This window comes from Mucilaginibacter sp. 22184 (assembly GCF_052045695.1).
Taxonomy (GTDB): domain Bacteria; phylum Bacteroidota; class Bacteroidia; order Sphingobacteriales; family Sphingobacteriaceae; genus Mucilaginibacter.
On sequence record NZ_JBQEPI010000001.1, the window covers coordinates 922,397 to 980,067 of the forward strand.

Sequence of the window (57,671 nt, forward strand, 5' to 3'; positions counted from 1 at the left end):
CCAACGCCATCTTCTATGGCATCGGTATGTTCAGTATGATTTTCAACGGTGCCTATCAATATAGCTGTAGTTTGATTGGGCGAATGCTCGTTTTTATGATCGTAAGCGGCAAAATGAATTCTTACTCCCGTAGCCTGCTCGGGTAGGTTGTTGATAAAGGATTTTAATTTATCAAGCGGTATCCAGACAGACTGCGTATCGTTGATATTGTGTTCTTTGTCAATCAGTTTTTTTCGGGTGGCAGCGTAGTGGTCCACCATTTTTTGGGCGATAGATAAATCGATAGGTTCCATTATTTGTGGTTTTTATTCAATTAAGCTGTCTCTTCCTTAATAAAATACAGCCGAATTTGATAGGGGGTATAATATACGAGGAAAACGCCAGCTTAGGTTGGTTGGTGAAAAACGTAAATAAGATCAGTACAAAATCCATAAATAATACGGATTACTCAAAAATAGGTTTTTTTTAGAAATTATCCTTATACGGATATAAATCAAAATAAGGCGAAAAATAATGTATATCAGGATAGTTTTTTGACTTTTGTAAAGCATAAAAACGCAAGGCCTAAAAATACATATATAAATAAACAAGCCATTTCGCAGATTAAATGAGCGATCGAATAAAAATGATAATTGTTTTTAACCAATAGGTTGTCAAATGATGCGAAATAAAAATAATTGGCCAATGAGTACAACAATAATCCCACGGCAGCTAAAAATGGCGGGAAAAGGAGCAAATAGGGATATTCGTCCGAATGTTTAAATAAGTTATATATATATACAAATGCCATGGTAGCCAATATAATGCTTTGTGATGCACTGGCTACGGTAGCGACAGTCCAGAAACTATGAATAAAAAAGATGTCAATCAAAGTTATAAACAGGCCAATGGCAACGGCCATATACACCCTCTTTTTGTACTTTTTTCGCTCATCTAAGGATGCCATGAATTGCCCATATACCAATAGTTCGATAACACCCTCCAGATTATTGCACCAGGCATTTGAATGATGTAATAAAATTAGCTTCATAAAGAAGATATTTATAAACTCATAAACAACAACAAATGCGAGAAACGGGAGAAAAATTTTAAAGTTTCTATCTAGGTTTTTATAAGCGTACAGGCAACTTATAAATGCAAATAATTCAAAAAAGAAATATAAATAAAACATAGATATTACTGATGGCAGTAAAGATAAACGCTATTATCGATATTATTATATTTATGTGTTTGGTGGTAGAACGACAGAGGAAAAGTAAATTAAAGCATTGTTTATGTACTATCCCTTACGAAAGTTAAATTTAAAGCAAGTAGTTGATCTTATCAATAAAATTTATAATCGCAAAATAATACTTTAGGGGCAAAATATTATTTTAAGATAAGTTGCTGTCATCCAGCAAAAAAACGAAAAGTTCTTTGGGGCCGTGGGCGCCCAATACGAGAGTTTTTTCGATATCGGCGGTGCGGCTTGGGCCGGTCACATTACTGATCATCGATGGCAGCTGGTTATCATACTTCTTTTTGATCAGCTTAAAGCCATCTTTAAGATCGAGCACCATTTGGGAGGTATAGGCCAACACAATGTGTACTGGGGGATAAATGCTCAAGCGACGGCCTGCCATGTTGCCGTTTGACAGGAGTATGCTTCCATTACGGGCTATCAGGGCTTCGCAAAAGGTAAAACCAACGTCGGCCTGTTCAAAGTCTTTGTCGGTTTCATAAAATGGGTATTCAAAACGGGTAAGGATTTCCTGCAAGCCGGGTTCCCAGCAATATATTTTGCGCCAGTTTCGCTCTTCGGCCAGGGTAAGCAAGGTTTCAATAAACTGCACTTCATCCTCGCAAAAAACAAACTGCCCGTTAACGGTAGTGAACTGTTGGGCAAACATTACCTCCGGGATCTCCTCAGCGGCTGCATAAAGCGGCAGGTCCTCCAATTGAGGGTAGGGGTTGTCCCTTTTCTCCAGAAGAGCCTTGCGGATCTTTTTAAGCAGTTTTTCTTTTGATGTGGTAATATCCCTCATGGTAAAAACAGCAAAGCCATCAGCTTAGCTGATGGCTTTATACGATTAATGTATATTAAAACTTTGGATCTTCTCCGTCAATTCTGGAAAGCTCCGGATTTGTTAAGTTATCCGGAATGGCATTGTTATCCACATCGGGGTTTAGCGCAGCCTCGCCGTTCACAAACTTATCGTAAGTGGTACGTTCGTCAAATGGCCGCTTACCCAATATCTCTTCCAGATCTGATTGAAACAGTACTTCTTTCTCTAACAATTTCTGAGCTATTTTTTCAAGTCCATCGCGTTTGTTATTCAACAAATCTTTGGTTTTCTGATAAACCTCGTCAACCAGTTTACGCACTTCGTTGTCGATCATCTCGGCAGTAGTATCAGAATAAGGCTTGTTAAACTGATATTCGCCTTGCGGGTCGTAGAAGGATACATTACCTACACTACCGTTCATACCGTAGATTTTGGTCATGGCATAAGCCAGTTTGGTAATACGTTCCAGATCGCTTAGGGCGCCGGTTGATATCCTGCCAAAAACAATGTCCTCGGCAACACGACCACCCATCGAAACGCTCATCTCATCAAGCAATTGTTCGGTAGTGTATAAAAACTGCTCTTTTGGCAGATATTGAGCATAACCCAATGCTGCCACACCACGCGGAACGATAGATACTTTAACCAATGGGTCGGCATGTTCCAAGAACCAGCCAGCAATAGCGTGACCAGCTTCGTGGTAAGCAACAATGCGTTTTTCTTCGGGCGATATGATCTTGTTTTTCTTTTCCAAACCACCGATAACACGATCAATAGCATCCTGGAAATCGGCCATATCAACCGATTCTTTATTTTTACGGGCGGCTATCAAAGCGGCTTCGTTACAAACGTTAGCTATTTCTGCACCGGCAAAGCCTGGGGTTTGTGCCGATAATTTTTTCGCGTCAACGCCATCAGATAATTTGATAGGTTTCAGGTGAACTTTGAAGATCTGCTCTCGACCGATCAAATCAGGCTTATCAATAGATACCTGCCTGTCGAAACGGCCCGGGCGTAACAGCGCCGAATCCAATACATCAGGGCGGTTGGTTGCAGCAAGGATAATAATGCCCGAATCGGTACCGAAACCATCCATCTCTACCAATAACTGGTTCAGCGTGTTTTCGCGTTCATCATTACCACCAACAATATTGTTTTTACCGCGGGCGCGGCCAATAGCATCAATCTCGTCAATAAATATGATACATGGAGCTTTATCTTTTGCCTGGCGGAATAAATCACGTACACGTGAAGCACCCACACCTACAAACATCTCCACAAAATCAGACCCTGAAAGCGAGAAGAACGGAACCTGTGCTTCGCCGGCAACGGCCTTGGCCAATAATGTTTTACCTGTACCTGGTGAACCTACCAACAGGGCTCCTTTGGGTATTTTACCACCCAGGTTAGTGTATTTTTTGGGGTTTTTAAGGAAATCTACAATTTCCATTACCTCTTGCTTTGCTTCTTCGAGGCCGGCTACATCATTAAATGTTACCGATACCTGTGCTTCTTTATCAAAAAGAGTAGCTTTTGATTTGCCGATATTAAATATTTGACCACCCGGGCCGCCTCCTGAACCACCTGACATGCGGCGCATAATAAATATCCATACACCAGCAAACAGGATAACCATGATAACACCTTGTACCAACCAGTTTGATAAAAAGCTCTCATGCCCTTGCTCGTATTGAATATTTATTTTTTGATCCTCCGGCATGTCTTTCTGTGCATTCGCTACAGATTGCTTTAGGCTTTCGTATGATGCATCGGTAAAAGTGTATTGAGGGCCATTATTTGTGGTGTTAAACAAACGCTGGTCTTTGCCGGCTTTGGCATATTGTGGTTTGTTTAAACTTTCTTTTTTGATGTAAACTTCGGCTGTTACCAGGTCGCCGCTTTTATAAGCTATCAGTTTTTCAACATCATTTTGCTTAAGCATGCCTTCCACATCTTTAAAGGTAGTAGGGGTACCCGAACCGCCGCTCAAAAGGGTAGGCACCAATAAAAACGCTAAAATAACAATGCCATAAAGCCACATAATATTAAACTTGGGTGGTTTAGGCGGTGTTTTTTTATTAAGTATTTTCCTGATAGGTTTCGGACTTTCTGATTTATTATCTTTAATATCTTTCATTTCTTTATTACGAGCTCAAACTTACAATCTATAATTTAAAATTTACAAAGGTTTAGTACCATGACTCAAACCGGAGGGTAATTGTGACGAAAGTTTAAGCACTTTTGTAATATTTAATCTCGGCATCACCCCACAGATCTTCCACGCCGTAAAACTCACGTTTGTCGGTTCTGAAAACATGAACTACAACGTCCACATAATCAAGTAGTATCCATTCTGCATATTCAAGTCCCTCCTTGCGCCAGGGTTCCTGTTGCGTAGCTTTAAAAATTTCTTCTTCAATACTATTGGCAATAGCTTTTACCTGTGTTGATGAATCGGCATGGCAGATCACAAAATAATCCGATACCGAGCCCAATATATTCCGGAGGTCTAACCTTATAATATCATTCCCCTTTTTTTCCTGTATGCCATGTATGGCCAGCTCAGAAATATAGGCCGATTGATTTAACACTTTGTTTTTTACCATCAAAAAGAATTAGTTTTGAACGTTCTTGGGTTAAAAATTATTATACTTTGCAAAATAACATATTTTCGGCATTATTTGTTGGTCAAAATTTAGTAACAATTCAACAAGTTGACTCAACTAACACATTCCTTAAAACTTTACTGTCAAATTCCAAGCCATTGCCCGAAGGTACGGTCATTATGGCAGAAAGCCAATATGCAGGCAGAGGCCAGCAGCAAAATAAGTGGCATAGTGAGCCCGGAAAAAACCTTACTTTCAGTATTTTACTGACACCGGCGTTTCTGGCTGTGAGCGATCAGTTTGACCTGAACCGGGTTATAAGCTTGGGTGTTTACGAGGGTTTGTATCCGTACCTTGGCGATGAACTTAAAATAAAATGGCCCAATGATATATATTATGGCGACCGGAAATTGGGCGGTATACTCATAGAAACACACATACAGGGTACCCATATCAAGGATGCTATTATTGGTATTGGGCTTAATATTAACCAGGAGAATTTTGAATCTGGGGCTGGCAACGCCATCTCCCTCAAGCAAATCTTACACAGGGATTATGATTTAAAAACAATATTGTCAGAAATTTGCAGTCATATTGAAGCATATTACCTTAATTTAAGGGCGGGTAAATTTTTGTTTGTAAGAAATACTTATTTATCCCGACTATATTGGTTAAACGAAGCAAAGCCCTTCAGGTCAAACGACCAGGTTTTTGAAGGAGTTATAAAAAACGTAAAAGAAAATGGAATGCTGGTTGTTGAAAATAATAACGGGCAACAAGAGTTTAGTTTAAAACAAATTGAATTTTTAAATAAATAATTAAATGAAGAAAGTACTGTTGGTAATTGTTGCATTAGTGCTATGCGCAGGGGCTTATGCCCAGATCGAAACGCCTGTAAGATGGTCATACGCGGCAAAAAAGTTGAATGATAAAGAAGCTGTTGTATTTTTAAAAGCTACTATTCAACCCAGCTGGCATATTTACTCCCTTAATGTTAAAGATGGCGGTCCAATAAAAACTTCATTTGAATTTACACCTTCAAAACTGTACGCTCCGGTGGGCAAACCATCAGAGCCAACCCCGGTAACCAAATTCGAGAAAGCTTTTAGTATGAATGTAAGCTACTTTGAAAAAGAAGTGGTTTTTCAACAAAAAATAAGTCTTAAATCAGCATCAGTGGCCAGCGTAACCGGCAAGCTCACGTACATGACCTGTAACGACAAAAAATGTCTTCCACCAGAAGATGTTGACTTCACTATTCCTTTAGGCAAGTAATTTTACCTTAAGGAAGATAGCAATGAAACTATTAAAAAAGGGCGTTTATTTACGCGTTATACTGGCTACATTGATGGTACTGGCCATTTTTTGTTCCGTAGGCTCTGCACCAGCCTTAGCCGTACAAAAAAGTAAAGCGGATACCGTATCAACTACAGATGTTCAGTTTACGGATATTCCTACTGCTGCCGATAGCATAGCGATCAGGAAAAAAGCTGCCGACTCGGCAGCGAAAACACAGGCTGCGGCAAAGCAAAAGACGCAATCACAAAAAGCGCCATCAACAGAAAAACCAAAAACGCTTTGGCAGATATTTATATTTGGTCTGCTAGGCGGGTTTACTGCTGTAATATTGCCTTGTATATACCCATTACTACCATTAACAGTAAGCTTTTTTACCAAAAAAAGCGGTAGCCGCCAAAAAGCTATTGGTCAATCACTTATTTATGGGGTTTCCATCATTATTATTTATGTAACCCTGGGTTTGCTGATCTCTATTATTTTTGGCTCCGATGCACTTAATCAGCTGGCAACTAACGGTATATTCAACATATTTTTCTTCTTACTGCTTATTGTATTTGGTATGTCGTTCCTGGGCGCGTTTGAAATTACGTTGCCAAGTTCACTGGCTAATAAGCTGGATGCAAATGCAGATAAGGGAGGCCTTGCCGGCATATTCTTTATGGCATCAACCCTGGTAGTGGTATCTTTTTCATGCACCGGGCCAATTATTGGCACCCTGCTGGTTGATGCAGCTTCCAAAGGCGACAGACTGGGTCCAGCTATTGGTATGTTTGGTTTTGCATTAGCACTGGCCCTGCCATTCACCATATTTGCATTGTTTCCTTCAGCGTTAAAAAGCCTGCCAAAATCAGGGGGCTGGCTCAATAGTGTAAAAGTAGTTTTGGGTTTTCTGGAATTGGCTTTCGCGCTTAAGTTTTTATCAAATGTTGATTTGGCTTATCACTGGAACTGGTTCGACAGGGAAATATTTTTGTCGCTATGGATTGCCATTGGTTTGTTGATGGGGCTTTATCTTATTGGTAAGATCAAGTTTTCGCATGACAGTGATGTATCTTATCTTTCTATCCCGCGCGCCTTTTTGGCTATCGTTGTATTTGCGTTTGTAATTTATATGATACCGGGTTTATGGGGTGCTCCTTTAAAATCTATAAGCGCATTTCTGCCTCCTGAGGCAACGCAGGATTTTAACTTATCAAGTATTCCGGGTGGTGCCGCAGCGCCTTCTTCAGCTCCCGCAGCTGTTATACCTGCGAGCATTGGTGAAAAGAAATATGCTAACAATTATACCCGGATAAAAACCCGTGGGCTTGATTCATGGTATGATTATGACCAGGCTTTACAAGTGTCAAAGGCTACACATAAACCTATCTTGATTGACTTCACCGGATTTAACTGCGTAAATTGCCGTAAAATGGAAGCCAATGTTTGGTCGGATCCGGGAGTTTTCAAGCGATTGCGCGATGATTTTGTACTGCTTCAATTGGTTGTTGATGATAAAGCCTCTTTGGATGTAAAAGACCAGTTTGTATCAACCTATAGTGGCAAAAAAATAACTACACTTGGAGGTAAGTGGAGTGATTTGGAGGCCAGTCGTTTTAACTCTAACTCCCAGCCTTTATACGTGATGTTGGATAGCGATGGCAACTTTTTAAAAGATGCCACAGGTAAGGATATCCCAACTTCTCCGGCCGATTACGATATAGCCAGTTATACTAAATTTTTAGATAGCGGCATAGCAGCTTTCAAAAAGTAGGCACGGCGTTAAAAAATAAAATGTAAATTCGCGGCAAGTTTTAAAGCTTAGCCGCGTTTTTATTTAAAGGCTACTTTAAAAGCACTCAAATTTAAATTATTCAATTTTTTAAAGGTAGGGCCCCTAATGCCCGTATCAGGATAAAAAATGACGCAGATTAAAAATATCGGACTTTTTACTTCAGGTGGCGACGCGCCGGGAATGAATGCTGCCATCAGGGCGGTTGTACGTACGGCCATATACTATGGTATTGAAGTAACGGGCATTCGCCGGGGTTATGACGGCATGACCAAGGGCGATTTTATACCCATGAATCGCAAATCGGTTTCCAATATTATACAACGCGGAGGTACTATTCTGAAAACAGCGCGCTGTGACAATTTCAGAACGCCTGAGGGGCGCAAACAAGCATTCGATCAGTTACAAAAACATAATGTTGATGCCCTGGTGGCTATTGGGGGCGATGGTACTTTTACCGGTGCAAAAGTATTTGGCAGTGAATACGATATTCCGGTAATTGGTTTACCCGGTACTATTGATAATGATTTGCTGGGAACCGATTTCACCATTGGTTATGATACAGCCATTAATACGGTTGTTGAAGCGGTGGATAAGATCAGAGATACCGCCGAATCACACGACCGTTTATTTATTGTTGAAGTAATGGGCCGCGACTCTGGTCTGATCGCCCTGCGCACGGGTATTGCTGCCGGTGCCGAAGCTATACTTATCCCCGAAAGTAAGGGTGGAATGGAAGGGTTATTTAATCGGCTTGAACATGGCCGGAAAGATAAGACCTCCAGGATTGTTATTGTAGCCGAAGGTGAAGAAGCCGGTGGTGCTTTTGAGGTTGGCCGCCTGGTTCAGGAAAAATTTCCGCATTATGATACCCGCATCTCTATATTAGGACACATACAACGTGGTGGCGCGCCAAGTTGTATGGACAGGGTATTGGCCAGCCGTGTAGGAGCTGCTGCAGTTGAGGCTTTAAGAGACGGGCACCGTAATGAAATGATAGGTATTATTCATAACGAGATAGCCTATACTCCATTTGAGCACGCCATTAAACACCACATCGAGATCAATCCCAACCTGTTAAAACTGGTTGAAATACTGTCTATGTAAGTTTTAGCCTTCGCGGTTATTTTCCCGTGAAAGTGTGATCAACTATGAGGCGTATTACATCGTCTATTTCGGTGCTTACAATTTGCAGATAATCAATAATTTGTTTGTTCTCGGGGTTGTTGGGGTTTTCCCTGTCGATAATATTAATGAGCCCCAGCATGCTGGCAACAGGTCTTCTTAACTCATGGGAGCTCAGCGAGGCTATGTTGCGCATACGTTTATTTTGGCTCAGCAGTTCTTGTTCTATTTTAAGCCGCTCTGATATGTCATGGGCAAAACAGCCAACACCTTTGATCTCGCCGTTTGAAGCAAAAATAGGGTTAAAGTTTACCTCGTAGAAGGCAGGATTTTTGGCTTCATCATCAACGCTTTCTAAAACAAGGGTATAATTTTCGCCATTTAATGCCCGCTGATAATAGGCGCTCCACTCGTCAATAACCTCCTGCGGAAAGCCCATGTCTTTATAAGAATATTCCCCTTTTTGCGGATATACGCCTGTCATAGCCTTTATTTGCGCGATATAGGCATTGTTCATATAAACATAGCGGCTTTCTGTATCTACCGACCATATTTTATCATTTGTATTATTGATCAGCGCTTCCAGGTTGTTTTTGGTCCACAGTGCATCTTCCTGCGCACGCATCTCATAAGTAACATTCTTGGCAAATACGGTTAAGCCCTTGGCAGATGGGTAAACTGCCGTACGGAACCATTTATTCAATGGGGCAAAATGTACCATAAACTTTACGCTTTCCTGTTTGGTTCGCGCTTCACGATACGCGGTTTCAAAAGGAGTATTAATGAGCTCAGGAAACAGATCCCATATTGTTTTACCCAATAACTGTGCACGGGGCTTTCCCCATACTTTTTCAAACGCGGCATTCACGCGTACAAACCGCCATTCGTTATCAATAATAAAAAACGAATCAGTAATGCTTTCAATAAAAGTATCCAGCTTTTGAGCGGTGTCCCTGATCTCAGCTTCTATCTTGATCTTCTCCGTTACATCGTGGCCAATTCCCTGTATCTCGCACACCTGGCCGGTTTCATTAACTATAGATATCAGTTCCCATTCGGTATCATGCAGATTGCCGTGCACATCGGGTTTTTTGTGCAATAAGCGAACAACCTTACCCGGATTATTGAGACATTCCATAAAAGCAGTCTCGCAAAGATGGGATTCTTCGGGTAAGCTTGTTATCGAAAAATGCTGACCTAAAACATCTTTGGCTTTATATCCTAGGGTTTTTAAATATTGTTTATTAACAAAAGTATAATTTCCATCAGTGTTTATTCGGATCAAAAAACTAGTTTGTGAATCAATAAGTGAATTTAGGAACTGCTGACTATGTTCGGCGCCGGTTGATGCTGCGGTAATGCAGATCGGTTTTGCCGGTGTTTCTTTAATGGTGCTTAATAGTATCTTGTGCCCGGTAGCCTCATCGGTAATGAGACTTTTTTTATCGGTAATACTTTTAATGATTTGTTGAGGGGTAGTTATCTGATAACTTAACTCAATGCTGTTGTTCTCTGCGAGATTATTAACGAGGGATTTTATGCCCGCAAGATGCTTTTTGGGGATCAGTTGATCCCATGCGTCATTATTTTGATAGAGCTCCTGAGCAGTTATACCCAAAATGGTATCTATGCCAGGCCCTATAAACAGGTACTTTTGCTCATGGGTATCATAAGCCAGTACGCAATCAACGGCGTTAATAGTTGTATGGTTTAACATACTATAAATTAATGGTAAGGGGGGCTACCAATTAAATATAGGATATTTATTTCACAACTTGTTCATCTTATTCACGTAATAATTTAGTTGCAACCTCATTCCAGCTGTTTACACGTTCAAAATCGGTGATCAAAAGATTATGTGGCGAGGTAAATAATAGCTTGCGGCCTTTGAAGGTGACAAAATTTTTGATGCGGTCATCAATCATGATGTCAACGTCCAAAATCTTGTGACCGCAAAAAATAATATTTGTCCAGGAAATAAAAGGGAAGTGTTCATTAAGCCAATCCAGCTTATCTTCCAATGAGTACTTAAATTCCATGGCAGCCGAAGCAATGTACACATCGTACTTTTCATGTAATGCTTTCACCACTTCCTGGCAGTCTGGCATCACCGGCAGATCACGGAAAAAGCCCCTTTCGTTGATGTATTCCCTGAGGGAGGCGCTCAGATGGGGTGGGAGTATCTCCCTAAACTCTTTACCATGCATATCGCCCAGCGATATTTTAGTTTGATGCCGTTCATCATACAGGGTAATAAATTTGGCAATGGTATCTGCCATTACCTCGTCCATATCAATAGCTATGCGTAGTTTTCTGTTTAAGCTCATGGGCCTGAAATTGCGATTTTTTTCAATTACACCATAACTTGTTCGGGCTAAATAAATAATTAATTACAAGGGTTTTAAATTATTACAAATAATTTATACCTTTGCATCCCCGCAGAAAGTACTCCGGGGACATGTTGAATACATAAAAAGAAAAAATGGCAACTAAGATCAGACTGCAAAGACACGGTAAAAAAGGCAAACCTTTTTACTACATCGTAGTAGCAGATGCCCGCGCTCCACGCGACGGTCGTTTCATTGAGCGTTTAGGTTCATACAACCCAAACACTAATCCTGCAACTATCGACATTAACTTCGACAAAACTTTAGAATGGGTTAACACTGGTGCCCAGCCAACAGATACTTGTCGTGCTATCCTTTCATACAAAGGTGTGCTTTACAAAAAACACTTAGAAGGTGGTGTTAAAAAAGGCGCTTTAACCGAAGAACAAGCTGCAGCTAAATTTGCAGAATGGACTGAGCAAAAAGAAGGTAAGATCACTGGCAAAAAAACCAGCTTACTATCAGCAAAAGACGAAGCGCGTAAAGCTGCTTTGGCTGCTGAAGCTAAAAAGAAAGAAGAAAAAGCTGCTGCTATTGCTGCTAAAAACGCTCCTGTTGCAGAAGAAGAAGAAGCTCCGGCCGAAGAAGCTGCTGCTGAAACAGACGCTGCTGAAAGCGCAGAATAATTTTTTTGAAGAAGTAAGGAATTTAAAGTCCGACTTCTCAATTCTCATCAAAGGCGAAGCAAAACAGCTTCGCCTTTGTTTTTAAAAGCTATTTTTTATGAAAACCGAAGATTGTTTCCGGGTAGGTAGTATATTAAAAACCAAGGGCCTTAAAGGAGAGATGCAGATATACGTTGATTTTGACGGCCTGGATGCCATTAAGTTCGACGCTTTATTTGTAGATATTGCAGGTAAACTGATTCCTTACTTTGTAGCCTCCATTAAATATCTGCAAAAGAATAATGCCTATTTATACCTGGAGGATGTAGATGTTATTGAAAAAGCAGCCATGCTGGTAAAAAAAGACATCTACCTACCCAACAAGCTAAAACCCAAAAAGAAAAAGAGCGAATTTACCCTGAACGATGTAAAAGGCTTTATTGCAGTTGATGAAACCCACGGCGAACTGGGCGAAATATTGGAGGTGCAGGAATATCCTCAACAGTTGATAGCCACTGTTCAATACAAAAATAAGGAGGTAATGTTCCCGCTTAATGTGGATATTATAAAAGGTATTGATGTTGAAGGCGGCGAGATCTATATTGATCTGCCCGAAGGTTTGCTGGATGTTTACCTGGAAGGGTAGCTTCTGGAGTAAGGATAAAAGAGCCTGTAATAACACTGGCTTTTTTATTTGAAAATATTTTGTCAAATATACTTGACATTTGTAAAGCTTATTTTACATTTGGTAAATTAAACTTTACAACCATGAAATCACGATTCTTATTTCCATACCAGTTTAAGCTGCTGGGGTGGTTTTTAGCAGTACCAGGATTTGTTTTAGGTTATTTTGTATTATATCATGAATATAAGATACCAGGTTTTGAATTACGATTGAGAGACAAGGATGCCCTGTTTGTACCATCAATCGAGAATTTTACCAATGAGCTGGCGTTGATATTGGTTTTGCTGGGGCTGTTGTTTATTGCTTTCTCTAGAGAAAAAAAAGAAGATGAGCTAACAGTTAGGATGCGTTATAATGCGTTATATTGGGCCATACTAATCAACTATTTAATTTACGGTGTCTGGTTGGTTGTTGCACTTGTACACGATCTTTTTTTCTTTAACAACCAGGTCCGGGTTCTGAGTAATTTTTTTACAGATATATTGCCCATATGGATATATAACCTCTTTACACCGCTTGTTATTTTTGTGATCAGGTATTATTATCTGCGGTACAGTAAAAACAACGAATACAAGATTGATAAGTTGTTTTATTTGCCTTATAAGCCCTTCAAAGTAATAGGTATATCAGTATCTATTGTAATGCTGACGGGGATATTATTGTCATTTATAATAAAATGGGTGAGTGGCAACAGAATTAATGAGGATATTCTGGAAGATATGATGCTTTTTTTACCATTGGCATTACTGCTTTGGACCTACAGCAAAGAAAAGAACGAAGATGAATTTATCGCAACCCTCCGTTTAGAGTCAATGCAGTTGGCAGTATATACAAACTATATTATTTTGCTGGTAGCTAATTGCTTTTTATTTTTCACAGATTTTATGGTATTTATGTTTATAAACCTGAGCACCATTACGCTTTTCTTTGTGATACGGTTTAACTATATATTACGGAAGTACAACAAAGCAACAGAACAGGGGGAGCTGGCGTCATGAAAAATAACATCCGCGTAGAGCGCGCTATCAAAAATATTACGCAGGCCGATCTGGCCGATCAGGTAGGTGTATCACGCCAAACCATCAATACCATCGAGAGTAATAAATACGTGCCTTCAACTGTGCTGGCTTTAAAAATAGCCCGCATATTTGAAAAACCTGTTGAGGAAGTGTTTATATTAGAGGATGAAGATTAAATGAGCCAATAATGAAAACAAAAACTTCATTTGCACCCATGCTGGCTATAGCCAACGGGGCAACCAGCATTGATTTTTATAAAAAGGCTTTTAACGCTATCGAAAATTTTTGCCTTCGAAACGATGATGGCAGCATACACGTGGCCGAATTTACTATAGACGGCGCTATGTTTCACGTTCATGAGGTAACGCAATTTAGCGGCACCAAAACGCCTGCGAACGCTGGTGGGGGTACGGTTAGCGTTGGTTTAATGGTTGATGATGTACATGCCGTTTTTGATAAGGCCATTGCTGCCGGCGCTACCCTGATAATGCCTGTTACTGATTTTGAATACGGTTATCGCCAGGGGGAATTTACAGACCCCTTTGGTCACCGGTGGATAATTGAAAAAATTATTTAAGGAGGAGAGTCAAGAAATTAGAATCAGGAATCAAGAAAAATCAAATAGAAAAACTTGTCATCCTGAGGAACGAAGGATCTATTCAATGTAATGCACAGTTCAATAGCAGATCCTTCACTTCATTCAGGATGACAATTTGTTTAAAGCACATCGATCAATAATCTGCATATTTGCACATGCGTTTTGATATCATATCCGTTTTGCCCGATCTGTTGGTAAGTCCGTTTGCACACTCCATTTTACAGCGTGCCCAAAAAAAAGGCATCGCCGAAATTTATGTGCATAACCTGCGCGATTACTCCACCAGTAAACAAAAAAGCGTAGACGATTATCCTTACGGTGGTGGCAGCGGTATGGTGATGACCATTCCACCTTTTGCGGCTTGCATTGAAAAATTGAAAGCCGAGCGGGAATATGACGAGATCATTTTCATGTCGCCGGATGGTGAGCGACTAAATCAGGCTATCGCCAATCAGCTTTCCATCAAAGGCAACATCATTATTTTATGCGGACATTATAAAGGTATCGATCAGCGTATCCGCGATATTTATGTAACCCGTGAAATTTCCATTGGCGATTATGTACTATCGGGTGGCGAATTGCCTGCTGCTGTTTTAGTAGATGCGGTGGTGCGTTTGATCCCCGGTGTGCTAAGTGATGAAACATCCGCCCTGAGCGACTCTTTTCAGGATGATATGCTCGATGCCCCGGTATACACCCGCCCGGCCGACTGGAATGGTCACAAAGTGCCCGATATTCTGCTGAGCGGCAACACACCCGAAATTGAAAAGTGGCGTTTCGAACGAGCTTTGGAGCGCACCAAAGCTCGTAGACCCGATCTGCTGGAGTAAATCGAGTTAGAGCAAAAGGTAATACTATTTTACAATTGTTTCTTGATTTTTTATAATTGCTAACCACGCTCGTAATCAATAAAATCAACCAAAAACCACCCATATTTTGTTAGTAAAAAACAAAATGTGGAAATTTTTAAAATACACTTTCATATATTAAAAAAAATCCCTATAATTGCAATCCGATTTTTACGGGCTAAAAATCGCTTTAAGAGCTAAAAATCATGGATTTAGTAAAATTTGTTGAAGAGCAATCAGTAGAAAAAAAGCAGTTTCCTTCCTTTAAGGCTGGTGATACTGTAAGTGTACATTATAAAATCAGAGAAGGAAATAAAGAACGTGTTCAGCTTTATCAAGGTGTTGTTATTCAACGTAACAGTGCTGGTACTACTGAAACATTTACCGTTCGTAAAGTTTCAAATGGCATAGGTGTAGAGCGTATCTTCCCTATCAACTCTCCAAACATTGATAAAATTGAAGTGAACAGCGTAGGTAAAGTACGTCGTTCTAAACTATACTACCTGCGTGCCCTTACCGGTAAAGCAGCCCGTATCAAATCAAAAAGAGTTTAATTTCCCTTCTTCGTTTATAACGGAAAAGTATTTGATATTGCAAAAGGCCTTTCTGGATATTTATCCGGGAAGGCCTTTTTTATGGGAAAAATTTTATTTGTCTTATTGATTTACCTGGGATATGTATGTTTGATTTCTCTCCATGCGTCATTGCGAGGAGGAACGACATGGGAATCACCTAATTACAGAGCGGCTCATTTTATCAGGGATTGTCAGGCTCCGCTCAATGAGGTGGAAGAACACAAAAAAGCCGGTCATAAACCGGCTTTTACAATATATCGCAATAAATAATTACTCCTTTTTACCTTTGGGTGTTTTAGCTGCAGCGGGTTTTTTTGGCGCCGCTTTCTTTGCTGGCTTTTTAGGCTCTTCGACTTTAGGATGATCAATTACCAATGGTAATTCGCCTTGATGAGCTTCGTTTTCAATTATAGTTAGCTCTTCTTCGGCTATTTGTTCTGCAATAGGTGCCGAGGCTGTTAGCGATTCTATGGATACCGGTTTGATAGCAGGCTCCTCTGCAGTGGTAACCGCGGTTAACGCGCTGGGCAACTCGGCCAGAACAGTACGGCCGCCTTTAACTACATCGCCAATGTTTACCAGTATTTTGGAGCCAAGGGGTAAAAATACGTCCACCCTCGACCCAAACTTAATAAAGCCAAACTGCTGGCCCTGTTCCACAATATCACCTTCTTTTACATACCATACAATACGGCGGGCCAATGCTCCGGCTATCTGCCTGAATAATACCGATACACCTTCACGGTTTTGAACAACAACGGTAGTACGCTCATTTTCGGTTGATGATTTAGGGTGCCAGGCCACCAGGTATTTGCCTTTGTGGTATTTAAAATAACTTACCACGCCCGCTATTGGGTTGCGGTTTACGTGTACATTTACCGGCGACATAAAAACGGATAGCTGGATGCGTTTGTCTTTCAGATATTCGGTTTCGTCAGCTTCTTCTATTACCACAACCTTACCATCGGCAGGGCAAAGTACAGTAGTTTCGTCTGTAGTAATATCAAAAAACGGACTGCGGAAAAACTGCACGATAATTACAAACAGTAGGAACGATAAAATGTACACGATCCATTTTAATGCGTGTGCCTGTGGCAGGTAAAACTGTATTAGGGCATTTAATACAAAAATAAACAATACTGTTATGGCCAGTGAAGTATATCCTTCTTTATGAAAAGTCATGTTACGATGTTTTATTGTTTGGGTATCAATTAGCTAGTATCAAGTATCACGACAACTTTGCAGGCAATACAGAAAGTGAGAAAATCTTGATACGTAATACTAGCTACTTGATACTATTATTTATTTACAAAACTACTAATTTGAAATGAAGTATAGGTACGCGTAAACAATTGGCGCGGCTAATAAAAGCCCATCGAACCGATCAAGCAAACCACCGTGTCCAGGTAATATCCCGCCACTGTCTTTCACATTGATGCTCCGTTTAAACATGGATTCTACCAGGTCACCCAGAGTGCCGAAACAGGATATTAAAACAGCTATGCTTGCCCATTGTTTCCAGGAAAGCTCTGCATAATAATGGCTCATAATCAGTGCCGCTACCGCGCTGATCACCACGCCACCAAAAAATCCCTCCCAGGTTTTCTTGGGCGAATGGCGCTCAAACAGTTTGGTTCGCCCAAACGCGCGGCCAGCCAAATAAGCCCCGGTATCATTGCTCCACAACATGATCAAAAAGCCCATGGGGATATGAAAGTTGAAACTTCCGCTTATAAAGGCCATGGCGTGAAAAAATATAAAGGGCACAACCGCTAAAAGGATCCCCAAAAAAGTAAAACCCAAGTTAGGAAACGGGTTAGGCGATTTTTTATACAACTCCTGTATATAAATTGCACTTAAGGTTACCGGCAATAAAAAGATAAGTTTCCATTCAGGAAAATAGTATTGGGCAGCGAAAAACAGGAATACCAAGAAACCATTAATGAGCCCACTTTCGCGACTGGGTTTAAAACCCCCTTCGCGTACCAGTTTGTAAAATTCAAACAAACAAAAAGAAGTAAGTATCAGGTAAAATGCACTGAATACATAAGAGCCCAAGAAAACGGAGCCCAGCATTACGATAACAAAAAAGAAGCCGGTAATGGCGCGTACTTTCATTAATTTTGAATTAGTGAATTAGTGATTTTTGGAGCAAAGAGTAAGGATATTTGGAGTAAGTATTTTTTATCTTTTCTGTATTCATCTTTTGCTTCTATAAAACCATCGGTCTAAATATCCTTGCTCTCAAAAACTTTACTCCCAAAATCATAAATTAATTTGATTGAGAATCATGATCTCGATGGCTTTGCTAAAATCCTCCTGGTGAATGTATACTTCTATATTGCCAAAGGCTTTGTGTGATGAATCTTGCTTGTTGATCAAAACCGTATCAATATGATGGCCGGTTAGTACCTGTTTAACAATTTCTGATTGATAAAAATTGGACGAAGTAAAAATTTTGATCCAGCCTTTTTCCATTAAAAATCAAACATGGGCCTTTTGAGCGCTATATTCCTGTATATGTAAAGCAAAATTAAAATAATTATCAAGCTAAACACATATGCGCCATAATTAAATACGTGCTGATCGTCGGGATTGAGCTTGATAAGTTTGTGCTGATACAGATATGTGATTAGCACTGCCGAACCATTATTTAAAAAATGCGCCCAAACGCCCGTCCACACGCTGCCGCTCCAGGCTACAAAATAGCCAAAGAAAACGCCCAGTGCTACGCGTGGTAAAAACGAAAAGAACTCCATGTGAAAGGCGCTGAACGCTATGGCCGTGATCCAGATAGCAGCGTGGGTATTGCCGGTCCATTTAACAAATATGGTTTGGATACATCCCCTGAATAAAAATTCTTCGGCAATAGCGGTTAATAAGCCAACAGTCAATATAGCAAAAAGCAGGTCGCCAATGTTTTTCATGCTCAGCATGGCATCGGTAGCTTTCTGAGCCTGCTGCTCCATGGTACGCATCAAATCCTCAATGGCTTTAAGAGGAGCAGGCAGGGTAAGTTTTTGATTCAGATTAACCAGTACCTCCATCACTGGTGATGAAAACAGCATGATCGCGAATACCAATACCAATAAAACCGGTGGGAAATTAAAGGTTGATTTTAAATAGGTTCGCGTATCGCGTACAATAAAACGGGCAAATAGTACAGGGATTACAAATAATGGAATAGTGGTACTCACTATTTGTAATATCCACAGGCCGTTTTTTACATTGGGGTTTGCAATGTTAAAAGTGCCGACATCGGCCCAGGTTTTTGCTCCATAAAGCAGGGTGGTGATGCCTTTGGCTACAAAATAACCTATCCCGGGAACAAAGATCAGGAAGAAGAAAATAATCAGTAATTGTAATAGTGGATATATATCAGTCTGATAGGTTTGTGTTTCCTTAGTGGGGTCTTTTATCATTTGTTGTAAAATTCGTATTTTTGCAGGCTAAAGATAAGCATGTCTGTACAAATAGGAAATATTGATTTAGGTGAGTTCCCGCTGTTGCTGGCGCCGATGGAGGATGTGAGTGATCCACCCTTCCGTTACGTGTGCAAGCAAAACGGCGCGGATATGATGTATACAGAGTTTATCTCATCAGAAGGATTGATCCGTGACGCGGCCAAGAGTCGCCAGAAACTGGATATATTTGAGTATGAGCGCCCCATAGGCATCCAGATATTTGGCAGTGATATAGACCACATGCGTGAGGCTACCGAGATAGCTACGCTGGCCAAACCCGATCTGATGGACATCAATTATGGCTGCCCCGTAAAACAGGTGGCTTGCCGAGGTGCCGGAGCCAGTTTATTACAGGATATTGACAAAATGGTGGCGATGACAAAAGCTGTTGTAGAAGCTACACATTTGCCGGTAACCGTAAAAACGCGCCTGGGTTGGGATGATAATACCAAAAACGTGTACGAAGTTGCCGAGCGCCTGCAGGATGTGGGGATAAAAGCCCTTACCATTCATGGCCGTACCAGGGCACAGATGTATAAAGGCGTGGCCGATTGGTCGCTGATACGTGATATTAAGAAAAACCCCCGCATACAGATCCCGATATTTGGTAATGGCGATATCGATTCGCCCGAAAAGGCCGCTAACTGGCGCCTGGAGTATGGCGTGGATGGTATGATGATAGGCCGTGCGGCGATTGGTTATCCCTGGATATTCCGCGAGGTGAAGCATTTTTTTGCCACTGGCGAACATCTGGACAAGCCAACCATCACCGAGCGTATTGCTGCCTGTACTACCCATTTACAAAAATCAATTGAATGGAAAGGCCCTAAAACAGGTGTTTTTGAAATGCGCAGACACTATTCCAACTACTTTAAAGGCATCGAAAACTTTAAAGAATATCGTATGAAACTGGTAACAGCCGGTACATTGGAAGAGCTCTACGAAATTTTAGCAGAAATTGACGAAAAATATACTGTTGAGATGGCGTAATATTTGTTTAGATGTTTATATTTGGAACTAAACAGAAACAATTCACATGGTTACTACTATAACTGAGGGTGTTAAGGTTTCTATCGAGACCGTATATCAGCCCGAATATTCAAATCCGGCTAATGACCATTTTATGTTTGCCTACAAGGTGAATATCGAAAATATGAGTAACTATGCTATCCAACTGATCAGCAGGCACTGGTATATTTTTGATTCAAACGGGGCGAAACGTGAAGTGGAAGGCGAAGGTGTGGTAGGCCAGCAACCGGTTATTGAACCAGGGCATGCGCACGAATACGTATCGGGCTGTAACCTTAAAACCGATATGGGCAGCATGAAAGGCGAGTACCAAATGAACCGTTTGTTGGATAATGCTTCTTTTAATGTACAAATCCCCGAATTTTACCTGATCGCCCCATACAGGATGAATTAGGGAAAAGAATCAAGAGATTAGAGTCAAGAATCAAGATATAAAAAATCCCGGTTTGATTTATCAACCGGGATTTTGCGTATATATAACATTAAATTTGGGGAAAAGCGATTATCTGTGCCTTTCATGCCCTTCGGGCCTTGGAGCTGGATGTGGTCTTCCGGGTGCGGGATGTCTTACCAGCTGTCTTGGTGCACGGGCCATGTTGTTAGCCTGTGGATGTTGGGCCGGTTGATGAGCATTACCTGCATTAGGATTGTTACCTGTTTGCCATTGGTGCGGAGTCCTTGCAGGCTGGTTGGCCGGTGACGCGCTTTTATTAGCATTATCCTGGTTGGCCGGATTGTGGTTATCAGGATTGTTGTTGGCTTGTGGGCGATTGTTGGGGTCGGCATTGTTATTTGTGCCGTCGGGCGATGAGGTCCGGGCTCGGCGACCTTCGGTATTGAATCGGTTTCCATCCACCTTATTCATGGCTGCTGTAGCCGGGCGACCATTATTGGCCGACGCAAACTGGTTATGATCTTTACCCGCCACCTGCTGATGGCTCACCTGATCATTGGTTGGTTGTACGTGTTGTTCGCGGGCTGCGGCCAGCTCTTCGGGCCTTGCCTGGGCATTTACACCGCCAGGGCCGTTAAAACTGGTACGGTTTACAGTTACGTTATTATTGATAACCGTTTTGTTGATGTAGGTATTGTGTACCACGGTATTATTTACATTAACCACAGCGGTATTGTACTGGAAGGAATTACCGGCCCATCTGCCGCCTACATAGCCTGCACCGCCATAACCATAGCCATAGTTTACACCGCCATAGAAACCAATGTGCCTGCCCCAGTAACCCTGGTGAAAAAGATACACGCCACCATCGTATCCCCAATAGCCGGGGGTCCACAGGAAGCCCACGCGGGGGGGAGCTACCCAAACACCGGGTACCCAGTAATAGCCACCATCGTCGGCATAAGCCCAGTAACCGGGAGTCCATAAATAGCCATCAACAGGGCATGGGGGTTGTGCGTAAACCGGTAGTGCCGGCGGGGCTATCCTCACTGATACACCAATGCTTACCTGTGCATGACTTTTAACTGCCACTAACGATGTTGCCAGAAGCAGTATGAATATTTTAATGTTTTTTTTCATGTCGATAAATTTTAACCAAACCTATAGGGGTAACATGAATATTACATTAAGATTTATCACGACTTAAATAGCTCTTCATCAAAGCTTCATGAAATTGTAAGTTGCTGAAAAATAAATAAATATGATAGATGGGTGTGACTGGCAGAGCGGCTAATGACCCTTGCGGTTTTTAAAGCAGGCTATTTTTTTAATTGTATATATAACATATAAAAAATACAAAGCGTATTTTTATTTTAGCAAAAGATGCTTTGCGCCTGGCAAAGTAACATCACCAATAATATGATAAACCGTTATGGATAATTACCATTATGATGCCATTGTTGTAGGTTCCGGAATTTCGGGTGGATGGGCGGCAAAAGAGCTTACCGAACAGGGTTTAAAGGTATTGATGCTGGAGCGCGGACAAAATATTGAACATATAAAAGGTTATACCAATGCTACCAAGGCTCCCTGGGAGCTGCCGCACCGCGACGTGGCGCCGCAATCAAAAATAAAAGAGTATACAGTGCAAAATCAGGCCCACGGGCTTAATGAAGCCAATATGGATTATTGGGTGAACGAGCAGGAAAGTCCGTATACGCAGGTTAAGCCCTATAATTGGCGCAGGGGTTACCATGTAGGTGGCCGCTCCTTAATGTGGGGCAGGCAGAGCTACCGCTGGAGCGACTTTGATTTCGAAGCCAATACCAAAGAGGGTATCGCTATCGACTGGCCCGTTCGTTATAAAGATATTGCACCCTGGTATGACCATGTGGAGCGTTTTGCCGGCATTAGCGGTTCGCTCGAAAACCTGCCGCATTTACCCGATGGACAGTTTCAGCCCCCCATGGAGTTGAATTGTGTGGAAAAGGACGTATCGGCTCGTATAAAAAAACAATACAATGGTCAGCGGCATATGATCATCGGGCGTACGGCTAATATTACCCAACCATTACCCGGCCGAACCAATTGCCAGTACCGAAATAAGTGCGCGCTGGGCTGTCCGTTCGGTGGATATTTCAGTACACAATCGTCAACACTGCCCGCTGCAATGGCTACTGGTAACCTTACGGTTCGCCCATGGTCAATAGTTACCCGGGTATTGTATAATAAGGATACTCAAAAGGCCACAGGTGTAGAGGTGCTGGATGCTGAAAACAATAAAACCTATACCTATACCGCAAAGATCATTTTTTTAAACGCCTCCACTTTTAACAGCGCCTGGATATTGATGAACTCGGCAACGGATATATGGCCCGACGGACTGGGCAGCAGCAGCGGTGAACTGGGGCATAACGTGATGGATCACCACGTAGCCGGTGCTGCCAGCGGTATTATGGAAGGCTATGAGGATAAATACTACTTTGGCCGCAGGGCCAACGGCATATATATACCACGTTATCGCAATCTGTTTGGCGATAAACGCGATTACCTGCGGGGCTTTGGTTTCCAGGGATCTGCTGGGCGCGAAGGCTGGAGCAGGGAAATCGCGGAGCTAAGCATAGGCGCCGATTTTAAGGATGCGCTGACTGAACCCGGAAACTGGGCCATGTCAATGGCGAGCTTTGGCGAAGTACTGCCCTATCATGATAATAAGATCAGCCTTAATAAAGAGGTTAAAGATAAATGGGGACTCAATACTTTATCTGTAGATATTGAAATGAAGGAAAATGAGCGTAAAATGGAAGCAGAGTCGCTAGCCGACGCGGTAGAGATGTTTGAAAAAGTAGGACTAAAGAATGTGAAAGGTTTTATCGCCCGGAAAAACATAGGTGCAATCCATGAAATGGGTGCGGCGCGTATGGGGAATGATCCCAAAACATCGGTGCTTAATAAATGGAACCAGGTTTGGGATGCCAAAAATGTATTTGTTACCGATGGCTCGTTCATGGCATCCTCATCCTGTGTAAACCCATCCTTATCTTACATGGCCTTTACCGCACGAGCTGCACATTTTGCAGTTGAAGAGTTAAAGTTGGGGAATTTGTAAGTCGGAAAACTCGATAAAAAAAACATGCCATTGCTGACATGTTTTTTTTAAGGCCTGTTCGTTACGATCAGGTCAGAAGTCTTATTTCTTGATTATTGCCTCTCGTTCCTCAATTTCTTCTATTAAACAAAAACGAAGCATAGTAAACCAGCGTAGCCAGAGCACTTAGTGCGGCAACTACATAGGTCATGGCAGCCCACCAGAGGGCATCTTTGGCTTGCTCATGTTCCTGTGCGGTTTGCATGATGCTGTAGTTATTATCGAGCCAGGCCAACGCCCGCCTGCTGGCGTCAAATTCAACGGGCAGAGTTATAAAACTAAAAAAGGTAACCAATGCCAACGCGGCAACACCCACCGCCAAGACATAGGGGCTCTGGGCGAAGAATAATAGCATGATACCTATAAATAAAGTCCACTGGGTTAGGGTTGATGCCACGTTAATAACAGGCACCATAGCCGAGCGGAAACTTAACCACCCATAAGCCTGTGCATGCTGTACCGCATGACCGCACTCGTGCGCGGCTACTGCAGCGGCGGCAATACTTCGGCCGTAAAAAACATCCTGGCTTAAGTTTACCGTTTTAGTTTCGGGATTATAATGATCGGTCAATTGTCCTTCAACAGATATTACCTGTACGTCAAATATGCCATGGGCACGCAGCATTTTTACGGCCACCTCCTGACCTGAAAGGCCGGACAATAACACAACCTCTGAGTATTGTTTAAACTTACTTCGGAACCGCCACTGTACTATAAAGCTTATCAGAGCGATTGCGATCATCAGGAACCAGGCCGAATTGTAGCCGATATATCCAATAATTATTGATAAGTGATTCATTTGTTAATTCAAAAGTTAAAATTCAAAATCCCCGTCAATTTCTCTATTCAAAAACTATTCCGGTTTAAGCCAGTCGGCGAATTCAAAAATTAAGTTTCTTGTATGTAAGTACTTTTGAATTTTGAATTTTTCACGTTTTATTGTTTATGGTGTTCAAGAGTGCTTCGCAATTTTTACTTTTGACTTAAAATGAAGCCGTCTTTTTCATACTGGGAGCGCACTGCGTTTATTGATCAGGCCGATGTAGTCATTATCGGCAGTGGTCTTGTTGGCCTCAGCGCTGCGCTGCATTTGAAAAAGCAACAACCCAATTTAAAAGTACTGGTTTTGGAGCGTGGGTTTTTACCATCAGGCGCCAGTACTAAAAACGCAGGTTTTGCCTGTTTTGGTACAGTTTCTGAGCAAATTTCTGTCATCAATCAATCCTCAGAAGAAGAAGCCATGCGTTTAGTGGCCTATAAATGGAGTGGTTTACAGCGCTTAAGGGAAAACCTGGGCGATGCCGGAATGGATTATTACCAGTATGGTGGACACGAGCTTTTTATGAGTGATGAAAAAGCTATAGCTCAAAACTGTATAGAAAAAATCGGTCATCTCAATAAATTATTACAGCAAGCCATAGGCAAGCCTGACATTTATGCAGTAGCTGATGAAAAAATTGCAGATTTCGGCTTCGGCAATGTTAGTCACATGATATATAATCCGTTTGAAGGCCAATTGCATACCGGCAAAATGATGCGCGCCCTATTATATAAGGTATATAGTTTAGGTGTGCTGGTATTAAACGATTGCGAAATAACGGCTATTGAACCGGATGATAAACATTTAAGGCTCAGTACTTCGCAGGGTAACTTTAAAGCAGGCAGGGTGATATTGGCTACCAATGCTTTTGCCAGTCAGCTATATCCCGAGCTCAACGTGATCCCGGGCAGGGGACAAGTGTTGGTTACCAAACCAGTCCCCAGCTTAAAACTGAAAGGCACTTATCATTTTAACGAAGGCTATTACTACTTCCGGAATATTGATAACCGCATACTCTTTGGCGGCGGCCGCAACCTCGACTACAATGCTGAAAAAACCTGGGATTTTGGACATACCGATGCGGTAAAAGAGAAACTGATTTGTTACCTGCGTGAAGTAATATTACCGGGCCAGGATGTTGAAGTTGATTACTGGTGGAGCGGCATCATGGGCTTTGGTGAGCAAATTACTCCGATAGTCAAGCAAATACAACCCAATATCTATTGCGCTGTTCGCTGCAATGGGATGGGCGTGGCAATGGGGAGTTTAGTAGGGGAAGAGGTAGCGGAGCTGATGTTGAAAGGATAAGCCTTTTTAATTTAGCTCGTCATTGCGAGGAGGAACGACGTGGCAATCCCCGATATGCAGGGCCGCTTTACCGGGCGTATACGTATAGTATTGATATTCGTAATGGGGTGTTTGTGAGTGGAATAAGAAAAATCTGTCATTTCGAACGAGACACGAGGAGAGATCTTATACGTCTGGCTTAGCAAATAGTACAAGATTTCTATTCGCCCGCTAACACAAATCCCCACTTCGGCTCATCGAAATGACAAATTTGACAGAAATTTATTTCTTTCGAACATTATTGGTGTCGATCCTCATTGACATGAAGAGAATTGATTTTACAATCTAAACTTACACTCCTTCAATTACAACCTCCGGCGCCGGGTTCTCAAACCTCGTTGGCCGGTTGGCTTCGCCCCAGGTAGACAGGCAACACAGTACGGGTTTCAGGCTCAGGCCCAAATCGGTTAGCCGGTACTCTACTTTTGGTGGTACTTCGGCGTAAACCTGCCTGCTGATGAGTTTATCCTTTTCCAGTTCACGCAGTTGTAAAATCAGTATCCGTTCAGAAACATTGGGCATGGAATTTTTGAGCTGGCTATAACGCATGCTGCCCTGCAATAGCAATCGCCACAGGATCTGCGGTTTCCAACGGCCGCCGATTAGGTCGAGCGTATAGGAGGTTCCACAACCGGCCAGGATCAGCTGCTCATTTTCCAGGTTGGTGGAGGTTTCTTTTCTCATACTTACATTTATGTTAGTACTATACAAATTTATCAGTATATACAAATGTATGGGTTTGGCGGTAGCTTTGCAACAGTATTAAAAACAAACAGTAATGCAAAAATTAAAAGATAAAATAGCCCTGGTTACCGGAGGCAGTCGGGGTATGGGCGCGGCGATAGTAAAACAAATGGCCCGGGAAGGCGCCACCGTGGTTTTTACCTATGTAAACGGGAAAGAAAAAGCGCAAGCATTGGTGGATGAATTAACCAGTGAAGGATTAAATGTATCGGCGGTTAAAGCGGATAATGCTTTAGAGAACGAAATAACCTCGGCCTTAACGCAAACGGTTGAAAAATTCGGGAAGCTGGATATCCTGGTGAACAACGCCGGGGTTTATGGCGGCAAGCCGATGGAAGATCACACGCTGGATGATTACCGCTTTGTTATGGATATAAATGTAAAAGCGGTTTTTGAGGCGGCCATTTTTGCAGCGCAAAAGCTGGAAAAATCGGGCAGGTTTATTACCATCGGCAGTAATATGGCCGATAGGGTGGTTGCCGGACAAGGAACATTGTATTCTATGAGCAAATCGGCATTGGTTGGTCTTACAAAAGGGTTAGCCCGCGATTTAGGTCCGAAGGGTATTACGGTGAACCTGGTACAGCCCGGGCCGGTGAATACCGACATGAACCCGGCAGATGGCGGCCATGCCGATAAAGCACGCAGCTTAATGGCCATCCCCAAATATGGCGATCCGCAGCAGATAGCCGAGGTGGTGGCCTATTTAGCCGGTCCATCAGCAAGCTTTACAACTGGGTCTATCATGACCATTGATGGCGGGTTTAATAGTTAATGAGTTATGGCTGTTATATATTAACGGCCATACTTACTTTTTGTAAGGTGCTTACAATTAGGTGTTGTTGAGCCGGAATAAACTTAGGCTGTTAAATTTGTTCTGATAAAATAACAGCTATTATGAGGGTATTATTCGTAGGTGCGCAAGGTACTGTGGGAAAAAGGATCATGGAGCAGATAAGCCCCGGTCATGAGATTATTACCGCCGGTAGAAACAGTGGTGACATCAGGGTTGATATTACTTCAGGGCAGGCTATCGAAGCAATGTTTAAAAAAGTAAGTTCAGTTGATGCATTGATATGTACCGCGGCATCGGGGGCTATGGACGATTTTGACACACTCACTGCCGACGCGCTTTATGATAATATGAGGGGCAAGTTTTTTGGCCAGGCCCAGTTGGTTTTAACCGGACAGCACTATTTAAATGACAATGGTTCATTTACCCTTACATCCGGCATATTTGCCGATGAACCCGCCAAGGGTGTAACCGGTGGTGGTGTGGTGAGCGGTGCGTTGCACAGTTTTGTGCTTTCGGCTGCTTTAGAGCTGAAAAGAGGCTTGCGGGTAAACGTGGTGAGCCCCGGCATGGTGGAAGATTCCGCAAAAGATTACGGTCATCTTTTTCCCGGATTACGGGCTATACCTATGACCGAAATCACCGATGCCTATCTGCAATGCCTTAACACCAATATTACCGGGAAGATACTTCGTGTTTATTAAAACAACTCCACCAAACGCTCCAAAGCCATTCCCCGCGAACCCTTGATCAGAACGGTGGAATTTTTTATGGGATGAGCTTTCAGCCCCGCAATGGCTTCTTCGGCCGTTAAATAAAAAGTGGCTGCCTGGTTTTGACTTTTGACTTTTGACTTTTGACTTTCAAAATCCTTGCCGATAAATATCCGTTCATTAACGGGTACATCCAGCGCTTTTTGAAGGATGGTGAGGTGCTCGGCAGGCGATTCATCACCCAGTTCAAACATATCACCCAGGATCAATACCTTGGGTTTCGCGCTAATCTTGTCCATATTTTCAATAGCTACGGCCATGCTGCTCGGGTTGGCATTATAATAATCGCAAATAAGGGTATTGGTAGCCGTTTGCACAATTTGCGAACGGTTGTTTTTGGGCTGATAACCCTCGATACCCGCGTTTATTTCCTGTGCACTTAGTTTAAAATAAGTACCGATGCTAATGGCTGCCAATATATTGTTGAGGTTATAAGCCCCGGTAAGCTGGGTTTTCACAGTATAGGTTTGGCCAGTTGTATTATTGGTCCACTGAATGGTAAGTAGTGGCGCGTTCTTGATGATCTCACCACTGATCAGGTTATCAATATCTTGTATGCCGTAATAAACTACATGATGTAAATGCCGTGCAGCGGCCATTTCCATTAACACCGTATCATCGCTATTAATAAAAGCAATGCGGCTTGCTCCCCCTTCAGGGAGTTGGGTGGCTAAGAAATCATACAATTCCCCTTTGCCCTTTTTTACACCTTCCACGCCGCCAAAACCCTCCAAATGCGCTTTACCCACGTTGGTGATCAGGCCGTGTGATGGCTGCGAGATGCTGCAAAGTAATTCGATTTCCTTTTGATGATTGGCACCCATTTCAATTACGGCCGCCTCATGCGTGGAATCAATGGTTAATACAGTAAGCGGTACACCGATGTGGTTATTGAGGTTGCCTTGTGTGGCCTGGGTTTTAAAATGCCGGGATAATACCGCGTTGATAAGTTCCTTGGTAGTGGTTTTGCCATTGGTGCCGGTGAGCCCCACAACAGGTATCCGTATTTGCCGGCGATGATGACGGGCCAGATCCTGCAGAGCGGTTAACGCATCTTCAACCAGTAAATAGCGGTTGCCCAGCTGATACTCCTGGTTATCGATAATGGCATAAGCAGCCCCGGCTTCTATAGCTTGCTGTGCGAAGGTATTGGCATCAAACTTGTCGCCTTTAAGCGCAAAAAACAGGCTTCCCGGTGTAATTTTTCTGGTATCGGTACTTATTGTGGGATGCTGGAGGTATATCTTGTAAAGTTGTTCAGTAGTAGTCATATTTTAGTATCAAGTAGCTGATTCTGGTATCAAGTAGTTAGTATCAAGTATCAAGACTTTTTCTTAAATGCCGATACTTTTCTATTGATGTATTAAAACGCCTTAAAATTATGCATTTTCTGTCTTGATACCTGATACTAGTTGCTTGCTACTAAATTATGCATTTTTTTGTCTTGATACTTGATACTAACTACTTGATACTAATTAGCTAATTTTTATTCATCCAGCTTATCACGGCTTTGATTTCGCCGTAGGTGTAGGCATCGCCCAATACTTCTTTGAGTGGGGCCAGGCGTTCGGCACCGTAGTTTTCTACGGCTTCTATGATTATAGTCAGCTTGTTTTCGGCAACGAGCTCTTTAACATCCAGATCACCGGTTTGTACAAAATGGCTCAAATGGCTTTCGATAGTTACCAGCGAAAGACCTCGTGCCGTGGCTATCTCCGAGGTATTTTTACCCTGGCGGTACAGGTTAAATGTTTCGGTTCGGGTATCTGTTCCGGTGCGCGGAGCGCGGGAAAGACGCTCTGTTTTGGTTTTGCGCTCCCGTTTGGGCGATTTATAGGCGATCTTTGATTCCAGACCTTTGGCCTTGCAATAATCTTTTACCGGTTGTAAAAGTTCACGACCGTAACGGGCCAGTTTAATATCGCCAAAGCCGGATGTCAATCTCAATTCATCTAAACTCTGGGGCAGATAGGTGGCCATTTCCAGCAGGGTAGCATCAGAAACAATGATGTATGGCGGCACATTTTCCAGTTGGGCAATATCCCGACGGACGCTTTTCAACAAATTCAGCAATTCGGCTTCATGCGGTGGAGCGGCTTCGGTATGGTGCTCTTCGGTGGTTTGTGTTTCAATAAATTCAACTTTTTGCAGGCCTTTAAGCACCAGCGAGCTCTGGCCGGTTAATTTCAATACCGGGTAGCCATCATCGGTTACCTGTAAATATTCCAGGGTGATTAGCTCCCTGATGTAACGTTGCCAATCCACTTTACTGATATCGGCGCCAATGCCGTAGGTCTTAAGTTGTTTATGTTCTTCGCGGATCTTTTCATTTTTGGATCCCCGTAAAAAATCGATTACATAGTTAATCCCAAACCGTTCATTGAGCCGCGATACTGCCGACAGTGCTTTTTGAGCGATCAGGGTTCCATCAAAACGCTTAAACTCCGTCAAACAAACATCGCAGGAGCCACAATCCGGTGGAAATGCCTCGTCGAAATAATTCATGAGATATTGCCTGCGACAGGTTTGCAGCTGGCAGTACCGAACCATATCGTTCAGCTTGTTGAGCATAATGCGGCTCTGCTCTTCGTTGCCTTCAATCCGCGCAAAGTGCTGCAGCTTACCCGCATCACCCGGCGAATAAAGCAGCAAGGCTTCCGACGCTAAACCATCGCGACCGGCGCGACCGGTTTCCTGGTAATAACCCTCGATATTCTTCGGCAGATCCATATGCACCACGTAGCGCACATTTGATTTATTGATACCCATACCAAAAGCGATGGTGGCTACAATGATCTTGACATCATCACGCAAAAAAGCTTCCTGGTTTTTGGCTTTAATTTCATTGTTAAGGCCCGCGTGGTAGGCTTCGGCGGCAAAGCCCTCATCTTTGAGGTCGGCTGCCAGATCCTCGGTTGATTTACGCGAAAGACAATAGATAATGCCCGATTCGTCCGGGCGCTCGTTTAAAAAAGCGATGAGCTGTTTAAAACTGTTCTTTTTAGGGATAACCCGGTAAGTGATATTGGCCCGGTTAAATGAGGATACAAATACTTTAGGTTGATGCAGGTTCAGCTTTTCGAGGATGTCCTTTTGCGTCAGCTTATCGGCTGTGGCTGTTAGGGCGATAACCGGCACATTCGGGAACTCATTTTTGAGTTGGGCCAGCATCAGGTATTCGGGCCTGAAATCGTGACCCCATTGCGATATGCAATGCGCCTCGTCAATAGCTATTTGTACAACGTTGAGTGTTTTTAAAAATGGCACCAGTTTGTTTTCAGCGCCAAACAAACGCTCGGGTGCCAGATATAATAGTTTTACCTGGCTGTTTCTTAGCCGCTCCACCAACTGGCGCTGCTCCTCGGGTGTTTGGGCCGAGTTCAAAAACGCTGCCGGGATGCCGCTTACATTCAAACTGTCCACCTGATCTTTCATCAAGGCTATCAACGGCGATATCACGATGGTAAGCCCATTGAGCAATACCGCGGGCAACTGATAACACAGCGACTTGCCACCACCAGTAGGCATCAGCGCCATTACATCCTGCTTGTTTAACACATGCTGAATAATGGCCTCCTGTTGGTGCCGGAATTTGCTGTAACCGAAATATTTTTGAAGGGCCTCCTGAGGTGTCATGTCAGTTTAGATGTGCGGATGTGCAGATATGCAAATGTGCAAATTTTGGATGATGCTTGAATCAACGTTAACAGTTTTTTCATCTGCACATCTGAAATTTGCACATCCGCATATCTTTTTCATCCGCACATTTGAATATCTGCACATTCGCACATCAATTAAATTCTGCATATTAGCGTATAACTTAACTGTATCTTTACTATGCTAAAAAAGCTACTCCTTATTTTAATAGCTGTTGCTTCCGCATCGGCTGCTTTTGCACAAAAAATACAATCGCCCGATGAATTCCTGGGATATAAACTGGGCGACCAGTTTACACCGCATTACCGCATTGTGGAGTACTTTAAATATATTGCCCAGGCATCAAAAAATGTAAAGCTGCAGCAGTTTGGCAGTACCAATGAAGGTCGCCCGCTGCTGGCCATGTTCATCGCTTCGGACGAGAATATTAGTCGCCTGGAAGAGATACGGCACAACAACCTGCGTTTGGCTGGTATGGAGGGCGGTACCACCATTGCCAACGCGCCCATCATTACCTGGCTGAGCTATAACGTACACGGCAACGAACCGGCATCAAGCGAGGCCGCCATGTGGACCTTGTTTGATATGGTTGACCCTGCAAATACGACCACAAAAGCCTGGCTCAAAAACTCGGTCGTGGTTATCGACCCCTGTTTGAACCCCGACGGGCGCGACCGTTATGTACATTTCTATAATTCGGTGCGAGGCGCTGTTCCCGATGCCAGCCCCACAGCCCGTGAGCACGTAGAGCCGTGGCCCGGCGGACGCATCAACCATTATTATTTTGACCTGAACCGCGACTGGGCCTGGCAGGCACAAAAAGAAACGCAGGCACGTGTAAGCCTGTTTAACCAATGGCTGCCCGAAGTTCATGTTGATTATCATGAACAGGGATATAACGCGCCTTATTATTTTGCCCCCGCTGCCGAGCCATATCATAAAGATATCACCAAATGGCAGCGCGATTTCCAGGTGACCATCGGTAAAAACAACGCCAAATACTTTGATCAGAATGGCTGGATGTATTTTACCAAGCAGGAGTTCGATCTGCTTTATCCATCTTATGGCGATACTTATCCTTTATATAATGGCTCCATCGGCATGACCTATGAGCAGGGTGGTATCAGTGCCGGGCTGGCCGTGCTTACCCGTAGTGGCGATACGCTTACCTTTGCCGAGCGGATAGCGCATCACCATACCACAGGTTTAAGCACAGTTGAAATAGCATCGGCCAACGCCCCGAAACTGCTGGAGGAGTTTAAGAAATTTTATGATAATAACCGTACCAATCCTCCGGGCGAGTATAAAACCTATGTGATCAAAAACGATAATAACAATAACATCAATACCCTGGCCAAAATGCTGGGTCGTAATGGTATCCAGTATGGTTTTGGCTTAGGCAATAAAACCGTTATCGGGTACGATTATTTTACCGGCAAAACCGAGCAATATAAAGTAGGGCCCAATGATATGGTGATCAACGCGCATCAGCCCAAAGCGGTGCTGCTGCATGTGTTGCTAGAACCCAAAACCTTTATTGCCGACTCCAATACTTATGATATTACGGGCTGGGCGCTCCCTTATGCTTATGGCTTAAAAACCTATGGCGTAAAAGAGTCGTTAAAACCGGCCAGTACAATTTCGGGCATTGTTGAGCCGCAGCCGCTGATTAATACCCATGCCTATGCTTATGTGGCCAACTGGCAATCGCTTAATGATGTGCGGTTTTTGGCCGCTTTGCTCAAAAAGAATATTAAGGTGCGCTACTCCGAAAAACCGTTTGAAGCCGCCGGTAAAAAATTCATGGCTGGCTCATTGCTCATCACCAGGGCCAGTAACGATAGGGGCGATTTTGATCAGGTAGTTACCCAAACGGCAGCTGCATTAAATGAAGGATTAACGCCTTTGGCTTCGGGCTTTGTGGATAAAGGATCAGACCTGGGCTCGGATGCCGTAAGGTATATCCGCCAGCCCCGCGTAATGCTCATATCTGGCGAGGGCGTAAACGCCGAAGCCATGGGCGAGGTATGGCATTTGTTTGAACAGCAATTGGGTTATCCTATTACGTTGGTAAACTATCAGAGTCTTGGTCGTACCCGGCTTGCCGATTTTGATGTGGCTATTTTTCCGGATGGTAATTATGATGATTTTCCGTCAGAGAAACTGCAGGGCTGGATCCGTGATGGCGGCAGATTAATAGCCCTGGATAACGCGGTAGCGCAACTGGCTGATAAAAAAGGTTTCGCCCTGAAAAAGAAAGAAGAGAAGAAGGACGAAAAAGCCGAGGCCAAAGAAAAAGAGAATATTAAAATATATGGCGACCGAGATCGTGATGCCATCCGCTCCATGATCCCAGGCGCTATATTTAAGCTCACGCTGGATAATACACACCCGCTTGGTTTCGGTTTACCCAACTATTATTACTCGCTAAAACTAAATGACGATATTTATGACTATTTAAGCAGCGAAGATGGCTGGAACGTAGGTACGGTGAAAAAGAACAGCTACGTATCGGGTTTTGTGGGTGCACAGTCCAAACAAAAAATCAATAATGGCTTGTTGCTGGGTGTGCAATCACAGGGTCGCGGCTCGGTGATCTATATGGTTGATGATCCGTTGTTCCGCAGTTTCTGGGAAAACGGCAAACTGCTGTTCAGCAACGCGGTGTTTATGGTGGGACAGTAAAAGATGTGCAGATGTGCGGATATATAGATGTGCAGATGATGAAATGATATAACCATTGTGAAGTAAATAAAAAGACCTTCCTGAATTACAGGAAGGTCTTTTTATTTATGTGGTTTTCATCTGCACATTCACACATCTGCACATCTTCTCTTAATTCGCTCCCTTCACCCTGCCTTTTTCATCGTCGGCGCCGCTACGGTGTTCGCGGGATTTGATTTTGTTGTTACCAAAGTTGTAGGTAAAGGTTAGGCGGCCAACACGTGAATCGTTAATTTGACGGATATCAAAATCGTTACCCAGGGTATGACTGCTTACGTTATTACGACGGATAAAGAATATATCATCAAGCGCCAGTTTTATATTCGCTTTTTTGTTGGCGAATGAGTGGCTTACACCGGCATCAACACCATAGCGTGGTTTTATTTTGTAGATACCATAGGTAAGCGGTGATTGGTAATCGCCCCTGATCTCAAATTTGTAGCTGCCGAATGTTAATGTTTGTGTGGCTTTGATCTGCACGGTTACTTGCCCGTCGCTTAGCTTGCCGGTTCCAACTGAGTCTGATTTAAAGCCCAGGTAAAAGCTGTTTACGTCGACATTACCGCTCCACCATTTGGTAATGGTATATGGCGCATTGATGTTAAGGCTGTATGAGTTTTGAGTTTGCAGGTTCAGATTGGTTTGGAATGATTTCTGGCCTTCGGTTAATATGATCTCGGTGATCACATCGGTAGTGCGGCTATAACCTAAACTTACATTGATGCTTTTATTATAGGTATAGTTAAACTCAAAGTTATTGGTGTATTGTGGTTTCAGGAAGGCATTGCCTTTTGAAAAAGTGTACGGATCAAGGTAATATACAAATGGGTTCAGATCGTCATAACCCGGGCGGTCGATACGGCGGCTGTAAGAAAAACTGATCTCGTTTTTATCATTCAGCGTATGGTTGATAAACGCGCTTGGGAAAATATTAAAGTAACTGCGATCAACCGGGGTGCTGCCCAACAGGTTACCATTTGATTGGGTGTACTCACCACGCAGGCCTAATTGTATGGATGTTTTTTTGAACTGTTTGTTCAGGTTAAGATAGCCGGCAGTTATTTTCTCGGTGTAAATAAAGCGGTTGGTACGGGTGGTGTCGTTCACGTAGTTATTACCGTTAAATATCTGGGCCTGTAGGTTGTTATCTGTTTTAACACTGCTGAATTTTGCGCCTGTTTCCAGCTTTACGGTTTTAGAAAGCGGTTTGGTATAATCAACCTTGGCTGTATATATAGTAATGTTTGATGGGGTTTGGTTACGCAGCAATTGGGGTGCGTGGGGTGTGCTGCCATCGGGCAGGAAATAGTTAGTATTATATTGAGCTATAGAATTGTTTTTAAATTTAGAGTAATCCAGGTCAACGCTTAATTCCTGGCCGCTGGTATCAATCTTGAACCTGTCGTTCAGGTTGGCAGCAAAGTTTTTGTATGATTGATCGATGGTTGATACGGTCGTTAAAGAGGAGTCGACCCGGTTAGGTGCCGCGCCAATTTTAGTACTGCCGTTGTTATTGTCCAATTCGGAGTTTGAATAACCGCTTACCACAAAACCAATAGTGTTTTTAGAAGTTACATCATAATCGGCGCCTATGCGGTAGTTATTATAATGATAAACGTGCGGCATAGTGGTGAGCTGGTTAAAATAAGTAGGTTTGCCTGTGCTGTCGCGGGTAATACGGTCGATATAGATATCGCGGGTGTTTTTGTTATCGCCACGGCTAAAAGTTCCAAACACATTCAGGTTTCCCTCTTTATGATTTAAGTTTAAACTGGTATTATCTCTCCAGTATTTACCACGGGCGGTACCCACAGTAATGCTACCATTTGTGCCTGATTGGCTGTTTTTCTTAAGTTTGATATTGATGATACCTGAGTTACCGGCAGCATCATATTTGGCTGATGGGTTGGTAATGATCTCGATGGATTTGATAGTATTACCATCTGTTGAACGTAATAAGGTAGCCAGTTGTGCGGCGCTCAGGTAAGTCAATTTATCATTGATCATCACGGTTACGCCTTGTTTGCCTTTCAGGCTGATGTTATCGTCTTTATCAACAGTAACACCTGGCGCTTTCTCCAATATCTCCAATGCGGTATTGCCTGCTGCCAGTACGCTGTTTTCCACATTCATTACGGTGCGGTCAATCTTGCGTTCGATGAGTGGTTTGCTGGCGGTAATGGTTACACCTTTCAATTCGGTACTGCCTACACGCATGCTCAACGCTGGCGCGGTAACGGTTGCGGCACTCTCCGGAACGGTGAAAGGCGTAGTTACCGCTTTTTGATAACCCACTACAGAAGCCTTAACCAGGTATTTGCCTGAGCGGATGTTATCAAAGGTATAAACACCGTTATCATTACTCAATGCGCCTTTAACAACGGTTGAGTCGGTGGCCCTGATGAGGCTTACGGTGGCGTAATCCATGGGTTTACCCTGTTCATTCAATAATGAACCGGATACTCTGGCACCGCCTGATTTGCCACCCTGGGCAAAAGAGGTACTCCAGCTGATAGCTACAAGCAGGAGGGTGCAAAATATGTTGTTTGTAAGAGTTTTCATGTTTTTGGTGTTAAAATGTTCAGGCAATAGCGAGCCATCAAAGAATATGCTTCTTTTTAAATTTGATGAATAAGTTTTTGGTCGATCCGGCTGTTAACCGGCAATGGTTTTAGTATATTATTTTATATAGGCGATTTTTTTCATTGTGTTTGTTTTTTATAGTTCAAATGTGCAAACAGATCCGGTTTTTGAGTAATGCTTTTAGGCGAAAATATCTAAACTTCCGGTAAACACCCCAAAAACGCCGATGAACATTTACAACCCTTTTACTTTATATTTCCCAACCCGGCTAAATCCCGGCTTGGTGTGGATTTTACATTAAGATGCTAAAAAGAGGAATAAGGTTACAGCGGGTTTAAACTTTTTAATACCGGGAAGGCATTTTTAACCAGGCGGGCAATAAACAGAATCCCATGTGTTGGATTTTTAAGCGGTGTGTTTTTTGCCGATATCAATTGCCCGGATTTTAACGGAAGTGATGTTTGGGTGCTTAGCTGAAAACAAAAGGGAACAATAAGCCCGCTAAATAATAGCAGGCTTATGTATTTTATCAGAGCTCTCATTATATAATGATAGGTTTAGGTTGAGTTGTTATTCGTCTTGATTTTTTGCGGTATCGGGCACCAAGTGATTTTTGATACTGTCGGCTTTTGCGGCTGCTGCTCTTGCCGCCGTATCTATTTTACATTGCAAACCATCATTGGCCATAATGTACACAGCGCCGGCCGGGTTCTTTGGTGTATTATCCTGTCCGCAATTGTATAAATTAAGATCAAGGTTACGGTCAAGTTTGCCATCAATGATTAGTTTGGCGTTCAGTGGAACTTTGAGGGTCATGTGCAGCTCCTGTCCGCGCCACATGGCACGGCCAAGTCTTTCCAGGTGGCGGTCAAACTTCAATACCGAGTCTTTTTGTACAAAGCGATAGCTGATGTTGCGGGCATTGGTAAGCGCATCTTCATCATTACGCCCCCTTGCCATAAACGACTGAACAAGGATTGGCTGAGGCACGTCACTTTTTTCAATATCAATACGAACACGATCCGGACTGTCAAAATCATTACTATTATAATCGTCGTCAAGAATAACCATGCCATTAAACCTTTCTTTAATGCGCAGGCGGGTACTATCCTCGTTGGTTAAATACTTGGCATCGTTCAACTGTAAATAATAGGTGTTGTTGGGCGTTGCCTTGATGTTAATGGTTTTGCTCAGCTTAGCGCCTTCCCTAAAATCGGCCGAGGCCTTCGCTCCGTAATATACAACCGCGCCAAGCGATGCAAGCCATACACACAGTAAGGTAGTACCAATAGAGCGGTTGAAGGAGGCATTTTTGAATAAAAAACCGATGGTTACTAATATCAGGGTTAATAAAGGTATAGCCAAAAGCAAGAAACCTCCGGTAAGAAATACCAGATTGGTATCTTCATTAACAATATTGAACGGGAATATATGGAATATATCTGTTTTGCCAAAAGCGATAAAGCCGATGAACACCACAATAAGGGCAATAGCAAGCCCAAAACTGACTAATAGAATAGCTACTGCAATCAGTTTGCCCAGGAAACTACCGGTGCCTCTTATAAATGTACCAAAGTGGTCAAAAAAATCACCCAGAAAATCACGCACTTTATAAACAAAGGGGCGTGCCTCCTGGCGAAAATTAGAAAGGTTCTCTTTTACCAGGCTCATTTCGTCTTCAAAGTTCTTTTTAAAGCCTTTCAGATCCTGTTTTTCGCCTTTCATGGCCATACGGTCGGCCCGGGTTGTAGCTTTGGGTACTACTATCCATAATATAACGTATAATATAAGTCCGCTACCCGCGAAAATTAGTGAAAGGGCAAAGGCCAATCTGATCCAAACAGCCGGAATGTCAAAATAATTGGCAATACCGGCGGCTACTCCACTAACCAGGTGGTCGTCGGGGTCGCGGAAAAGGCGGCGGCGTTCTGTATTATAACTATAAGAAGCATTACCGGTAGGTTTGGCGTCATCTTCGGCCGATTCAAAATCTTCCACCGAACCCATTTGCTCAATAACGAGTTTAACATCAGCTTCTACAATTACCTGTTTGTTTTGGTTTGCTAATAGCTCGTTAAACATTTCGGCTATGCGGTTTTCGATGTCGGTGGTTATTTCCAGGCTGTCGGCCGACGTGGAAAAGTGACGTTTTACGTCGGTCATATAAGCTTTGAGTACCTCATAAGCATCCTCTTCTATATGAAATACGATGCCATTTATATTTATGATGATAGTTTTATTCATGATCTGTGATTTTTTTATAGGTTTTTATTTTCTGTCGCCAATGGCGGTTTGCACGGCATAAACCAGTTCCTGCCAGGTTTTATCCAGCTGTTCCAATACGTTTTTTCCTTCTTCCGATAGTACATAATACTTTCGTGGCGGGCCCGAAACAGACTCGACCCAGTTGTAAGTGAGCAGACCATTATTTTTTAACCGCGTAAGTAAAGGATACAGAGTACCCTCAACTACAAGTAGTTGGGCTTTTTTAAGTTCAGCAATAATGTCTGACGCATATATTTCGCCCCGGGATATGATGGAAAGAATGCAATACTCCAGTATGCCTTTCCTCATTTGGGTTTGTGTGTTTTCTACGATCATAATACAAAGATATATGTTTTAAATTGTATTATGCAATACATAGTACTGTAATTATTATTATTGTAGGTAAAAATTGAGTTTTTTAAAAAAAAGTCATGCATTTATCAGAATTAACTTGACTTTTTGATAATGTAACATTACTTTTATGATTAATTAACTATTAACTGATCTTATTATTAACGAAATGAAAAAACTTCTACTAGCAAGTTTGTGCATTCTGTTGTTGTCTATTACACAGGTTTTTGCACAAAACCGTACAGTTACTGGTACGGTTACGGCCAAAGATGATGGTCTACCCCTCCCGGGAGTAAGCGTTATCGTAAAAGGTACTACCAGCGGTACACAAACAAATGCAAATGGTAAATTCTCAATCAGCGTTTCCGGTAATGCCGTGCTAATTTTCCGTTTTATCGGTTATGCGCCAGTTACTAAAGAGGTGGGTACAAGCGAGGTGATCAATGTGTCTTTAGCCAACACCTCAAGAGACCTTACAGAGGTGGTTGTAACCGCAGCCGGTATTACTCGTTCGGCAGCCTCCTTAGGTGTTGCCGCAAACACCATTAAAGCAGGTGAAATTACCCAGGCTAATCCAACTAACTTACTAAGTGGTTTATCGGCTAAAGCGCCGGGTTTACAAATTGGGCGTTCAACAGGTGGCGTTAACACAGCGGTACGTATCTCATTAAGAGGACAGCGCTCATTCTCAAAATCAAGCGAACCTATATTCGTTATCGACGGTGTTCCGGTGAGTAATAGCAGCATCCAGCCTTCAACAACATCTGGAAATCAGGTTGACGTTGGTAGTCGAATTGGTGACGTTAACCCGGAGGATATTGAATCGGTAACCGTGCTGAACGGTCCAAACGCAGCGGCATTATATGGTTCATTGGCATCAAATGGTGCGATTATTATTACCACAAAAAATGGTAAAAACCGTAATAAGAAATATGAGGTAAGCTTTTCTTCATCTTTTGGCTTGGACAAGGTTCAAAAGCTTCCTACTTTCCAAAACCAGTATGGTTCCGGTTATAACGGAGAATATGATCAGATTGAGAATACAAATTGGGGGCCTGAGTTAGATGGTCATATGGTTCAGTCTGGCCCAACTCTGGCCGATGGCAGCAAAAACATGATTCCTTTTTCGGCTGTTAAAGACAATGTTAAAGACTTCTTTAACACAGGCAAAACCTGGAATAACTCTGTTGCTTTTAGTGGAGGTAATGATAAAAGCTCATTTTATTCTTCCTTTTCTGATGTTGAACAAAGCGGTGTTATCCCAATGGACAAATTCCGTCGTAATACAGTAAAGCTTTCCGGTAGTGCTCAGTTGTCAAATAAATTTACAATTAGCGGCAATATTCAATACAACAGGAATATTACCCGGACTTCATTTCAAGGAGGTACCGGAGCAACTGGTGTTTATAACGCAGTTTTAAACAGCAGCCGCCAAATCAATATTGAAAACTTTAAGGATTGGAGGCATAATCCGTTTGCGGGGCCTGATGGTTATTTTGATGGTTACTATCCTAACCCATATTACGCACTGGAAAATAACAGGTTTAACAGTATGTTGGATCACTTGTTAGGTAGTATGCAAGTTGGTTATGATCCGTTCAAGTGGTTAAACATCACTTATCGTTTAGGTACAGATGTGAGTATTGACAATCGTAAGCAAACTTTTGAAAGAACAACCTATGGTTTAACGGCCATTAGCCCCACTCAGCGCCCGGGCTCAACTACCGGTAGTGTGATAGAGGGAAGCAACTATGAGCGTATCTTAAACTCAGATTTATTGCTTACATTTAAAAAGGATCTAAACAAAGATTTCTCCACCACCTTTATATTGTTAAACAACATATATGAAACCAACCAAAGATTGCTTTCTACAACAGCAAATGCTATCGCTATACCGGGCTTTTTTAACTTGAGCAATGCGGTTGGACAATTATCCGGTTCAGAGCAAACATTCCTGACCAGAAGATATTCATTTGCAGGTGACTTGACAGTTGATTTCCGTAAATATTTATACTTGAATGCAACATTAAGAAATGACCATTCATCAACACTTGCTCCGAGTAACAGATCATACTGGTACCCATCTGCCAGCTTAAGTTATTTGTTAACAGAGTCAATTCCTGAGCTTAAAAATAGCGATGCTTTATCGTTTGCTAAATTAAGAGCCAGTTATGCTAAAGTGGGTAACAACGCTAACGCGTACAGTTTGTTGCCAACCTTTAATCCTGGTAGCGGCTACCCATACGGTTCAGCTGCCTCATTTAGTTTGACTAATACTTACCCGGATCCTAATTTACAGCCAGAGTTTACTTCCTCATATGAGTTAGGTACAGAACTATCCTTTTTACGAGATAAACTGGGCTTGGATTTTACTTGGTATCAAACCAAAAGCAGTAACCTGATCACTAACGTTGCTTTAGCATCATCAACAGGTTATACTCAAGCTACACTTAACGCTGGCGATATCAAGAATAAGGGTGTTGAGATTGCTTTAAGAGGAAAGCCATTTTCAAGTGCAAATGGAGTTAGCTGGAATTTTACAGTAAGCTATACCCATAACGACAGTAAAGTGACCAGAGTTTATCAGGATTCTAAAATATTGCCGTTAGGTACAGGAGACCCTGTTCCGGCAGCAATTGTTGGCCAGCAATACCCGGTATTATACGGAAGTAAATTCCTGACAGATGGTCAGGGGCATGTTGTAGTAGGTGCTAATGGTAACCCTATTAAAGACCCTTCTAACCAGGTACTAGGACAGGTAAACCCGAAACATATCATAGGTTTCTCTAATAGCATCTCTTACAAAGGCTTCACACTGAGTGGTACCTTAGATTACCGAACAGGAAATGTGATCTATTCAGGTACAATGAATACTTTAATCTTTACTGGTTCAACTCCTTTAACAACTCAATATAATCGTCAGCCATTTGTGTTCCCTAACTCTGTAATTAAAAATGCAGACGGAAGTTATACACCTAATACCACACTGAAAACAGCCGATGGTGGCTTTGATTATTGGTATAGTGTTTATAATCAAGTTGCCGCCAATAATATTGTTGATGCTGCCTTCCTGAAATTAAGAGATGTTTCATTAGAATACCAATTACCAAAAAACCTGTTGAAAGGTACTCCTTTTGGTCGTGCAAGTGTGGCATTAACCGGATCAAACATTTTATTGTGGACTCCAAAATCTAATCAATACATTGATCCTGAAGCTAATGCTTTTGGTACCAATAATTCTCAGGGTCGTGAGATCAGCAATACGCCATCAACCAGATACTTTGGTTTGAATATTAGAGCAACATTTTAATAATGTTTAATTTAAAAAGATAATGAAAACTAAATATATTTTAAGAGGATTTGTGGCGGCCGCCCTGGCAATAACAACCTCGAGCTGTGAAAAGAATTTTTTGGATGTGAATACGAGTCCAAACAATCCATCAACTTCAACACCTGAGTTGGTTTTACCTAGTGCAGTGAACTTTGCAGGCAGCCAGGTAAATGGTAGTTTTAACGTGCTAGGTAACTTGCTTACCGGCAACTGGGGACAGGCGCCAGATTTTCTGTTTTATCTTCCACAGGAAACTTACAACCTTACGCCTGGTACTTATGATACCCAGTGGACTAACTTTTACGCCAACTCATTAAAAAACCTGCAGTATGTGATTGATAATGCTAACGGTAAAAAGAACCTGGTGGCAATTGCAAAGATCATGCAGGCTTATGATTTTCAGGTGTTGGCTGATGCATGGGGAGATATTCCATTTAACGATGCGCTAAAGAATACAAAAGTTATTGCCCCTAAATATGATGCTGCAACCAGTGTTTACGATGGTATTATTAAACTAATTGACGATGGCGTGGCTAGTATTGATGTTTCAGCAACCGCAATTAGACCAGCTGCTGCCGATATCGTATTCGGTAGCTCTGCTCTTATTGCTGAAATGGATTTTTGGAAACGTTTTGCAAATACATTGAAGTTAAGGGTTTTGATACGTCAAAGTCGTGCTACAAGCAGGACATCACAAGTAACAGCAGGCTTTGCATCCTTATCTGGCGCCTCATTTTTAGAGACTAATGCTGCAAGTAATCCAGGTTATGCAAATCAATCTGGTCAATTCAGTCCAATTTATACTTCTATTGGTTTTACTTTAACAGGAGCGCAAACCAGTAATTATCAGGCCACCAGAGGTAATAAATTTGCTGTTGACTTTTTAGCTAATAGTAGTGACCCTCGCTTGACTTTACTTTATCGCCCTGTTCCAAATATTACCACATCGAATGTTTATAAAGGTGTTATAGCTGGAAGTACAGCTGCTTCAGGTAATAGATCGGCCGATTTATCCCCTGTTGGAGCAAGTATTGTTAAAGCTTCAGCGGATGGCGGATACGCTACGCCGGCCTATTTAATTTCCGCTTCGGAAAGTTACTTTTTACAAGCAGAAGCCCAAGTTAGAGGCTATTTAACAGGTGGGGTAGCAGGTGCAGCAATCAATTATCAAAAAGGTGTTGAAGAGTCATTTAAAGTATTGGGCTCAACAGCAAATGCAGCGGATGCTTATATTACCGCAGGCGCAGCTAATCGGTTAATTAACTTTAATTTAGCGGTGGGTTTAAATCAGCAAATCGAGGCCATTATAACTCAAAAATGGATTGCATTAAACGGGATCAATGGTTTTGAAGCTTGGTGCGAATTTAGAAGAACAGGTTATCCTACAGGAAACCCACTTACGCAAAATCAACAAAGCGGTGGCAAATTCCCGGTACGATTACCTTATCCACAAAATGAAGTGAATGGAAACGGTGCCAATGTTCCTAAAATTGATATTTTTAATAACAGAATTTTTTGGGATGTTGACTAATTGAAAGTTATAAAAACCATAGGAATGGCGGTTTTCATTACAGAAACCGTCATTTTTTTTTGAAACGAGCAGTAAACCACTGCTCATCCGCGTTACATTTTTCCGCGCCCAACGGCTTGAAAACCTTTCAGCAAATCACTCTTAACAATCTGTCAATAAATTTTATTTTACGCAAAAAAGCATCCTTTAAGGCAATAAAATAATATATATATCAGGTAGGCATTATGGGTAAAATATGTAATAAATATGTTACAATAATTTAAAAAAGAGTTAATTTCTTACAATATTTTATGTAATATAGCCCCTGCGTTATTTTATAGTTCTGCAAAATATATTATACGATAACGCCACAATTCACATAGTATTAACTATTAATTGATCTTATTCACAAAAAATGAAAAAACTTCTACTAGTAAGTTTGTGTTTCCTGTTGTCAATAACACAAACATTTGCACAAAACCGTGCAGTTACCGGTACGGTTACAGGCCTGGAAGACGGCCTGCCAATCCCGGGAGTAACCGTCAAGGTAAAAGGAACTACAACTGGTACCCAAACCAGCAGCAACGGAAAATACACGTTAAGTGTTCCGGATGGTTCTACACTGGTCATCAGCTTTATTGGCTATGCAACGCAAGAGGTACAGGTAAAGGGTTCTGTAGTAAACGTAAGGCTTGCCATGTCGAGCAAGCAGCTTGGCGAAGTTGTGGTAACTGGCGCTTTAGGCTTAAGCCGAACCCGTAACCAGCAGGCTTATGCCGCCCAGCAGGTTGCCGGTGATGAGGTGAGCAAACAGCGTGGTTCAAACTTTGTAAGCGGCCTTTCAGGTAAAGTTGCCGGTTTAGAGATCAGGCAAAACAACGCGTTAGGTGGTTCAACCAACGTGGTTTTAAGGGGTACAAAGTCATTGTTAGGAAACAACCAGGCATTATTTGTAGTTGATGGTGTGCCCATGAACAATGGTGGCCCGGGCTCAGGAAACGGCGGAAGTAATAATGCCGGTGCCGGCGGTACAGGTGCTAATGCATCGGGTAACCTTGGTACTGTTGAAACAGGCAGGGGGGGTTATGATTACGGATCACCTATTTCGGATATTAACCCTGATGATATAGAATCGGTTACCATACTTAAAGGAGCGGCAGGTAGCGCCCTGTACGGTTCTATAGGTGCCAATGGTGTTATTGTAATTACCACTAAAAAGCCAGGCAGAGGCTTAGGTGTTACTTTTAACAGTAGCGTTGGTTTTGGCGCCGTTGATAAATCAACATTGCCTACTTATCAGCATGAGTACGGCGCTGGTTATGGTCCTATTTATAATAAAAAGGATGGGATAGACCCAACCGGCTATTTCCTGACGCAGGATGTTAATGGCGATGGTGTTACCGACCTGGTAGCCCCTATGCATGAAGATGCTTCTTATGGCCATCGGTTTGATCCTAATTTAAAGGTTTATCAATGGGATTCATTTGTGGCCACATCTCCAAATTTTGGAAAAGCAACGCCATGGGTTGCCGCGGCCAATGATCCGCTTACCTTTTTTGTTCACCCGGTAACTAATAACCAAAGTTTGTTTGTTACCAATGGCGGCGATAACGGCAGCTTTAAATTAGGTTATACCCGTAATAATCAAACCGGTTTTTTACCTAACAGTAATGAATTAAAAAACAGTGTTGATTTTGCAAGCACCTATAAAATTACCAACAAATTAACCGCGGGCGCAAGTATTAATTACACCCGTACAGATGGTAAGGGCCGCTATGGCAGTGGTTATCAAACCGAAAACGTTATACGCAACTTTAGGCAATGGTGGCAGATGAATACCGATATTAAGGCACAAAAAGACGCCTATTTTGCATCGGGAGGAAAAGATATCACCTGGAACTGGAAAAGCCCAACCAACCTTGTTCCTAATTTCCAGGATAATCCATACTTCACCCGCTATCAAAATTATGAAACAGACAGGCGTCACCATTACTTTGGCAATGTGAACCTGAATTATAAGGTTAACGACTGGATAAATTTAATGGGTCGTGTAACCGTTGATAATTCAAGCATGATACAGGAAGAAAGACGTGCTTTTGGCTCACAAGGCGTATCTGCTTATACCAGGAGAAATATCAATTTTAACGAAACCAATTTAGACTTCCTGGCTACGGTTGACAAAAACATTAGCTCCGACCTTAATTTTAAAGGATTGTTAGGTGTTAACATCAGGAAAAACCGATATGAGTTAATTTCGGCAGCAACAAACGGCGGTTTAATTATCCCGAATGTTTATGCTTTGGCAAACTCTAAAAATGCGCCGGCTGCTCCTACCGAAAACGATATCAGACAAGAAGTTGATGGCTTATTTGCAGGAGCCACCTTTACCTGGAGAAAAATGGTAGTTTTAGACGGAACATTACGCCGTGATGCCTCATCGTCTTTACCATCTTACAGCAATAAGTTTTATTATCCATCTGTTAATTTAGGTTTTACTTTTTCCGAACTGCTTAAACAATATGAGTGGTTGTCATACGGTAAAGTAAGAGTTAACTATGCCGAAGTGGGTAATGGCGGTCAGCCTTTCCTTACCAAAAACTTTTATTCTTTTGGTACACCGTTTGGCTCAAACCCGCAATCTTTCATAGGCGTTGTTCAAAACAATGCCACTTTAAAACCCGAACGTTCAAAATCGAAAGAAGCGGGTTTAGAGATGCAGTTTTTTAACAGCCGTTTAGGTTTTGATTTCACTTATTATGAATCTAAAACCAGCGATCAGCTTTTGCCTGTTGCCCTGTCAAGAGCTACCGGTTACGATGCTACCTATATTAACTCCGGTACTATACAAAACAAGGGTATCGAGGTTTCATTGAACGGTACCCCTGTAAACAGTAAGCTGGTAACCTGGAAAGTTGGCGTTAACTTCACTAAAAACAAGAATAAGGTTTTATCGCTTTATGTAGACCCAACCGGCCAGCCTGCAACAAACCTGTTGTTATCATCATTCCAGGGCGGTGTATCATTGAATGCTACATTGGGCCGTCCGTATGGCGATATCCGCGGTACTGCTTTTACCGATATCAACGGAAAACCATACCTGAACAAAGACGGTGGCCGTGTTGTTGATCAAACCGGCGATAACGCGGGTTATTATAAACAATCGCCGAGCACCAGTACCATAGGTAATATTAACCCGGATTGGATAGGTGGTATTACCAACTCTGTACGCGTTCAAAACTTTACTTTGAGCTTCCTGATCGATATTCGTAAAGGCGGTGACGTATTCTCCCTGGATACTTACTATGGTATGGATACGGGTTTATATCCAGAAACCGTTGGCAATAATGACCTGGGTAATCCGTCAAGAAACTCGCTTGCTAACGGCGGAGGGGTAATCATTCAAGGTATTGCGGCCAATGGCAACAAGAATAATATCAGGGTACGCAATGATGCTACCGGTTTATATGGTTATGAGCACAACCCGGCAGCAGCTTATGTTTACGATGCAAGTTATGTGAAATTGCGTGAAGCGTCATTGAACTATTCGTTTCCGCAAAGCCTCACCTCTAAATGGGGGCCAATTAAAGGAGTTGATCTTGCAGTAAGCGGCAGAAATTTATGGATCATCCACAAAAATCTACCCTACTCAGATCCTGAAGAAGCCCTGAGTGCAGGTAACCTTCAAGGTTATCAAAGCGGTGCTTTCCCAACGGCCAGAATGTTTACCCTAAACTTAAAAGTAAGATTTTAACCAATATGAAAAAATATATATGGGCACTGCTTCCGCTGGTTATGCTGGGGGCGTGCAAAAAGGATTTTGAAAACCTGAATACCAATCCTAAGCTTTTCCCTACGGTACCTGCTCCAACGTTAATTACACAGGCCGAGCGGCAACTTTCAAATGCCCTTACATCAGCAAGCGTAAATAATAATGTTTTCAGGCTGGTTGAACAACAATGGCAGGAAACTACTTATAACGACGAAAGCTTGTACAATTTTGATACCCGTAACATCAACCGGCAGATGTGGGGTAGCCTGTTTCGTGATGTGCTAAACAATTTAAAGTTAGCTAAAGACATCATTCCCGGCGACCCTACCGTAGTTGGCGATGCTGTAAAAAAGAATGATATCGCGATTGCGGATATATTACAGGTTTACTCTTTTTATTACCTGGTTACTACGTTTGGCGATGTGCCTTATTCGCAGGCGCTTGATGCTAAAAACAATTTTCCAAAATATGATGATGCGGCAACCATTTATAAAGATCTGTTAAAACGCCTTGATGCCGATGTGGCTGCATTAAGCGGTACGGCAAGTTTGGGTTCTGCCGATATTATTTATGGCGGAGACGTTGCCAAATGGAAAAAATTTGCCAACTCATTTAAATTGAAAATGGGTATGACCATTGCCGATTATGATGCGGCTTTAGCTAAAACAACTGTTCAGGCGGCATTGGATGCAGGTGTTTTTACCGATAATGCAGATAATGCTACATTGGTATACCTGGCTGCAACACCGAATACCAACCCAATATGGGTTGACCTTGTCCAAAGCGGCAGAAATGACTTTGTAGCTTGTGCTACATTAGTTAAGCAACTCAATAACAGTAACGGGATACTTGACCCCCGCGCATCAAAATATTTCACCCTTTATAAGGCAACAGCTAATGATCCAGGTGTATATTTAGGTGCCGATCCGGGTGTAAAAGCAAACTATGAAAGTTTTTCGCATGTAGGAGCTGTTGTAACTGCAGCTACTGCCCCCGGTCTATTGCTTGATTACGCAGAGGTTTCATTTTATTTAGCAGAAGCAAAAGCAAAAAACTTGATAACTAATGGAGATGCCGCCTCCTCTTATTATGAAAAAGGTGTTCAGGCCTCGTTTGATTATTGGAAAGCGGGAAGCGCGACAGCCTTTATTGCTGCTAACCCTTATACAGCTAATAACCTGGCTACTCAAAAATGGGTTGCTAACTTTAACAGGGGGTGGGATGCATGGATCGAGACCAGGAGACTTGACTTTCCTGTGCTTTATAAACCAGCAACCGGCGCGTTTAGTGATTTTCCGGTTCGTTTCAAATACCCGGTTGATGAGGCAAATGTAAACCCAGCTAATTATAAAGCAGCATCTGCAGCCATTGGCGGCGATGTGGTAACAACCAGGCTGTTTTTTGATAAAAATGTTATGCCTAAATAGTTAGCTATAACGTTTAAATAATAAAAAAGGGATTTGCCAGCATGGCAAATCCCTTTTTTATTACAGTCCAAAATTAAACAGTTTATTTTTTATCCACGCTGTATTTACCCGGGCCAACAAATAAAAGGCCAGCAAATATCAGGGCATCTTCCAGAGCATGGGCAGCGCCGCCAAACCCTTCACCTCTGGCAAAATGGGATGCAGCAGCTACAATAAGCGTCAATATCATCAGTATGCATACCGGACGAAAGGCAAAGCCTATAATGAGTAAAACGCCGCCAAATGCTTCTGTTAGCGTCGCCAGGAAACCCCACACCACCGGCCAGAAATGGATGCCGATATGCCTGGTAGAGTGGCCCAGCTCCTTCCAGCCGCTTACGCCGCCCATGAGCATAGGGTAACCATAAAAAATAAAAGTGATACCCAGTCCCAAGCGGATGATCAACAGTCCAAAGTTTTTGTAATTGCTTAAGTTGCTCAGTATTGCCATAAATTATAATGGTAAGTTTTGTTTAACAGGGTTGAAATTTGGTTTTAATATATAAAAAATACTTTCAGGAAGAAAATGGGCATGCCGAGCAAAAGCCCGGGCCTGTGACATTCCTTCCCTCGGGAAGGGGAGGAAGGGGTTTATGTATCATTGCCGGTTTATACTGCTTGTATAAATACCCCTTTGCTTTTACACTCATGTCAGCCGCACCTCTCCCGTAGGGAGAGAACTGGAAAAATACCTGGTCTAAATCGCAGAAGTTTTTATCTTTTGGGCGAGGGAGATCCAGTAACCCCCTTAATTCTGGAAACGGCGAAGCCCTCAACGGAGTTAATTCTAAGTTCAAAGAAACTGCAAACCTACATCCTGCCCCTGTACAGATAGCTGAACCTTCCTGCCAAATATCAAACTGCAATTATCGGGGATGTGCCCGGCCGGAAAATCAAAGCATACGGGGTAATCATATTCCTGCACAATATCCATAACAATCTCAGGTACGGTTTGCCCGAAGGGAATGTCGTTATCTTTCATATCGCTAAAACCACCTACAACCAGGCCCGCGAGCCAGGCGAGCTTGCCTGCCCGTTTCAGGCTGCGCAGCATCCTGTCAACCGAGTAAAGATATTCGCCAACATCTTCTATAAATAATATTTTGCCCGCATAGTCAAGGTCGGATACCGAACCGGCTACGCTTACCAATAGGGATAAGTTGCCGCCTGCCAATATTCCGCTGCCGTTGCCGCTGCGGTTTTTGCCGTGGGCATGGTATTGATAACTTAACGCTTCTCCAAACAAGGCCTGGCGCAAAGTATCCAATGAATGTTTGGACGCATCGGGAATGTTAACCGGCATTTGCCCGTGTATGGTTTGAGCCCCATAGTTGGCCAGCAAATGGGTATGCAGCACGGTGATATCGCTAAAACCGATGAGCCATTTTGGGTGTTTGGCAAAGCGGCTGAAATCAACCTTATCAATCATCCGGATGGTGCCATAGCCCCCACGGGCCGCTATAATGGCTTTGATGCTGTCGTCGTCAATAAAGCGTTGCAGATCACGCGCGCGCAGATCATCATCGCCGGCAAACTGGTGGTAAGATGCGGTTACAGTATCGCCCAAAACCACTTCCAGTCCCCATGATTGTAGCAGGGCCACGGCATCGTTCATGGGCCGGGGCAGTTTCTTTGCCGGACAGGTGATCGCTATCTTATCGCCTTTTTTTAAATAAGGTAGGCGGAGTCCGGAAGAAGCGTCGTCGGCTGGTTTATGCATAAAGCAATTATAGTAAAAGTTTTGCTTTTGTGGCAGCAAAGCTTGCGGAGCCAGATCGCAGAGCCGACTCACCCCGTTTACGCTTCGCTGTACGGCCCTCTCTTCGCCTATAGCGGAAAGGGGTAAAAAATAGATTTGTCATGCTGAACGGAGGTAAAGTACCCATTCTGCTACATGCTCATTAAAAACCCCATAAAAGATTTTAGGACAAAGAAACCCGCACTTCCAAACTTTCCGGCTTAAATGAATTATCTTTGCGGCTTATTTACATTGCCGCATATTTCATGTCACAACTCAACAAATACAAACGCTTCACTATAACATCTGCCTTGCCTTATGCTAATGGTCCGCTGCATATTGGTCACCTGGCAGGAGCCTACATCCCGGGCGATATTTTTGTACGCCACCTGAGGCTCAAAAAAAAGGATGTAGTATACGTTTGCGGGTCTGATGAGCATGGCGCCGCCATTACCATTAAGGCCAAAAAAGAAGGCACTACACCACAGGCTATTATTGATAAATACCATCAGCAGATAAAAGACAGCTTTGAGCAATTCGGGATAGCTTTTGACATTTATCACCGCACCTCATCACCTATACACCATGAGTTGTCGCAGGAGTTTTTCCTGAACCTGTATGAAAAGGATGAGTTTATTGAAAAAGTAAGCGAGCAGTATTACGACGAGGATTTTGACCAGTTTCTGGCCGACAGATATATTATTGGTACCTGCCCTAATTGCCATAATGAGAATGCCTATGGCGATCAGTGCGAAAAATGCGGTACCTCGTTAAGTCCGACCGACCTGATCAACCCGGTATCAACCTTGAGCGGGAAGCCGCCGGTTTTAAAACCAACCAAACACTGGTACCTGCCGCTGGATAAATATCAGCCCTGGCTGGAGCAATGGATAGATGCCAAAGAGGGTAGCTGGAAGGTGAATGTATTTGGCCAGTGCAAATCATGGCTTAAACAAGGCCTGCAGCCACGTTCCATGACCCGAGACCTGGATTGGGGTATCGACGTGCCGCTGGCCGATGCCAAAGGCAAAAAACTATACGTTTGGATGGATGCGCCTATAGGCTATATATCGGCCACAAAACAATGGGCTATTGATAATAATAAAGACTGGAAGCTATACTGGAAAAAGCAGGCCGACGAGCAGGACGATGCCTGTTTGATCCATTTTATTGGTAAGGATAATATCGTATTCCACTGTATTACCTTCCCATCCATACTGCATGCGCATGGCGAATATATTCTGCCTCAAAATGTGCCTGCCAATGAGTTTTTGAACCTGGAAGGCGATAAGCTTTCCACCTCGCGCAACCACGCTGTTTGGCTGCATGAGTACCTGGAAGAGCTGCCAAACAAACAGGACGAGTTGCGCTATGTATTGACCTCGATATTACCCGAAACCAGCGACAGCGAGTTTACCTGGAAAGATTATCAGGCACGTATCAATAACGAACTGGTGGCCATATTAGGCAACTTTGTGAACCGGGTGATGATACTGATGCACAAGTTTTATGAAGGCAAGGTAGAAGGCACAAGCGATCGTATCGAACTAACCGACGCCACACTGAACGCAGAGTTGGGTAATTACTATGATGAGATAGAAAAGAACCTGGAAGCTTACCGTTATCGCCAGGCCTTACAGGCCGTAATGGATATCGCCCGCCTGGGTAACCGTTACCTCACCGAAAAAGAGCCCTGGAAAACCATTAAAACCGACCCGGAAGGAGCGAAGCAAGCCCTGCATAATTGCCTGTTGCTAATAGGGCACCTGGCCGCTTGCGCACAGCCATTTTTACCGGCTACGGCTAAAAAGATCATCGGTATGCTCAACTGGCCAAATGAAGTGATCCACTATGACCAGGAGATCTACTTTAATAATGGTCACCAGTTGAACCCGCCGGCTCTGCTGTTTGAAAAAATTGAAGATGAGGTGATTGAGCGTCAGTTGCTAAAGCTGCAGGCTAAAAAAGAAGCTGCAGCGCCAAAATCGGCCGATGTGCTGCCTGCGAAGGAAAACATCAATTACGAAACGTTTACCACGATGGATATCCGCACGGGTACCATTTTAACCGCCGAAAAGATAGCCAAAACAAAAAAGCTGCTCAAACTAACCATCGACACCGGTATTGACGAACGCACCATCGTATCGGGCATTGCCGAGTATTACGAACCGGAAGCCATTGTTGGCCAAAAGGTAAGCGTACTGGTAAACCTGGAACCCCGCGAAATCAAAGGGATACTGTCGCAAGGCATGATCCTGATGGCCGAAGACAGTACAGGCAAGCTAAGCTTTGTAGCTCCGGTTGATGATTTCCATAACGGATCGGTAATCAGGTAATTAGATGTGCGGATGTGCAGATGTGTAAATAGGCCCCTAACAAATTTTGCAAGCAGGAGTGTGATTTTTCATTGATAATTTGCACCTTTGCAAACTGTTTGCGGATGTACGTCCTGTAAACCATAAAGGTCCCGTAGTTCAACGGATAGAATAGGAGTTTCCTAAACTCTAGATATGAGTTCGATTCTCGTCGGGACCACTACTAACCCATACATGGGAAAGATTGTGAAAAGCTTTTAGGTGGAAATCTGAAGGCTTTTTTTATTGACTGCAGTCGATGTTAACACAGACCGCAAGTAATATCGTAAGACGATACTCAATAAAGATCGGACTTATTTCCGGCAATTTTTATTCGGTGTACAATTTCCCAATCTGTCGATGACAAAATCCGGAAAATTGCCTTTTGATAAAATGATCGGAACTTTTCATTTCCGTTCATTCTTAGGATTCAATTTTACAATGCCCGGGCATAATTTATCCTGTTTTTTTTATCAGCCTCGCCAGGCATTGGAGCTACCTCATATTTACAATTCCATTCTTTTATACTTTCTAAAATGGGCAAAAAAGCCAAGCCTTTTTCAGACAATTTATATTCTACCCTTGGTGGTAGTTCTTTATAAGCTAACCTTGCCAGCATTCCATCTTCTTCCAGCTCTTTGAGTTGTTCTGTCAATACTTTCCTTGAAATAAGCGGTATAATGGAATCCAACTGACCAAAACGTACGGTACGTGTTCCGATAACATTAATAATGATCGGTTTCCATTTATTACCAATAGTACCGATGGCTCTCGTGAAGGGGCAATTCGATGCGCAAAATCTCTCGTCTCTCATATTTTCTAATTTGTAGTTACCTCCCAGTAACCAGAATAAGCTATAGTAGTTACAAAAATAAACTATTGATAGTAACTTTGTGAAACAAATTTAAAAATATTTAGTAATGGGCAGATTAAATAATAAAATAGCCGTAATCACGGGTGGCAACAGTGGTATTGGATTTGGAATTGCGGAAGCATTTAAAAACGAAGGTGCGAAGGGCGCTATTATCGGCAGGAACCAGGAAACCTTAGATCGGGCCGTTGCACAGCTTGGCGATGGTTTTATCGCCATCAATGCCGATGTAACCAATATTGCCGATTTGGAAAAAGCATTTACAGCAACAGCTGAAAAATTTGGAAAGATAGATGTGGTTGTCGCTAATGCGGGTGCCGGAGCGGTAGGAACAGTAGCAACTTTTGATGAAGCTGCATTTGATCAGGCGATCGATCTGAACTTAAAAAGTGTTTATTTCACTGTTCAAAAAGCGTTGCCTCATATGAATTATGGAGGTTCTGTTATTTTAATCGGGTCAAATGCCGCCCATCGGGCTTATGCGAACTTCACCCTTTATGGGGCAGCAAAAGCGGCAGTCATCTATTTAGCCAAAGGATTTTCAAGCGACCTTTTAGACCGGAAGATCAGGGCTAATGTGATTACACCGGGTACAACAGATACCCCGGCGTTTGACAAGTTTGTTCCCGCAGAACAAATGGAAGCAGTCAAAAAACACTTTGCCGATCAAATGCCTATCGGCAGGATCGGTCAACCATCTGACATTGGTAAAACGGCAGTTTTTCTGGCCTCTGATGATTCTTCGTTCATGTTGGGTGCCGAACTACTGGTTGATGGCGGCATGACCTATTTATCAAAATAATTCTTAAAAATTTATAAAATGAGCAATTCAGAAAAGAAAGCAGCAAGCTACGCCATTATCGGCTTTGGCAAGATTGGCCAGGCCTTGGCTAGGGCGTTTGCCCGCAAGGGTATAGAAGTAGCCGTTGCCACCACGCGTGACCCGGAAAGCTTTACCGCCGAAGCGACCGCGATCGGCCCGGAGATCATCCCTGCTACACTGCCCGAAGCGGTTAAGGCAGACATTATCTTTTTGGCGGTGCGTTTTGAATCGCACCCGGATGTAGCGAAGGCGCTTCCTAACTGGCAGGGAAAAACTATCGTTGATGTGACCAATGCCTACGGTGTAACTCCTGAGCAAATGGAAGGACTGCCATCTGCCAGATTCGTAGCAAAGGCCTTTACCGGCGGAAAACTGGTCAAGGGTTTTAATCATTTAGGTGCTGCGATCCTTGATCAGGATCCGGCTGTAAATGGTGGTAAAAGAGTAGTGTTTCTCACAAGTGACGATGACAGCGCGGCAGCAGAGATTAGTGTGCTTGCAGAAAATCTTGGTTTTGCGCCGGTCAAGCTTGGCGGGCTTTCAGAAGGCGGGCTGCTTGTACAAGCGCAGGGAAACAGCTGGGGTAAACTGATCTTTCAGGATCTGGTCAAGTTTTAAATCTTAAATAAATTATAATAATAGAGTAATGAGCAAATTAGAAAACAAAGTAGCGGTAATTACCGGTGCTTCAAAAGGAATAGGCGCAGCTATCGCCAAACACTATGCGGCGGCAGGCGCAAAGGTCATAGTTAATTATGCCTCCAGTAAAGAAGGTGCTGATAAAGTGATAAAAGAAATAATCAACAGTGGCGGCATAGCCATTGCAGTTCAGGGTGATGTATCTGACAAAGCTGATGTAACCAGGTTGTTCCAAACGGCGAAGACAGCTTTTGGCAATGTGGATATTTTAGTCAATAATGCAGTCTCGCAAGGATACGCACCAATTGAACAGATATCAGTGGAGGCTTTTCATCAGAGCTTTAACGTTAATGTGCTGGGGCCAATCCTGACTATCCAGGAAGCGCTGAAACATTTCGGCGATAAGGGCGGAAATATCATCAATATTAGTTCGGGTGCCAGTAAATATCCACTCCCGAATGCCTCCTTATATTCGTCAACCAAAGCAGCACTCGATGCTTTCACCATCGCTTTATCAAAAGAACTGGGTGCGAAAAACGTTCGTATCAACTCTATATTGCCGGGTGCTACGGATACAGAAGGCGCAGCCAGCGCAGGCGTTACTGCCGGTAGTGAATACGAAAAGATGTTTGTTGAAAAAACACCGCTTGGCCGCAGAGGAAGGCCCGAAGATATTGCCAAAGCCGCCGTATTCCTGGCTTCCGATGATGCCGCCTGGATCACAGGAGAGCAAATTTCCGTTTCGGGTGGTATGTATGGTTTTTAAATCAAAAAATGAAATATAAAGGGACGGAATTATTTGACAGCGGTGATTTCTTCAAAACACACTAAAATAATGGTTTCTAAAATATAGGTTTTTATTAAATCCCTGTTTTAGAAAAAACAGGGATTTTTTGTTGCTTCAAATAACTTCACTAATTATCTTTTAATCTTGCTGCACAATACAAATCACCTATAGAAGAGTTCGAGCTTTATAGTCTAAGGACACTACGATTAAGTCAAGATTAAAAGTCAAAAAGGCCTTTAGATTAAAATCTGACTTTTTTTGCTTTTAAATATCTTGATTTAGCTTTGATCAGGCCTGAAGCCCATAACTAACGATAATTACCGGATTTCTTGCGTCAAGGAAAAAACATAGCGAATGAAAAAAGAGACGAACTGTGTCTGCGTGCTGTTTTATGCTAACAAAAAGCGGCCGAAACAGTTACTTTTGCGGTATAAATAAAATTTCGGCGGGAGATCATAATTTCGGCCGGGCACTTGATCTCTATACAGTCATGCAAACACTTGAACAATTAAAAAACGGCGAACTTAAAGGTGCCGTTTCCTTAAAGCTGGCAGAGGGACTTTCGCACTTTCCGCAGGCGATATTTGAGCTGGCGGATACGTTAGAGATGCTTGATCTTTCTGATAACGCTTTAAGTGAATTGCCCGCCGATTTTGGCCGGTTAAAAAAGTTGAAGATCTTATTCTGTTCGGAAAATTTGTTTACTGCTTTACCCGAAGTTCTGGCTG

Annotated in this window: 49 protein-coding genes, 1 tRNA gene and 1 pseudogene (2 of these 51 running past the window's edge); 28 read left to right on the top strand and 23 right to left on the bottom strand. The window is 42.7% G+C overall.

All coding sequences use genetic code 11. From position 1 onward, the window contains the following. The 5 genes from ACTJKG_RS03950 to rsfS form a co-directional block, all read right to left on the bottom strand. On the bottom strand, positions 1-293 hold the 5' portion of the coding sequence (locus ACTJKG_RS03950) for a hypothetical protein (RefSeq protein WP_172334141.1). The gene continues 73 nt to the left of window position 1, outside the view; the window shows 293 of its 366 coding nt (coding positions 1-293); the start codon lies at positions 291-293; the stop codon falls past the left edge of the window. Positions 294-520: 227 nt separating this feature from the next. Further along, complete coding sequence (locus ACTJKG_RS03955; RefSeq protein ID WP_440738421.1) at positions 521-1,030, bottom strand: hypothetical protein; 510 nt, start codon at positions 1,028-1,030, stop codon at positions 521-523. A 343-nt stretch (positions 1,031-1,373) separates the two neighbouring features. After that, a complete protein-coding gene (locus ACTJKG_RS03960; protein ID WP_172334139.1) occupies positions 1,374-2,024 on the bottom strand; it encodes a LutC/YkgG family protein in 651 nt (216 codons plus the stop codon). A 55-nt stretch (positions 2,025-2,079) separates the two neighbouring features. Continuing rightward, the gene (gene ftsH / locus ACTJKG_RS03965; RefSeq protein WP_172334138.1) at positions 2,080-4,182 is read right to left on the bottom strand and encodes an ATP-dependent zinc metalloprotease FtsH; all 2,103 of its coding nucleotides are present in this window, start codon (positions 4,180-4,182) and stop codon (positions 2,080-2,082) included. A 94-nt stretch (positions 4,183-4,276) separates the two neighbouring features. Beyond that, positions 4,277-4,651 carry a ribosome silencing factor gene (gene rsfS / locus ACTJKG_RS03970; protein ID WP_172334137.1) on the bottom strand — a complete coding sequence of 125 codons (375 nt, stop codon included), beginning with the start codon at positions 4,649-4,651 and terminating at the stop codon, positions 4,277-4,279. A 47-nt stretch (positions 4,652-4,698) separates the two neighbouring features. On the opposite strand from rsfS, the gene ACTJKG_RS03975 reads away from it, so the two are divergent. The 4 genes from ACTJKG_RS03975 to pfkA all read left to right on the top strand — a co-directional run bounded on the left by ACTJKG_RS03975 (position 4,699) and on the right by pfkA (position 8,828). Then, positions 4,699-5,469, top strand: a complete 771-nt coding sequence (locus ACTJKG_RS03975; protein WP_172334136.1) for a biotin--[acetyl-CoA-carboxylase] ligase — start codon at positions 4,699-4,701, stop codon at positions 5,467-5,469. Between the two features lie 4 nt (positions 5,470-5,473). Continuing rightward, the gene (locus ACTJKG_RS03980) at positions 5,474-5,926 is read left to right on the top strand and encodes a protein-disulfide reductase DsbD domain-containing protein (RefSeq protein ID WP_172334135.1); all 453 of its coding nucleotides are present in this window, start codon (positions 5,474-5,476) and stop codon (positions 5,924-5,926) included. A gap of 22 nt (positions 5,927-5,948) precedes the next feature. Next, positions 5,949-7,703, top strand: a complete 1,755-nt coding sequence (locus ACTJKG_RS03985) for a protein-disulfide reductase DsbD family protein (RefSeq protein WP_440738422.1) — start codon at positions 5,949-5,951, stop codon at positions 7,701-7,703. A 147-nt stretch (positions 7,704-7,850) separates the two neighbouring features. Further along, positions 7,851-8,828 carry a 6-phosphofructokinase gene (gene pfkA, locus ACTJKG_RS03990; RefSeq protein WP_172334133.1) on the top strand — a complete coding sequence of 326 codons (978 nt, stop codon included), beginning with the start codon at positions 7,851-7,853 and terminating at the stop codon, positions 8,826-8,828. 16 nt (positions 8,829-8,844) lie between these two features. Here pfkA and ACTJKG_RS03995 read toward each other — a convergent pair whose 3' ends face one another. Both ACTJKG_RS03995 and ACTJKG_RS04000 read right to left on the bottom strand, forming a co-directional pair. Then, on the bottom strand, positions 8,845-10,563 hold the full coding sequence (locus ACTJKG_RS03995; RefSeq protein ID WP_440738423.1) for a PAS domain S-box protein: 1,719 nt from the start codon (positions 10,561-10,563) through the stop codon (positions 8,845-8,847). A 67-nt stretch (positions 10,564-10,630) separates the two neighbouring features. Next, complete coding sequence (locus ACTJKG_RS04000) at positions 10,631-11,173, bottom strand: 5' nucleotidase, NT5C type (RefSeq protein ID WP_440738424.1); 543 nt, start codon at positions 11,171-11,173, stop codon at positions 10,631-10,633. Between the two features lie 155 nt (positions 11,174-11,328). On the opposite strand from ACTJKG_RS04000, the gene ACTJKG_RS04005 reads away from it, so the two are divergent. The 7 genes from ACTJKG_RS04005 (at position 11,329) to rplS (ending at position 15,542) form a co-directional block, all read left to right on the top strand. Further along, the gene (locus tag ACTJKG_RS04005) at positions 11,329-11,859 is read left to right on the top strand and encodes a 30S ribosomal protein S16 (protein ID WP_440738425.1); all 531 of its coding nucleotides are present in this window, start codon (positions 11,329-11,331) and stop codon (positions 11,857-11,859) included. 97 nt (positions 11,860-11,956) lie between these two features. After that, a complete protein-coding gene (gene rimM / locus ACTJKG_RS04010) occupies positions 11,957-12,484 on the top strand; it encodes a ribosome maturation factor RimM (RefSeq protein ID WP_172334130.1) in 528 nt (175 codons plus the stop codon). Positions 12,485-12,606: 122 nt separating this feature from the next. Continuing rightward, positions 12,607-13,521 (top strand): hypothetical protein, encoded by a 915-nt coding sequence (locus ACTJKG_RS04015; RefSeq protein ID WP_172334129.1) that lies wholly within the window; start codon positions 12,607-12,609, stop codon positions 13,519-13,521. Further along, the gene (locus tag ACTJKG_RS04020) at positions 13,518-13,718 is read left to right on the top strand and encodes a helix-turn-helix transcriptional regulator (RefSeq protein ID WP_172334128.1); all 201 of its coding nucleotides are present in this window, start codon (positions 13,518-13,520) and stop codon (positions 13,716-13,718) included. Before ACTJKG_RS04015 ends, ACTJKG_RS04020 begins: the two co-directional genes overlap by 4 nt. An 11-nt stretch (positions 13,719-13,729) precedes the next feature. Then, positions 13,730-14,119 (top strand): VOC family protein, encoded by a 390-nt coding sequence (locus ACTJKG_RS04025; RefSeq protein ID WP_440738426.1) that lies wholly within the window; start codon positions 13,730-13,732, stop codon positions 14,117-14,119. Positions 14,120-14,295: 176 nt separating this feature from the next. Continuing rightward, a complete protein-coding gene (gene trmD / locus ACTJKG_RS04030) occupies positions 14,296-14,970 on the top strand; it encodes a tRNA (guanosine(37)-N1)-methyltransferase TrmD (RefSeq protein WP_172334126.1) in 675 nt (224 codons plus the stop codon). Between the two features lie 224 nt (positions 14,971-15,194). After that, positions 15,195-15,542: a 50S ribosomal protein L19 gene (gene rplS, locus ACTJKG_RS04035; RefSeq protein ID WP_166095341.1), complete on the top strand. Its 348-nt coding sequence runs from the start codon at positions 15,195-15,197 to the stop codon at positions 15,540-15,542. A gap of 549 nt (positions 15,543-16,091) precedes the next feature. On the opposite strand, the pseudogene ACTJKG_RS04040 reads toward rplS, so the two are convergent. The 4 genes and pseudogenes from ACTJKG_RS04040 to ACTJKG_RS04055 all read right to left on the bottom strand — a co-directional run. Further along, positions 16,092-16,745, bottom strand: a pseudogene (locus ACTJKG_RS04040) (phosphatidylserine decarboxylase family protein); the annotation flags it as partial. Between the two features lie 135 nt (positions 16,746-16,880). Next, on the bottom strand, positions 16,881-17,681 hold the full coding sequence (locus tag ACTJKG_RS04045) for a phosphatidate cytidylyltransferase (RefSeq protein WP_172334125.1): 801 nt from the start codon (positions 17,679-17,681) through the stop codon (positions 16,881-16,883). A 147-nt stretch (positions 17,682-17,828) separates the two neighbouring features. Beyond that, positions 17,829-18,041, bottom strand: a complete 213-nt coding sequence (locus ACTJKG_RS04050) for a DUF2007 domain-containing protein (RefSeq protein ID WP_090473416.1) — start codon at positions 18,039-18,041, stop codon at positions 17,829-17,831. Beyond that, positions 18,041-18,985, bottom strand: a complete 945-nt coding sequence (locus ACTJKG_RS04055) for a CPBP family intramembrane glutamic endopeptidase (RefSeq protein ID WP_172334124.1) — start codon at positions 18,983-18,985, stop codon at positions 18,041-18,043. Before ACTJKG_RS04055 ends, ACTJKG_RS04050 begins: the two co-directional genes overlap by 1 nt. A 39-nt stretch (positions 18,986-19,024) precedes the next feature. Here ACTJKG_RS04055 and dusB point away from each other — a divergent pair, with 39 nt between their 5' ends. Together dusB and apaG are read left to right on the top strand one after the other, a co-directional pair. Next, on the top strand, positions 19,025-20,017 hold the full coding sequence (dusB, locus tag ACTJKG_RS04060; protein ID WP_440738427.1) for a tRNA dihydrouridine synthase DusB: 993 nt from the start codon (positions 19,025-19,027) through the stop codon (positions 20,015-20,017). A gap of 46 nt (positions 20,018-20,063) precedes the next feature. Next, entirely contained in the window at positions 20,064-20,450 is a 387-nt protein-coding gene (gene apaG, locus ACTJKG_RS04065; RefSeq protein WP_166095331.1) for a Co2+/Mg2+ efflux protein ApaG, read from the top strand. 108 nt (positions 20,451-20,558) lie between these two features. Here the strand turns inward: apaG and ACTJKG_RS04070 are convergent, their stop codons facing one another. Beyond that, positions 20,559-21,590 carry a YXWGXW repeat-containing protein gene (locus ACTJKG_RS04070; protein WP_440738428.1) on the bottom strand — a complete coding sequence of 344 codons (1,032 nt, stop codon included), beginning with the start codon at positions 21,588-21,590 and terminating at the stop codon, positions 20,559-20,561. A gap of 292 nt (positions 21,591-21,882) precedes the next feature. Here ACTJKG_RS04070 and ACTJKG_RS04075 point away from each other — a divergent pair, with 292 nt between their 5' ends. Continuing rightward, the gene (locus ACTJKG_RS04075; RefSeq protein ID WP_440738429.1) at positions 21,883-23,559 is read left to right on the top strand and encodes a GMC oxidoreductase; all 1,677 of its coding nucleotides are present in this window, start codon (positions 21,883-21,885) and stop codon (positions 23,557-23,559) included. Between the two features lie 109 nt (positions 23,560-23,668). Here the strand turns inward: ACTJKG_RS04075 and ACTJKG_RS04080 are convergent, their stop codons facing one another. After that, the gene (locus ACTJKG_RS04080; protein WP_440738430.1) at positions 23,669-24,397 is read right to left on the bottom strand and encodes a zinc metallopeptidase; all 729 of its coding nucleotides are present in this window, start codon (positions 24,395-24,397) and stop codon (positions 23,669-23,671) included. Between the two features lie 189 nt (positions 24,398-24,586). On the opposite strand from ACTJKG_RS04080, the gene ACTJKG_RS04085 reads away from it, so the two are divergent. Further along, complete coding sequence (locus ACTJKG_RS04085) at positions 24,587-25,726, top strand: NAD(P)/FAD-dependent oxidoreductase (protein ID WP_440738431.1); 1,140 nt, start codon at positions 24,587-24,589, stop codon at positions 25,724-25,726. A gap of 330 nt (positions 25,727-26,056) precedes the next feature. On the opposite strand, the gene ACTJKG_RS04090 is transcribed toward ACTJKG_RS04085, so the two are convergent. Continuing rightward, positions 26,057-26,449 carry a winged helix-turn-helix transcriptional regulator gene (locus tag ACTJKG_RS04090; RefSeq protein ID WP_440738432.1) on the bottom strand — a complete coding sequence of 131 codons (393 nt, stop codon included), beginning with the start codon at positions 26,447-26,449 and terminating at the stop codon, positions 26,057-26,059. Positions 26,450-26,543: 94 nt separating this feature from the next. On the opposite strand from ACTJKG_RS04090, the gene ACTJKG_RS04095 reads away from it, so the two are divergent. Next, complete coding sequence (locus ACTJKG_RS04095) at positions 26,544-27,284, top strand: SDR family NAD(P)-dependent oxidoreductase (RefSeq protein WP_172334117.1); 741 nt, start codon at positions 26,544-26,546, stop codon at positions 27,282-27,284. 122 nt (positions 27,285-27,406) lie between these two features. Further along, positions 27,407-28,006: a short chain dehydrogenase gene (locus tag ACTJKG_RS04100; RefSeq protein ID WP_172334116.1), complete on the top strand. Its 600-nt coding sequence runs from the start codon at positions 27,407-27,409 to the stop codon at positions 28,004-28,006. Here the strand turns inward: ACTJKG_RS04100 and ACTJKG_RS04105 are convergent. Both ACTJKG_RS04105 and recQ read right to left on the bottom strand, forming a co-directional pair. Continuing rightward, positions 28,003-29,346, bottom strand: a complete 1,344-nt coding sequence (locus ACTJKG_RS04105) for a UDP-N-acetylmuramoyl-tripeptide--D-alanyl-D-alanine ligase (RefSeq protein WP_440738433.1) — start codon at positions 29,344-29,346, stop codon at positions 28,003-28,005. The two genes, ACTJKG_RS04100 and ACTJKG_RS04105, sit on opposite strands and share 4 nt — an antisense overlap. A gap of 208 nt (positions 29,347-29,554) precedes the next feature. After that, positions 29,555-31,711 carry a DNA helicase RecQ gene (recQ, locus tag ACTJKG_RS04110; protein ID WP_440738434.1) on the bottom strand — a complete coding sequence of 719 codons (2,157 nt, stop codon included), beginning with the start codon at positions 31,709-31,711 and terminating at the stop codon, positions 29,555-29,557. A 201-nt stretch (positions 31,712-31,912) separates the two neighbouring features. On the opposite strand from recQ, the gene ACTJKG_RS04115 reads away from it, so the two are divergent. Further along, the gene (locus ACTJKG_RS04115) at positions 31,913-34,417 is read left to right on the top strand and encodes a M14 metallopeptidase family protein (RefSeq protein ID WP_440738435.1); all 2,505 of its coding nucleotides are present in this window, start codon (positions 31,913-31,915) and stop codon (positions 34,415-34,417) included. Between the two features lie 150 nt (positions 34,418-34,567). Here the strand turns inward: ACTJKG_RS04115 and ACTJKG_RS04120 are convergent, their stop codons facing one another. From ACTJKG_RS04120 to ACTJKG_RS04135, 4 genes are all read right to left on the bottom strand, one after another. Beyond that, the gene (locus ACTJKG_RS04120; protein ID WP_172334112.1) at positions 34,568-37,018 is read right to left on the bottom strand and encodes an outer membrane beta-barrel family protein; all 2,451 of its coding nucleotides are present in this window, start codon (positions 37,016-37,018) and stop codon (positions 34,568-34,570) included. A gap of 344 nt (positions 37,019-37,362) precedes the next feature. Continuing rightward, positions 37,363-37,581, bottom strand: coding sequence for a hypothetical protein (locus ACTJKG_RS04125; RefSeq protein WP_172334111.1), 219 nt, complete (start codon positions 37,579-37,581; stop codon positions 37,363-37,365). Positions 37,582-37,609: 28 nt separating this feature from the next. Further along, positions 37,610-39,283 carry a PspC domain-containing protein gene (locus tag ACTJKG_RS04130; protein ID WP_172334110.1) on the bottom strand — a complete coding sequence of 558 codons (1,674 nt, stop codon included), beginning with the start codon at positions 39,281-39,283 and terminating at the stop codon, positions 37,610-37,612. Positions 39,284-39,307: 24 nt separating this feature from the next. After that, on the bottom strand, positions 39,308-39,640 hold the full coding sequence (locus ACTJKG_RS04135; RefSeq protein ID WP_172334109.1) for a PadR family transcriptional regulator: 333 nt from the start codon (positions 39,638-39,640) through the stop codon (positions 39,308-39,310). Positions 39,641-39,824: 184 nt separating this feature from the next. Between ACTJKG_RS04135 and ACTJKG_RS04140 the strand changes: the two genes are divergently transcribed. The 4 genes from ACTJKG_RS04140 (at position 39,825) to ACTJKG_RS04155 (ending at position 49,692) form a co-directional block, all read left to right on the top strand. After that, positions 39,825-42,965 (top strand): SusC/RagA family TonB-linked outer membrane protein, encoded by a 3,141-nt coding sequence (locus ACTJKG_RS04140; RefSeq protein ID WP_172334108.1) that lies wholly within the window; start codon positions 39,825-39,827, stop codon positions 42,963-42,965. Positions 42,966-42,987: 22 nt separating this feature from the next. Beyond that, entirely contained in the window at positions 42,988-44,517 is a 1,530-nt protein-coding gene (locus ACTJKG_RS04145; protein WP_172334107.1) for a SusD/RagB family nutrient-binding outer membrane lipoprotein, read from the top strand. A gap of 394 nt (positions 44,518-44,911) precedes the next feature. Then, entirely contained in the window at positions 44,912-48,247 is a 3,336-nt protein-coding gene (locus ACTJKG_RS04150; protein WP_440738436.1) for a SusC/RagA family TonB-linked outer membrane protein, read from the top strand. A gap of 5 nt (positions 48,248-48,252) precedes the next feature. After that, on the top strand, positions 48,253-49,692 hold the full coding sequence (locus tag ACTJKG_RS04155) for a SusD/RagB family nutrient-binding outer membrane lipoprotein (RefSeq protein ID WP_440738437.1): 1,440 nt from the start codon (positions 48,253-48,255) through the stop codon (positions 49,690-49,692). Between the two features lie 82 nt (positions 49,693-49,774). Here ACTJKG_RS04155 and ACTJKG_RS04160 read toward each other — a convergent pair whose 3' ends face one another. Then, the gene (locus tag ACTJKG_RS04160) at positions 49,775-50,182 is read right to left on the bottom strand and encodes a DoxX family protein (RefSeq protein WP_172334104.1); all 408 of its coding nucleotides are present in this window, start codon (positions 50,180-50,182) and stop codon (positions 49,775-49,777) included. Between the two features lie 342 nt (positions 50,183-50,524). Further along, complete coding sequence (locus ACTJKG_RS04165) at positions 50,525-51,451, bottom strand: S66 peptidase family protein (RefSeq protein ID WP_440738438.1); 927 nt, start codon at positions 51,449-51,451, stop codon at positions 50,525-50,527. A gap of 284 nt (positions 51,452-51,735) precedes the next feature. On the opposite strand from ACTJKG_RS04165, the gene metG reads away from it, so the two are divergent. Further along, positions 51,736-53,805: a methionine--tRNA ligase gene (metG, locus tag ACTJKG_RS04170; RefSeq protein ID WP_172334102.1), complete on the top strand. Its 2,070-nt coding sequence runs from the start codon at positions 51,736-51,738 to the stop codon at positions 53,803-53,805. A gap of 127 nt (positions 53,806-53,932) precedes the next feature. Continuing rightward, a tRNA-Arg gene (locus tag ACTJKG_RS04175) sits at positions 53,933-54,004 on the top strand. Positions 54,005-54,259: 255 nt separating this feature from the next. Here ACTJKG_RS04175 and ACTJKG_RS04180 read toward each other — a convergent pair. Next, a complete protein-coding gene (locus ACTJKG_RS04180; RefSeq protein ID WP_172334101.1) occupies positions 54,260-54,637 on the bottom strand; it encodes a winged helix-turn-helix transcriptional regulator in 378 nt (125 codons plus the stop codon). Positions 54,638-54,743: 106 nt separating this feature from the next. On the opposite strand from ACTJKG_RS04180, the gene ACTJKG_RS04185 reads away from it, so the two are divergent. The 4 genes from ACTJKG_RS04185 to ACTJKG_RS04200 form a co-directional block, all read left to right on the top strand. Further along, the gene (locus tag ACTJKG_RS04185) at positions 54,744-55,496 is read left to right on the top strand and encodes a glucose 1-dehydrogenase (RefSeq protein WP_172334100.1); all 753 of its coding nucleotides are present in this window, start codon (positions 54,744-54,746) and stop codon (positions 55,494-55,496) included. Positions 55,497-55,514: 18 nt separating this feature from the next. Continuing rightward, positions 55,515-56,135 carry an NADPH-dependent F420 reductase gene (locus ACTJKG_RS04190; RefSeq protein WP_172334099.1) on the top strand — a complete coding sequence of 207 codons (621 nt, stop codon included), beginning with the start codon at positions 55,515-55,517 and terminating at the stop codon, positions 56,133-56,135. Between the two features lie 28 nt (positions 56,136-56,163). Beyond that, complete coding sequence (locus ACTJKG_RS04195; protein WP_172334098.1) at positions 56,164-56,922, top strand: SDR family NAD(P)-dependent oxidoreductase; 759 nt, start codon at positions 56,164-56,166, stop codon at positions 56,920-56,922. Between the two features lie 511 nt (positions 56,923-57,433). Then, positions 57,434-57,671, top strand: partial view of a leucine-rich repeat-containing protein kinase family protein gene (locus tag ACTJKG_RS04200; protein ID WP_440738439.1) — the beginning only. 1,058 nt of this gene lie beyond the right edge of the window; only the first 238 of its 1,296 coding nucleotides appear in the window; the start codon lies at positions 57,434-57,436; its stop codon lies beyond the right edge, outside the window.

Bases quoted from the DNA above. Each gene is read 5' to 3' on its own strand.
- ACTJKG_RS04135 (WP_172334109.1), bottom strand. From the start codon at position 39,640: ATGATCGTAGAAAACACACAAACCCAAATGAGGAAAGGCATACTGGAG.
- ACTJKG_RS04015 (WP_172334129.1), top strand. From the start codon at position 12,607: ATGAAATCACGATTCTTATTTCCATACCAGTTTAAGCTGCTGGGGTGG.
- metG (WP_172334102.1), top strand. From the start codon at position 51,736: ATGTCACAACTCAACAAATACAAACGCTTCACTATAACATCTGCCTTG.
- recQ (WP_440738434.1), bottom strand. From the start codon at position 31,711: ATGACACCTCAGGAGGCCCTTCAAAAATATTTCGGTTACAGCAAATTC.
- ACTJKG_RS04115 (WP_440738435.1), top strand. From the start codon at position 31,913: ATGCTAAAAAAGCTACTCCTTATTTTAATAGCTGTTGCTTCCGCATCG.
- trmD (WP_172334126.1), top strand. From the start codon at position 14,296: ATGCGTTTTGATATCATATCCGTTTTGCCCGATCTGTTGGTAAGTCCG.
- rsfS (WP_172334137.1), bottom strand. From the start codon at position 4,651: ATGGTAAAAAACAAAGTGTTAAATCAATCGGCCTATATTTCTGAGCTG.
- ACTJKG_RS03955 (WP_440738421.1), bottom strand. From the start codon at position 1,030: ATGAAGCTAATTTTATTACATCATTCAAATGCCTGGTGCAATAATCTG.
- dusB (WP_440738427.1), top strand. From the start codon at position 19,025: ATGTCTGTACAAATAGGAAATATTGATTTAGGTGAGTTCCCGCTGTTG.
- ACTJKG_RS04005 (WP_440738425.1), top strand. From the start codon at position 11,329: ATGGCAACTAAGATCAGACTGCAAAGACACGGTAAAAAAGGCAAACCT.
- ACTJKG_RS03980 (WP_172334135.1), top strand. From the start codon at position 5,474: ATGAAGAAAGTACTGTTGGTAATTGTTGCATTAGTGCTATGCGCAGGG.
- ACTJKG_RS04050 (WP_090473416.1), bottom strand. From the start codon at position 18,041: ATGGAAAAAGGCTGGATCAAAATTTTTACTTCGTCCAATTTTTATCAA.
- ACTJKG_RS04080 (WP_440738430.1), bottom strand. From the start codon at position 24,397: ATGAATCACTTATCAATAATTATTGGATATATCGGCTACAATTCGGCC.
- ACTJKG_RS04130 (WP_172334110.1), bottom strand. From the start codon at position 39,283: ATGAATAAAACTATCATCATAAATATAAATGGCATCGTATTTCATATA.
- ACTJKG_RS03960 (WP_172334139.1), bottom strand. From the start codon at position 2,024: ATGAGGGATATTACCACATCAAAAGAAAAACTGCTTAAAAAGATCCGC.
- ACTJKG_RS04155 (WP_440738437.1), top strand. From the start codon at position 48,253: ATGAAAAAATATATATGGGCACTGCTTCCGCTGGTTATGCTGGGGGCG.
- ACTJKG_RS04180 (WP_172334101.1), bottom strand. From the start codon at position 54,637: ATGAGAGACGAGAGATTTTGCGCATCGAATTGCCCCTTCACGAGAGCC.
- ACTJKG_RS04000 (WP_440738424.1), bottom strand. From the start codon at position 11,173: ATGAGCTTAAACAGAAAACTACGCATAGCTATTGATATGGACGAGGTA.
- ACTJKG_RS03995 (WP_440738423.1), bottom strand. From the start codon at position 10,563: ATGTTAAACCATACAACTATTAACGCCGTTGATTGCGTACTGGCTTAT.
- ACTJKG_RS03985 (WP_440738422.1), top strand. From the start codon at position 5,949: ATGAAACTATTAAAAAAGGGCGTTTATTTACGCGTTATACTGGCTACA.
- ACTJKG_RS04090 (WP_440738432.1), bottom strand. From the start codon at position 26,449: ATGAGAAAAGAAACCTCCACCAACCTGGAAAATGAGCAGCTGATCCTG.
- apaG (WP_166095331.1), top strand. From the start codon at position 20,064: ATGGTTACTACTATAACTGAGGGTGTTAAGGTTTCTATCGAGACCGTA.
- ACTJKG_RS04195 (WP_172334098.1), top strand. From the start codon at position 56,164: ATGAGCAAATTAGAAAACAAAGTAGCGGTAATTACCGGTGCTTCAAAA.
- ACTJKG_RS04055 (WP_172334124.1), bottom strand. From the start codon at position 18,985: ATGATAAAAGACCCCACTAAGGAAACACAAACCTATCAGACTGATATA.
- ACTJKG_RS04160 (WP_172334104.1), bottom strand. From the start codon at position 50,182: ATGGCAATACTGAGCAACTTAAGCAATTACAAAAACTTTGGACTGTTG.
- ACTJKG_RS04140 (WP_172334108.1), top strand. From the start codon at position 39,825: ATGAAAAAACTTCTACTAGCAAGTTTGTGCATTCTGTTGTTGTCTATT.
- ACTJKG_RS04025 (WP_440738426.1), top strand. From the start codon at position 13,730: ATGAAAACAAAAACTTCATTTGCACCCATGCTGGCTATAGCCAACGGG.
- ACTJKG_RS04085 (WP_440738431.1), top strand. From the start codon at position 24,587: ATGAAGCCGTCTTTTTCATACTGGGAGCGCACTGCGTTTATTGATCAG.
- ACTJKG_RS04190 (WP_172334099.1), top strand. From the start codon at position 55,515: ATGAGCAATTCAGAAAAGAAAGCAGCAAGCTACGCCATTATCGGCTTT.
- ftsH (WP_172334138.1), bottom strand. From the start codon at position 4,182: ATGAAAGATATTAAAGATAATAAATCAGAAAGTCCGAAACCTATCAGG.
- ACTJKG_RS04105 (WP_440738433.1), bottom strand. From the start codon at position 29,346: ATGACTACTACTGAACAACTTTACAAGATATACCTCCAGCATCCCACA.
- ACTJKG_RS04020 (WP_172334128.1), top strand. From the start codon at position 13,518: ATGAAAAATAACATCCGCGTAGAGCGCGCTATCAAAAATATTACGCAG.
- ACTJKG_RS04125 (WP_172334111.1), bottom strand. From the start codon at position 37,581: ATGAGAGCTCTGATAAAATACATAAGCCTGCTATTATTTAGCGGGCTT.
- ACTJKG_RS04100 (WP_172334116.1), top strand. From the start codon at position 27,407: ATGAGGGTATTATTCGTAGGTGCGCAAGGTACTGTGGGAAAAAGGATC.
- ACTJKG_RS04070 (WP_440738428.1), bottom strand. From the start codon at position 21,590: ATGAAAAAAAACATTAAAATATTCATACTGCTTCTGGCAACATCGTTA.
- ACTJKG_RS04145 (WP_172334107.1), top strand. From the start codon at position 42,988: ATGAAAACTAAATATATTTTAAGAGGATTTGTGGCGGCCGCCCTGGCA.
- ACTJKG_RS04045 (WP_172334125.1), bottom strand. From the start codon at position 17,681: ATGAAAGTACGCGCCATTACCGGCTTCTTTTTTGTTATCGTAATGCTG.
- ACTJKG_RS04075 (WP_440738429.1), top strand. From the start codon at position 21,883: ATGGATAATTACCATTATGATGCCATTGTTGTAGGTTCCGGAATTTCG.
- ACTJKG_RS04165 (WP_440738438.1), bottom strand. From the start codon at position 51,451: ATGCATAAACCAGCCGACGACGCTTCTTCCGGACTCCGCCTACCTTAT.
- ACTJKG_RS04185 (WP_172334100.1), top strand. From the start codon at position 54,744: ATGGGCAGATTAAATAATAAAATAGCCGTAATCACGGGTGGCAACAGT.
- pfkA (WP_172334133.1), top strand. From the start codon at position 7,851: ATGACGCAGATTAAAAATATCGGACTTTTTACTTCAGGTGGCGACGCG.
- rimM (WP_172334130.1), top strand. From the start codon at position 11,957: ATGAAAACCGAAGATTGTTTCCGGGTAGGTAGTATATTAAAAACCAAG.
- ACTJKG_RS04120 (WP_172334112.1), bottom strand. From the start codon at position 37,018: ATGAAAACTCTTACAAACAACATATTTTGCACCCTCCTGCTTGTAGCT.
- ACTJKG_RS04150 (WP_440738436.1), top strand. From the start codon at position 44,912: ATGAAAAAACTTCTACTAGTAAGTTTGTGTTTCCTGTTGTCAATAACA.
- rplS (WP_166095341.1), top strand. From the start codon at position 15,195: ATGGATTTAGTAAAATTTGTTGAAGAGCAATCAGTAGAAAAAAAGCAG.
- ACTJKG_RS04095 (WP_172334117.1), top strand. From the start codon at position 26,544: ATGCAAAAATTAAAAGATAAAATAGCCCTGGTTACCGGAGGCAGTCGG.